Source organism: Amycolatopsis keratiniphila subsp. keratiniphila, assembly GCF_001620365.2.
Taxonomy (GTDB): Bacteria; Actinomycetota; Actinomycetes; order Mycobacteriales; family Pseudonocardiaceae; genus Amycolatopsis; species Amycolatopsis keratiniphila.
Genome location: NZ_LQMT02000014.1, coordinates 33478 through 89951, shown reverse-complemented (window position 1 = coordinate 89951; position 56474 = coordinate 33478). Strand labels below are relative to the sequence as shown.

Sequence of the window (56474 nt, the reverse complement as noted above, 5' to 3'; positions counted from 1 at the left end):
CCAGATCAGCATCTACGGCCTGTTCGGCTGGTCGGTGTCGACGTGGCTGGGCACGCTCACCGGATCCCCGCCGCCGTGGTGGTTGTGCGCGCTGGTGCTGGTGCTCGTCGTCGGCGCGCTCGGTGTCCTGCGGGTCGATCTCAACGCCAAGGTGCTCGGGGTGGCGCTGTGCCTCGAGGTGGCCGTCGTGGCGGTCGTCGACATCGCGTTGTTCACGAATCCGGCCGGTGGCGGCGTTTCCTGGGTCCCGCTGGAGCCGTCGAGCCTGTTCACCACCGGCGTGGGCGCGGTGTTCGCGTTCTCGGCGGCCGCGTTCATCGGCTTCGAAGGCGCGGCGACCTACGGCGAGGAGACCAGGGAACCCAGCCGCACGGTCGGCCGGGCGACGTTCGCCGCGATCGCGCTCACCGCGGTGCTCTACGTCGTCTCGTCGCTCGCATTGGCCGTGGGCACCGGGCCGGACGTCATCGTGACGACCGCGGCCGCCCAGGGCCCGGATCTGCTGTTCAACCTGGCGGGCGAACATCTCGGCGGCACGTTCTCCGACGTCGCGTACACGCTGTTCGTGACCGGCCAATGCGCGGCGCTGCTGAGCTTCCACAACGCCGTCGCGCGGTATTTCTTCGCGCTGGGCAGGGAAGGGTTGCTGCCGCGCTCGCTGGCCAAGACCAGTAAACGTACCGGCGCGCCGGTGGCCGGTTCGCTCACGCAGACCGCGCTCGCGTTGGCGGTCGTGTCGCTCTTCGCGATCGCCGGCCGCGACCCGGTGACCGAACTGTTCACCTGGCTCGGCACGACGGCGTCCACCGGGGTCGTGGTGATCATGATCGCCGTCTCGCTTTCGGTGATCGGCTTTTTCAAACGGCGCCGCGACGCCGAAAACGCCTGGCGCCGCTGGATCGCGCCGTCGCTGGCGATCCTCGCGCTGTCGGCCGTCCTCGCGCTGATCCTGCTCAACTTCGATCTGCTGCTCGGCCCGGCCGGGACGTTCCTGTTGCGCTGGGGGCTGCCCGGTCTCGTGCTCGTCGCCGCGCTGGCGGGTTTCCTGCGCGCGGAAGTGTTGCGGACGAAGGATCCCGAGACGTACGCCGCCATCGGCGGGCCGCTCGAAGAAGAGGCGCTCGCCGCCACCAAGCTGTCCTAAATAGACGAACGTGACGGCCCCCTCGTCGATTTGTCTATAAAGGAATGGTAAAGTGGCGGGCAGATGACGACTACCCGTGCCCCCGCCGCACGGCACCGTTCCGTCTTCTTCCTGCTGATCTTGCTCGTCTTCGCCTTCGTCACGCCGACTGTTCCCCACGGGCACGGCCGGGCCGCGAAGGAAGATCCCGTCGCCGTCTTCGCGACCCACCCGCTGCCCGCCTTCCACGGCGGGCAGGCCGTTCCCCTCGCCGACGCTCCCGCCGAAGCGGAGACCGTCGACCTTCCCGACGCCGGCCACGTCCCTGAGCAGGGCGAACCCGTCGTCATCACCCGTGCGGTGCCCCAGGCGCCCGCGCGGGCACCTCCGCGCTGATCGGCGTCTTCTTCCCGCATCAGCCATCCATCGGAGGTCTCCATGAGTTCCGGTCATGCCCTGCTGGCCGTCGGCGGTGCGTTCCTCGCCGCCGGTGTCATCGCCAGAGCCGGCGCCCGTATCGGGCTGCCCACCATCCCCCTGTTCATGCTGGCCGGTTTCGTCTTCGGCCCCAACACCCCCGGACTGTCCCTTGTGGACGATCCAGCCGAACTCGGTGTGCTCGCCGGGCTCGGCCTCGTCTTCCTCCTGTTCTACCTCGGCCTCGAGTTCTCCCTCGACGACCTGGCCAAGGGTGGGCGCAAACTCGTCTGGTCCGGGCTGATCTACCTGATCCTGAACATCGGCGGCGGGCTCGCGTTCGGCTTCCTGCTCGGCTGGGGGACCAGGGAAGCGCTGGTCATCGCCGGTGCCATCGGTATCTCGTCGTCGGCGATCGTCACCAAACTCCTGCTCGAATCCCGCCGGATGAACAACCCCGAATCCCGGCTGATCATGGGCATCATCGTGATCGAGGACATCTTCCTCGCGCTGTACCTGGCGTTGCTGCAGCCGGTGCTGTCCGGCGCCGGGAGCTTCGGCTCGGCGCTCGCCGATTTCGGCAAGGCCTTCGCGTTCCTGATCGTCATGGCCGCGCTCGCCCGCTGGGGCGGCCGGGTGGTGTCGAAGCTGTTCGGTTCGGCCGACGACGAACTGCTCACCGTCTGCTTCGTCGGTGTCGCGGTCATGGGCGCCGCCGTCGCGGAGGAGGTCGGGGTGTCCGACGCCATCGGCGCGTTCATGGTCGGCATGATGCTCGGCGGTTCGAAGGTCGCGCCGCGCATCCACAAGCTGGTGCTGCCGCTGCGGGACGCGTTCGGCGCGCTGTTCTTCTTCATCTTCGGGCTCAGCATCGATCCGAACGCGGTCGGCTCGGTGGTCGTGCCGGTGCTGATCGCGGTGGCGCTGACGATCGTGCTGAACCTGGGCGCGGGCGCGCTGGCCGCGCGGGTCAACGGGTTCGATCGCCAGGCCGGGGTGAACATCGGGCTGACCGTGCTCACCAGGGGCGAGTTCTCGCTGGTGCTCGCGGCGATGGCGACCGCGGCCGGGCTCGACTCGCGGGTCGCGCCGTTCGTCGCGGGCTACGTCCTGCTGCTGGCCGTGATCGGTCCAGTCGCGGTCATCCGTTCCGAGAAGCTCGCCTGGTTGCTACCGGCGAGTATTGTCCGAGGCGCGACCCGCCGCGACGAGCCGGCCAGGGCGACGTGACGAGGAGGCCTTGGTGACGGAGCGGTTCGGCGGCTACCAGAACGAGATCTACCTGCAGGGGCTTGGCGGGACCTTCCCGCCGTGCTCCACCGACGCCACGAAACTGGAGGAGTCGGCGCGGGAGATCCTGGAGCCCGGGCCGTTCTGGTACGTCGCCGGTTCGGCCGGTTCCGGCGCCACCGCCCGGGCCAACCGCGAGGCCTTCGACCGCTGGCGCCTGGTGCCGCGGATGCTCACCGGCGCCACCGAACGCGATCTGTCCACCACTGTCCTCGGCACGCCCGTTCCGGCGCCGGTGCTGCTGGCGCCGGTCGGCGTGCAGTCGATCGTCCACGAGGGCGCCGAGCCGGCGGCCGCGCGTGCCGCGGCGTCGGTCGGCCTGCCCTACGTCATGTCGACGGCGTCGTCCACGAGCATCGAGGACGTCGCCGAGGCCAGTGGTGAGGGGCCGCGCTGGTTCCAGCTGTACTGGCCGACCGACAACGACGTCTGCGCGAGCATCCTGGCGCGGGCGAAGGCCGCCGGGTTCACCACGCTCGTCGTCACCCTCGACACCTGGACCCTCGCGTGGCGGCCGAACGACCTCGACCACGCGTACCTGCCGTTCATCAAGGGCGAGGGCCTGGGTGTCCCGCTGAGCGACCCGGTGTTCCGCGGCCTGCTGGAGAAGACGCCGGAGGAGGACCCGCCCACCGCGATCCTGCGCTGGATCTCGATGATCACCGGCACCGACAGCACGTGGGACCGGCTGCCGTTCCTGCGCGAGCACTGGGACGGGCCGATCGTGCTCAAGGGCATCCAGCACCCCGACGACGCGCGCCGCGCCGTCGAGGCCGGGATGGACGGGATCGTCGTGTCCAACCACGGCGGCCGCCAGGTCGACGGCGCGGTCGCGTCGCTCGACGCGCTCCCGGAGATCGTGGCCGCGGTCGGCGACCGGCTGGAGATCCTGTTCGACTCCGGTATCCGCACCGGCGCCGACATCGCCAAGGCGCTCGCGCTCGGGGCCAAGGCCGTGCTGGTGGGGCGGCCGTGGGTGTACGGTCTGGCGCTCGCGGGGGAGGACGGCGTCCGGCACGTGCTGCGGAGCCTGCTCGCCGACCTCGACCTGACCATGGGCCTGTCCGGGCACCGGCGGCTCGCCGACCTCACGCCGGGCTCGCTCACCCGCTCCTGACCAGCGCGGTGTCGCCTCCGGCATATTCGGAGGCCCGGATCGTCACGCACGGCTATCCTGGTGCCGGTCATGGCTTCTCAACCTTCCCCGCTCGGCGCCCTGCGCGCTCGCCTGCCCGAATTGATGTCGCGCGACGAGCACCGCCTCCGGCGCCGGCTCGACGGTGCCCGCAAAGCCCGCGACGCGGAGTCGATCGCCGCGCAGATCGAGGCCGACATCGAGGCCGCCGAACTCCGGATCACCCGCAGGCGGGACAGCGTCCCGAAGATCTCGTTCCCCGAAGAGCTGCCCGTCAGCCAGCGGAAGGACGAGATCGCCGAGGCCATCCGCGACCACCAGGTGGTGATCGTCGCGGGCGAGACCGGGTCGGGGAAGACGACCCAGCTGCCCAAGATCTGCCTCGAGCTCGGCCGCGGCATCCGGGGCCAGATCGGGCACACGCAGCCGCGGCGGCTGGCCGCGCGCACGGTCGCCGATCGCATCGCCTCCGAGCTGGACACCGAGCTCGGCGAGACCGTCGGCTACAAGGTCCGGTTCACCGACCAGTCCGGCCAGGACACGCTGGTCAAGCTGATGACCGACGGCATCCTGCTCGCCGAGATCCAGACCGACCGGATGCTGCGCCAGTACGACACGCTGATCATCGACGAGGCGCACGAGCGCAGCCTCAACATCGACTTCATCCTCGGCTACGTCAAGCAGCTCCTGCCGCGGCGCCCCGACCTCAAGGTGATCATCACCTCGGCGACGATCGACCCGGAACGGTTCTCCAAGCATTTCGACGACGCGCCGATCGTGGAGGTCTCGGGCCGGACGTATCCGGTCGAGGTCCGCTACCGGCCGATCATCGACCCGGACGATCCGGACGCCGATCAGGACCGGGACCAGACACAGGCCATCTGCGACGCCGTCGACGAGCTCCAGCACGAGGGCCCCGGAGACATCCTGGTGTTCCTCTCCGGCGAGCGGGAGATCCGCGACGCCGCCGACGCGCTGTCCAAACAGGATCTCAGGAACACCGAGATCCTGCCGCTGTACGCGCGGCTTTCGTCGTCGGACCAGCATCGGGTGTTCCAGCGCCACACCGGGCGCCGCGTCGTGCTCGCGACGAACGTCGCCGAGACCTCGCTGACCGTGCCGGGTATCAAGTACGTCGTCGACCCGGGCACCGCGCGGATCTCGCGCTACAGCCATCGCACCAAGGTGCAGCGGCTGCCGATCGAGCCGGTGTCGCAGGCATCGGCGAACCAGCGCAAGGGCCGCTGTGGCCGGACGTCGGACGGTATCTGCATCCGCCTGTACTCCGAGGACGACTTCGACGCGCGGCCCGAGTTCACCGATCCGGAGATCCTGCGGACCAACCTCGCTTCGGTCATCCTGCAGATGACTTCGCTCGGCCTCGGCGACATCGCGGCGTTCCCCTTCGTGGAGCCGCCGGATCGCCGTCAGGTCACCGACGGTGTCCAGCTCCTGCAGGAGCTCGGCGCGTTCGAGATGTCCGACGGCAAGAAGCTCACCGAAACCGGTCGCAAACTCGCGCAGCTCCCGGTGGACCCGCGGATGGCGCGGATGGTGCTGGAGGCCTCGCGCAACGGCTGCGTCCGCGAAGTGATGATCATCGCCGCCGCACTGTCCATTCAGGACCCGCGCGAGCGGCCCGCGGAGAAGCAGCAGGCGGCGGACGAGCAGCACGCGCGGTTCGCGGACAAGACGTCGGACTTCCTGGCGTACCTCAACCTGTGGGAGTACGTCAGCGAGCAGCAGAAGGCGTTGTCCACCAACCAGTTCCGCCGGATGTGCCGCAACGAGTACCTGAACTACCTGCGCATCCGCGAATGGCAGGACATCTTCAGCCAGCTGCGCCAGCTGGCCAAACCGCTCGGCATCACGCTCAATACCTCCGGCCCGGCCGATCCGCAACGTGTGCACACGTCGCTGATCGCCGGGCTGTTGTCGCATGTCGGCCTCAAGGATCCGGCCAAGGGCGACTACCTCGGCGCGCGCGGGGCGCGGTTCTCGGTGTTCCCGGGTTCGGCGTTGTTCAAGAAGCAGCCGCGGTTCGTCATGTCGGCCGAACTCGTCGAGACCTCGCGCCTGTGGGGCCGGGTCAACGCGCGGATCGAGCCGGAATGGGTCGAGCCGCTCGCCGGGCACGTCGTGAAGCGGAACTACTCCGAGCCGCACTGGGAACGCAAGCAGGGCGCGGTGATGGCGAAGGAGAAGGTGACGCTGTACGGCGTCCCGCTCGTCGCCGACCGCCGGGTGAACTACGGCCGCATCGATCCCGAGGTCAGCCGCGAGCTGTTCATCCGGCACGCGCTGGTCGAGGGTGACTGGGAGACGCGGCACCACTTCTTCCGCGAGAACCGCGCGCTGCTCGACGAGGTCGAGGACCTGGAGAACCGGGCTCGCCGCCGTGACATCCTCGTCGACGACGAGACGCTGTTCGAGTTCTACGACCAGCGCGTCCCGGCCGACGTCGTCTCCGCGCGGCATTTCGACAGCTGGTGGAAGAAGGCGCGGCACACCCAGCCGGATCTGCTGAGCTTCGAGAAGACGATGCTCATCAACGAGACCGCGGGCGGCGTGCGCGAGGCCGACTACCCCGACTTCTGGACGCAGGGCACGCAGACCTTCAAGCTCACGTACCAGTTCGAGCCGGGTGCCGACGCGGACGGTGTCACCGTGCACATCCCGCTGCCGGTGCTGAACCAGGTGACCCCGGACGGTTTCGACTGGCAGGTCCCCGGCCTGCGTGAAGAACTGGTGACGCAGCTGATCAAGTCGCTGCCCAAGGCGATCCGGCGCAACTTCGTGCCGGCGCCCGATCACGCGAAGCTGGTGTTGTCGCGGGTCGGCCCGGCCGACGGGCCGCTGCTGCACGCCGTCGCCGACGAGCTGGAAGCGTTGCGCGGGGTGGTGATCCCGGACGACGCCTGGCAGCTGTCGACGGTTCCCGAGCATCTGAAGATGACGTTCCGCGTCGTCGACGTCCGCGGCAAGAAGGTGTCCGAGGGCAAGGACATCGAGGCGCTCAAACGGGACCTGAGCGGCCAGGTGCGCGCGACGATCTCGAAGGCCGCCGACAGCATCGAGCGCGAGGGCCTGACGACGCCGGCTTTCGGCGAGTTGCCGAAGGTGTTCGCGAGCAAGCAGCGCGGGCACGACGTCAAGGCGTATCCGGCGCTGGTGGACGAAGGCGGTTCCGTGGCGGTGCGGCTGCTGGACACGCCGGGCCAGCAGGAACAGTCGATGTGGGCGGGCACGCGGCGGATGCTGCGGCTGAACATCCCGTCGCCGATGAAGTTCATCACCCGCAGCCTCGGCAACTCGTCGAAACTCGTGCTGAACCGGAATCCGCACGGCTCGGTGGCGGCGTTGCTCGAAGACTGCGTGGATTGCGCTGTCGACAAGCTCGTGGCCGACAACGGCGGACCGCGCTGGGACGAGGCCGGATTCGCCGTCCTGCTGGAGAAGGTGCGCGCCGGGCTGAACGCCGGGGTGCTCGACGTGCTGACCAACGTCGAGAAGATCCTGCGTGCCGCGAACGACGTCGAAACGCGGCTGGCCGACACGCGCGGCCCGAAGGACTCGCTCGCGGACATCCGCGCGCAGCTGGACGGGTTGGTGCACAAGGGTTTCGTCACCGAAACCGGGCAGGACAGGCTCAAGCACGTCGTCCGGTACCTGCGGGGGATCGAGCGGCGGCTGGAGAAGCTCCCGACCGAGCCGACCCGGGACATCCAGCGCACCGGCGACATCGCCTGGCTCCGCAACGAGTACCAGGCCGCCCTCGACGCGCTGCCGCCGGGCACTTCGTCGCCCGCCCTGCGGGAAATCCGGTGGATGATCGAGGAACTGCGGGTGAGCTTCTTCGCCCAGACCCTGGGCACCGCCCACCCCGTCTCGCTGAAGCGCGTCATCAAGGCCCTGGACGACGCCGCCTCCGCCTGATCCCGCGAGTTACGCCCCCAATCACGCGTGTCGTCCATCTGATCACGCGAGTTCGCCGCCTGATCACACGCGCTCCGCGGCAGGGAATGGCGAACTCAAGTGATTGAACGGACGACACGCGTGATCAGACGGCGAACTCGCGTGATTGAACGGCGAACTCGCGTGATTGGAGGCGGAACTCACTTGGCGTCGGCGTAGGTGTCCACGGCGGCGATGTGCAGCGGGAACCGGACCGGGCAGGCGTCACCGAAGAGCAGCCGAGCCGCCTCGGCCATGCTGTCCACAATGGACTGCGAGACCTCGTCGGCGAACTCGGCCGGGGTGTGCACCAGGACCTCGTCGTGCTGGAAGAACACCAGGTGCGCGGGGGAGGGGAGCCTGCCGCGCAGGGTCGCCAGCAGGACCGCGGTCATGTCCGCCGCACTCGCCTGCACGACGAAGTTGCGGGTGAACCGGCCCCAGTTACGGGACGCCTGGCGCGCCTTCAGCTCGCCGGCCTCGTCCGCCGCGACGCCGCCGGTCAGCGCCCGCCATGCCTCCGACGGCGCGGGCGACGTCCGGCCCAGCCGCGAGCGGACGCGCTCCCCGCGTTCCCCGGCCTGCGCGGCACGCTCCACATAGGACACCGCGTCCGGAAACCTGGTCCGCAGCAACGCCAGCAGCGGGCCGGCCTCCCCGGACGTGCCGCCGTACATCGCCGACAGCATCGCGATCTTCGCGCGGTCCCGGTCGTCCCTGTCGTCCCACGCGGGCACCGGCACCCGGCGCACGCCGGAGAACATCGCCTCCGCGAGGCTCGCGTACAGATCAGTGGCCGCGGCGACGTCGGCCAGCTTGCGGTCCCCGGACAACGCCGTGAGCACCCGCGGCTCCAGCTGCGCGGCGTCGGCGACCACCAGCTTCCAGCCCGGATCGGCCCGGACGCAGGTCCGCAGGACCTTCGGGATCTGCAACGCGCCCCCGCCCCGGCTCGCCCAGCGGCCGGAGACGACCCCGCCGACGACGTAATGCGGCCGGAACCGGCCGTCGCGCACCCACTCGTCGAGCCAGGTCCACCCGTTGGCCGAATGCAGCCGCGCGAGTTCCTTGTACTCCAGCAGCGGCGGGACGGCGGGATGGTCGATGTCGCGCAGCAGGTACTTCCTCGCCGACGAGACCTCGATGCCCTCCCGGCCGAGCGCGCGGACGACGCTGGCCGGGGCATCCGGGTTGACCGGGCGTCCGCCGAACGCGTCGCTGATCTTCGCCGCCAGCTCGACCAGCCGCTTCGGCCGGTGCCCGGCCGGGACGCGGGGGCCGAGCTGCTCGGCGAGCAGCGCCAAATGCAGGTCCGCCCGCCACGGCAGCCCGTCGGCCGACATCTCCGCGGCCGCCAGCGCGCTCGCCGACTCCGCCGCGAAGAGCAACCGGAGCCGCTCCGGATGATCGGTCAGCGCGACCCGTTTCTCCTGCTCGGCCAGCACCCGGCGCGCCGCGTCGATCACCGTGACGCCGGCGGGCAGCCGCGGGCCGCGCGTCTCGAACAGCGTCGGCTGGTCGTCCTCGGCCCAGAGCGGCGGCTCGTCGGCGGGCGCCTCCTGCCCGTTCGCCCTGGCCAACGCCGCGCGCAGGCTTCGCGACTCCTGCGGCCGCCCCTCGTGGGCCAGGAGCAATCCCTCGATCAAGGTCAGGTCGTGGCAGCGCCGCACCCGGACGCCCGCCTTGATCAGCGCGGGGTACGTCCCTTCGACCGACGGGAACACCCAACGGGGTGAATGCTCTGCCTCCAAACTCCGTACTTCGCGGACGAACTCCGCGAGCTTCAGGCCGCGCCGCGGCGGCTGCCCGGAAAGTGCGATCGCGAAGTCGCCATCCTCCTCTTGACCTGCGATCGCCTGCACACTCACATTGTGGTGGTTCCCTCCGACATTTCTGTCACCAGACGGCTAGTGCGCCTGCGCTATCGGTCGGCTACTGTCGAGTAGCAACCCCATACCGCCGGTACGCGAACCGCCGGTGGCATGGTGTCTCGCCGCAGCAGCAACGGAGGTGCCCGGATGAGAAACCCCACCGGCCTCGCCACCCTGGTGGCGGGCAAGGTGACCGAGACCGTGCGCAGCATCGACGTGATGCGGCAAGCGGGCCTGCTCCCGATCCCTCGGGTCGACGAGGGCCTGCGTTCGCTGGTCATGGTGCGGAAGTGGGGCCCGTTCGCCGGGGCGAACATGATCGCCGCCCGCCGCGACCCGACCGCGACCGGCATCATCGACGAACTGGGCCCGCTGACCTTCAAACAGCTCGACACCCAGTCGAACGCGCTGGCCAGGGCGTGGTCCGAACGCGGTCTCGGCCCGGGTTCGGTGATCGCCGCGCTGTGCCGTGACCACCGCGGTCTCGTGCTGACGATGCTCGCCTCGGGCAAACTCGGCGCCAAGCTGCTGCTGATGAACACCGGGTTCGCCAAACCCCAGCTCGCGGACGTCGCGAAGCGTGAAGGCGTCACCGCGCTCGTCTACGACCAGGAGTTCACCGACCTGCTGGACGCCGTCGAGGGCGACGTCGAGCACTACCTCGCCTGGGTCGATTCGGACACCGCGCGCCCGGCCGGCATCCCGGTCGTCGCCGAACTGGTCGCCAGCACCGATGACCGTCCGTGGCCCGCGCCCGCCAAACCCGGCGGGTTCATCCTGCTGACCAGCGGCACCACGGGGACACCGAAAGGCGCGCCGCGGCCGCACACCTCCGCGCTCGCCTCCGCGCAGTTCCTCGACCGCATCCCGCTGCGCACCGGCGAGGCGACCTACATGGGCGCGCCGCTGTTCCACGGCACCGGGTTGTCGCAGTTCATCCTGTCCTTCGCGCTCGGTTCGAAGGTCGTCATGCGGCGCAAGTTCGTGCCGGAGGAGACGTTGCGCGGGGTGGCGGAGAACCGCTGCACCACGCTGGTCCTCGTGCCGACGATGCTGCAGCGCATCGTCGACCTGCCCGAGGAGATCCGCGCCAAGTACGACACCTCGAGCCTGCGGATCATCTTCGTCGCCGGCTCCGCGCTCTCCCCGGATCTCGGGAACCGCGCGACCGCCGCGTTCGGGGACGTCGTGCACAACCTCTACGGCTCCACCGAGGTCGCCGTGGCGACGGTCGCGACACCCGAGGACTGGCGCAAGGCACCGGGCACCGTCGGCCGCGCGCCGGTGGGCTGCAAGGTGGCGCTGTACGACGAAAAGGGCGGCAAGATCACCGAGCCGCATGTCACCGGCCGGGTGTTCGTCGGCAGCGGGCTGAGCTTCCAGGGCTACACCGACGGGCGCAACAAGGAGATCATCGACGGGTTGCTCTCCAGTGGCGACGTCGGCCACTTCGACGAGGACGGCCTGCTGTTCATCGACGGCCGCGACGACGAAATGATCGTCTCCGGCGGAGAGAACGTCTTCCCGATCGAGGTGGAGAACCTCCTGGTCGAACGCGAGGACGTGATCGAAGCCGCGGTCGTCGGCGTCGAGGATCCCGAGTTCGGGCAGCGGCTGAAGGCGTTCGTGGTGCGGGCCGAGAAGTCGGAGCTGGACGTCGACGGCGTGCGCGAGTACGTCAAGGCGAACCTCGCCCGGTACAAGGTGCCGCGTGACGTCGAATTCCTCGACGAGCTTCCGCGCAACGCGACCGGGAAGGTGCTGCGCAACAAGCTGCGCTAGTACTCCCAGTCGATGCCGAAGACGCCGGGGCCGAAGTCGAGCGCGACGGCGTGGACACCGTTGCCCTGGTCCGGCTTGAGCTCTTTCCGGTCCATCGGCGACGTGCCTTGGCGCGAATACTGCCAGCATTTCGCCGGGCTGGACTCCGGATCGAACCGGACCTCCAGCAGGTACTCGCGCACGGGACGCCGGAACTCGCGATAATGCGTGTTCCGGCATTCCGGGTACGGCGGCCCGGGATTGGTCAGCGAGTACTCGATCAGGTGAGTCTCGCCGCGATCGATGGGCCGGTCGAAGAGCAGTTCGGCCACTGTGAGCCCGTGCTCGTCGTCGACCTCGGCGCGGCCGACATGGCAGTTGCGCAGCGTGTTCAGCGCCGGCGGCCCCGCTTCCGGGTCGCCCTGGGCGTAGACCAGCAGCCAGCGGTCCTGCCCGTCCGCGCCCGCCTGGAACACCGCCCGCGCGGTCACCGCGCGTTGCCCGCCGTCCTCGGCGATCTCGCACAGGTCGTGCAGGCCGACGAGTTTCAGCTGATGGTGTTGTTCGAGCGCGTTGGGCGCGCCGACCTTCTCCAGCAACGCCTGGAGCGCTTCGAGCGGGAAGGTCAGCGGCTGCTCGGTGGTGGCCCGGCTGCGGCGTGACGACGCCCCGCGCGGCCGCGGTGGCGGCAGCAGGCTGAGCAGCGATCCGGCGGGGATCGCCAAAACCTCTTCGAGAACCCGGACGGCGGACAGCGAACTCTGCCGTTCCGGTTGACGTTTGCCCGATTGCCAGTAACTCAGCGCGGTCACGCTCACCGACGCGCCGCGCGCGAGCAGCCGGGCTTGGATACGGTCGAGGCTCAGGCCGCTCGTCGCGATGGCCGAGCGCAACGCGGTGGCGAACGCGGTACGCGGTTGATCCTCATCGTCCGTGGTCACTCGGTCCGCCGCGCTCCCCGCCACCATATGCTGCCCGACCGCCCCCGTCTGCCGTTCCCTGACACCGCCCGGTTGATAACAACACGAATAACTTTAACAGTCTGAGGTAACGCTTCAGGGGCGCCTTCTGCCAGGCGAAAACGACTTTCCGGACGAGCGTCATTACTCTGTATGGCCTAGTACTGGTAACTGTGAATCATTGCCCGCCCACCTGGGCACCGGCTTGCATGGCTCTCAACGACGATCATCCTCCCGGGTGATCCGCACGGTGCGGCAGGAAGGGAACCAGTGAGCAAGTCCCGGAAGAACCTGAAGTCCCGAAAGACCCGTAGCGGCCTCGTGGCGGGAGTCGCCCTCGCCGGTGTGACCGCGGCGGTCGCCACGTTCGGCGCCGGCGCGGCCAACGCCGAGCAGCAGGGCGAGATCCGCGGCGCGGGTGCGGCCAACGCGGTCGGCGGCAGCTACATCGTCGTCCTCAAGCCCACCGCCGTCGGCCAGGGCGTGGCCGCGGCGAGCGAGATCACCGCGAACGTGGCCGCGAAGGCGCAGGGCCTCACCGGTCAGTACGGCACCACGCTGTCCCGCACCTTCGGCTCGGCGCTGAACGGCTTCTCGATCAAGGCCGACGAGGCCGCCGCGAAGCGCCTCGCCGCCGACCCGCAGGTCGCGTACGTCGTCCAGAACAAGACGTTCAAGATCAGCGAGACCCAGGACAACCCGCCGTCGTGGGGCCTGGACCGGGTCGACCAGGCGGACCTTCCGCTCGACAACAAGTACACCTACCCGGTGAAGGCCGACAACGTCACCGCTTACGTCATCGACACCGGTGTCCGCGGCTCGCACAAGGACTTCGGTGACCGCGCCACCGGCGGCAAGGACTTCGTCGACAACGACGACACCCCCAACGACGAGCACGGCCACGGCACGCACGTCGCCGGCACCATCGGTGGCACGGACCACGGCCTGGCCAAGGGCGTGAAGATCGTCGGCGTCCGCGTGCTGGACGCCAACGGCAGCGGCACTACCGAGGGTGTCGTCGCCGGGGTCGACTGGGTCGCGGCGAACGCCAAGGGCCCGTCGGTCGCCAACATGAGCCTGGGCGGCGGCGCGGACGACGCCCTGGACGCGGCGGTCAAGGGCGCCATCGACAAGGGCGTGACCTTCGCGCTCGCGGCGGGCAACGAGTCCTCCGACGCCGGCACCACCTCCCCGGCCCGGGTGAAGGAGGCCATCACGGTGGCCGCCAGCGACAAGACCGACAAGCAGGCCAGCTTCTCGAACTACGGTTCGGTCGTGGACCTGTACGCGCCGGGTGTCGACATCACCTCGTCGTGGGCGACCGGTGACGACGCCACCAACACCATCAGCGGTACCTCGATGGCCGCGCCGCACGTCGCCGGTGCCGCCGCGCTGTACCTCTCGGCGCACCCTGACGCCACCCCGGCCCAGGTCGCCGAAGGTCTCGTCGGCGCGGCCGCGGACGGCAAGATCAGCAACCCGACCGGTGGAACGGCCAACAAGCTGCTCCAGGTCAAGTAAGGCCCTCGCGGACAGGCTGCCCCCGGCGAACTCCAGGCGCCGGGGGCAGCCCCGTGTCCAAGGGGATCCCAGACTTGTTACCAACGGGTAAGCTCCTGCCCATGGTGCTGCGGAAGAACATCCTGATCACCGGGGCGAGCTCCGGACTCGGCGAAGGAATGGCCAGGCAGTACGCCGCGAGAGGCCGCAATCTGGCACTGGCCGCCCGCCGGGTCGACCGGCTCGAAACCCTCGCCGCGGAGCTCAAGAAGGCGTACCCCGGCATCACCGTGGTCACCCGGAAGCTCGACGTGAACGACCACGACCAGGTCTTCGCCGTCTTCGAGGAGTTCCGCGAGGAACTCGGCTCCCTCGATCGCGTGATCGTGAACGCGGGGCTCGGCAAGGGACAGCGGATCGGCACCGGCCGCTTCGACGCGAACCGCGAGACCCTCCAGACGAACTTCCTCGCCGCGGCGGCCCAGATCGAGGCAGCGGTCGGCATCTTCCGCAAGCAGAAGAACGGCCACCTGGTGGTCGTGTCCTCCTTCCTCGCTCTTCGTGGCGTACCCGGCAACGCCACCGCGTACGCCGCCTCCAAGGCGGGAATCTCGTCGTTCTCCGAGGGCACCCGGATCGAGCTGCTGAAGACGCCGATCAAGGTCACCACGCTGCATCCCGGGTTCATCGAATCGGAGATGAACGAAGACATCTCGAAGCTTCCGGGCGCGGTCAGGGCGGAGCCGGGCGCGCAGGCGCTGGTGAAGGCGATCGAATCCGAGACGGCGAAGGCGTTCGTGCCGACGTGGCCGTGGAGCGTGCTCTCGAAGCTCTTCCCGTTCGTCCCGGCTCCCTTGCTGAAGAAGTTCGGATGACCGTCACGGACAAGACCGTCGAGGTACGCGGAGAGGACTCGTTCGACCCGGCCGCGGTGCACGCCTGGCTGGTCGCGCGGGTGCCCGGGCTCGGCGATGCGCCGCCCGGGGTCCGCCAGTTCCCCGGCGGCGCCTCGAACCTCACGTACCTGCTGACCTATCCGGATCGCGAGCTGATCCTGCGGCGCCCGCCGCTGGGGCACAAGGCCGCGTCCGCGCACGACATGCGTCGCGAGTTCCGGGTCCAGCAGGCGTTGCGGCCTGTCTTCCCTTACGTGCCGGAGGTTCTCGCCTTCTGCGACGACGAAACCGTGCTCGGCGGCGACTTCTACGTGATGGAGCGGCTCGAAGGCCTGATCCTGCGCGGAGATCTGCCCGCCGGTTTCGACCTGTCGCCCGAGAGTGCGCGCGAACTGTGCGGCAAGGTCGTCGACCGGCTGGTCGAGCTGCACGCCGTCGACGTCGAGGCAGCCGGGCTGGCCGACCTCGGCAAGGGCGCCGGTTACGTCGAGCGCCAGGTGCGCGGCTGGTCGGAGCGGTTCCTCAAGGCACGCACGGAGAACGTCCCGGACTGCGCCGAAGTGATGGCGTGGCTGAAGGACAATCAGCCGTCCGAGGTGAAGATCTGCCTGATCCACAACGACTACCGCCTCGACAACCTGGTGCTCGACGACGATCTCGACATCGTCGGCGTGCTCGACTGGGAGATGGCCACCCTCGGCGATCCGCTGATGGAACTGGGCAGCACCCTGGCGTACTGGGTGCAGGACGACGATGACGACGTCATGAAGCTCAGCCGTCGCCAGCCGACGCACCTGCCGGGGATGTACACGCGCGAGGAATTCGTGCGACGGTACGCGGAGCGGTCCGGCCTCGAAATCGGCGACTGGACGTTTTACGAGGTGTACGGCCTGTTCCGGCTCGCGGTGGTGATCCAGCAGATCTACTACCGCTACCACGCGGGGCAGACGACCAATCCGGCGCTGAAGGATCTCTGGCAGTTCGTCGGCTACCTCGACGGCCGCTGCCGCCGGATCATCGCGAAAGGACACGCGTGATGGGCGCGATCTACCTGGTCCGGCACGGGCAGGCGTCGTTCGGCGCGGAGAACTACGACCAGCTCTCGCCGCGTGGCTTCGAACAGTCCACTGTGGTCGGTGAGGAACTGCTCCGGCGCGGCGTCGAGTTCACCCAGGCGCGAGCGGGTTCCCTTGCCCGCCAACGGGACACGGCCGCGACGGCGCTGAAGGTGCTCGGCTCCGGGATCGCCGTCGTCGAGGACGAACGCTGGAACGAATACGACCACGTCGACATCGCGAAGTACCACGCCGCCGGTGTCCAGCAGACCGACTCGCGGGCGTATCAGGCCGCATTGGACGGTGCCCTGAACGCGTGGGTGTCGGCGGGGGATTCGAGTCCGTGTGCCGAGACCTGGCCTCGGTTCCTGGAGCGGGTCAAGGGCGCGCTGGCCGATGTCGTGGCTTCGCTGGGCAAGGGCGAGCACGCCGTCGTCTTCAGCTCCGGCGGGGTGATCGCGACGGTCTGCGGCGCGCTCATGGGCACGCCGGAGGCGGGGCTGCTGAAGCTGAACCGGGTCACCGTGAACGCGGGCATCACCAAACTGGTGTCCGGCCGCGGCGGGGTGACCCTGTTGTCGTTCAACGAACATCCGCATTTCGAGGCGGAAGCCGCCCAATTGCTCACTTATCGCTAGTGTCGCGCACCGGAATGCGGCACACGATTCGGCGGCCCAGCTTCCCGCTGGCGGCATTGCCGGTCCGCCCGAGTACAACCCGGTACGAGGACGAACCGGCAACACCGCCAGCGGAAACCTGGATCCACCGACTCATGCACCGCATTCCGGTGCGCGACACTAGGAGACACGCGATGGCGTTCGGCGAGGTCACGGTCATCCCGGTCAACGGGCACGGTCCCGAGGACGTCGTGGTCGACGACCAGGGGCGGATCTACACCGGCGTGGACGACGGGCGGATCCTGCGCGTCACGCCGGACGGCAAGCGGATCGACGTCCTCGGCGACACCGGCGGCCGTCCGCTGGGTCTGGAGTTCTACGGCGAAGACCTCCTGATCTGCGACGCCAAGGCCGGTCTGCTCACCATGCCCCTCGCGGGCGGCCCGGTCACCACGCTGGCGACTTCGGCGGTGGGGCTCGACTTCGTGTTCTGCAACAACGCCGCCGTCGCCTCCGACGGCACGGTGTACTTCACCGACTCGTCGCGCCGCTTCGGCATCGAGAAATGGCGCGACGATCTGATCGAGCAGACCGGCGGCGGCCGGCTCCTGCGCCGCACTCCGGACGGGAAGATCGAGCAGCTCGCGGACGGTTTCCAGTTCGCCAACGGCGTCGCGCTGCCGCCCGACGAGTCCTATGTGGCCGTCGCGGAGACCGGCGCCTACCGGGTCGCGCGCGTGTGGCTCACGGGCGACAAGGCGGGCACGCGGGACTACCTCGTCGACGATCTGTGGGGTTATCCCGACAACATCTCGACCGGCAGCGACGGGCTGATCTGGATCACCGTGGCCAGCCCGAAGGTCCCCGCGCTTTCCTTGGTGCAGAAGCTCCCCGCGCCGCTGCGGGCCGGGGTCCGGGCGCTGCCGACGGCCCTGCAGCCCGCACCCGCGCGGGAATGCGGGGTGCGGGGCGTGACTCCGGACGGGAAGCTCGTCCACGAACTGCGCGGGGAGATCGACGGGTTCCACGTGCTCGTCGGCGTCCGCGAGCGGGCCGGGACCCTCTACTTCGGCTCCCTGGAGGACAACGCGATCGCGGTGACGTCAGTCTAGGCAGAACTCGTTGCCCTCCGGGTCGTTCATCACGATGAAGCCGAGGCTCAACGGCTGCTCGGGCTCGAAGCGCTTCACTCGCGTCGCGCCCAGGGCGACGAGACGGTCGCATTCGGCTTCGAGCGCCGCCATGCGCTCGTCTCCCTGCAGCCCGGGAGCGGCGCGGATGTCGAGGTGGACGCGGTTCTTCGCGATCTTGTCCTCCGGGACCTGCTGGAAGAAGATCCTCGGCCCTTCGCCCGCCGGGTCTTCGAGGGCCGAGCGGCTGTTGCGCTGATCCACGGGCACGCCGACCCGCTCGAGGAACTCGTCCCACGCGTCCAGCGGGTCGGTGCCCTCGGGCACTTCGACCCCGGGCGGGCCGGGGTGGACGTAGCCCAGCGCGTCGCGCCAGAAGGTGGACAGGGCTTTCGGGTCGAGGGCGTCGAAGCTGACCTGGAATTCGCGGCTCTTGCGGTTCATGGGATCACTGTGACACGCCTAGCGGACAGGATCGGTCCGCTATCTCTGGCAGAGTGGGTGACATGGAGGACGAGCGGGGGACGACCGAGCGGGTGCTCACCCTGCTCGGGCTGTTGCAGCAGCGTGCCGTGTGGACCGGCCCGGAGCTGGGGGAGCGGCTCGGGGTCACGCCGCGCACGATCCGCCGTGACGTCGAGCGGCTGCGCGCGCTCGGTTACCCGGTGCAGGCGAGCAACGGGGTCGGCGGGGGCTATCAGCTCGGGCCCGGCCACGACATGCCGCCGTTGCTGCTGGACGACGAGGAGGCGATCGCCACCGCGGTCTCGCTGCTCGCCGGCGCGGGCAGCGGGGAAGCCGCGCTGCGGGCTCTGACGAAACTCGACCGGGTGCTCCCGACCAGACTGCGGCACGAGGTGAGCGCGCTGTCCGGCTCGGTGGTGGCCTTCGACGGAAGCCGCGCGCCGATCGATCCCGACGTGCTGATGACCCTGGCCCGCGCTTGCCGCGACGAGGTCGAAGCGTCTTTCGGGTATCCGTCGTCGGGCTCTGCTTCGCGGCGGGTTGAGCCGTATCGTTTGGTGGCCTCGGGACGGCGCTGGTACCTGCTCGCCTACGACCTCGACCGCGACGACTGGCGCACCTTCCGCGTCGACAAGATGACCGAGGTTTCCGCGCGGTCGTGGCGTTTCCGCCCGCGCGAGGCGCCGGACGCGGCGGCGTACGTGCAGGAGAACATCGCCAGCCGCGTCTACCGGCACCAGGCCCGGTTTTTGGTGCACGCGCCCGCTCCGGTCGTGCGTTCACAGATCCCGGCGTCGGCCGCGGTGGTGCGGGAACGGGGCCGGTCGCGGTGCGAGGTTTTGAGCGGGGCCGGGGATCTCGATTTCCTGCTGATGCACGTGGTGGTGCTGGGGCATGCGTTCGAGGTGATCGAGCCGGTGGAATTGGGGGAGCGGTGCCGGGTTCTGGCCGATCGGTTGCTGAGTGCGGCCGGTTCTTTGGCTCCGCATTCAGTCGACTAATTGCGGTGTGGGGCATTTAGTCGGCTAAATGCTAGTCGCTCAGGGTGATTCGACGTTGGTGACTGTTTCACCCGTCAGTGTTGTCGGTGCGAGTTGGCTTGTTGCTGAAAATTACGAACACATGTTCGACGGATTTGCGGTATTATGGAGAAGTGTCCGAGACCTTCCTCCCCGAACTGCCGCAGGAGCTGTGGCGCGCCGGCAAGCTGGAGCTCGCGCATGGCGTGCAGCAGTTCTTGCAGGTGATTCGCATGGCCACTACCGGGTTGGGGCAGTTTCTGGCGGAGATCGAGAATCGGGGCGCGAAAGACTTATACGGGCACGGCAGCACGGCCAGCTGGTTCGCGGAGATCGCCGGGTTGTCGCGCGGCGAGGCGGGCGCGGTGGTGAAGCGGGCTCTTGCGCTGAATCCCACCCGTGCTCTGGATGGCACGGAGGTTCCGCCTGTCGCTCCCTGCACTGCCGCTGTCGCTGCTCAGGGGTTGGTCGGGGATGAGCGGATCGATCAGATCCTGGAGATCTTGAAGCGGCTCCCGGTCGACACCTCCGCTGAGGATCGGGAGACTGCGGAGAAGATCCTCGCGAACCTCGCCCCACACGCCGGACCCCGCCAGCTCACCGAAGCCGAAGCGAAACTGCTGGGTTGGCTCAACCCCGACGGCAACGAGCCGAAGGATCCCGAGCCCAAAGAACCACGTCGCGAGATCACCCTGGAACGCCGCAAGGACGGCTTCTGGAAGCTCACCGGCCTCCTCGACGACGAGACCGGCGCCCGGACAGCGGCCGCGCTGGAAGCACACGCCCAGCCACGCCCGGTCGACGAGTTCGGTCAGGCGGATCTGCGGATGAAGTGCGAACGCATGGGCGACGCCTGGGCCGAGCTCCTCGATCTGGCGATCGCCTGCCCGGATCAGCCGGGAACCAGCGGCTACCGGACCTTGGTGCACGTCACGATCGGGCTGGAGGAGTTGAAGTCCGGTCTCGGGACCGCGTGCCTGGACTTTGTCGGGACGATGACCGCGCGGGAAGCTCGGCTGGCGGCCTGCGACTGCTTGATGTTGCCGGTCGTGATGGGTGCTTCGGGTGAGCCGCTGGATATGGGGCGCCTGCGAAGATTCGTCACGCCCGGCCAACGCCGAGCGTTGAACATCCGCGACGGGGGCTGTGCCTTCCCAGGATGTCATCGGAAGCCCAAGAACTGCCACGCTCATCATATCGAGCACTGGGCCGACGGCGGACCGACCGATCTCCGGAACTTGGTGCTGCTCTGCGGTTTTCATCACCGGTTGATCCACCACGGTGACTGGGAAGTACGCATGGCGGCCGATGGGTTACCGGAGTTCATCCCACCTCAATACCGGGATCCGCTCCGACATCCCCGGCGTAACACGCTTCATCACGTCTGAACCCCGAGGAGCCCGCCAGCCAGCCCAGGCGACGGGCCCCTCGGCATGCCCAGCGCCGGTGACCGTGTGGATTTCTGGTCATCCAACGCCCCAAAATCCACACAGTGCATCGCCCGAAAGGCCGACGCCCGACAGAGCGACGGTCAGCGAAAGAGCTCACCGACCGGTCCACTGAGGCGAACGCCCAGCCGTCCAGGCCGCATAGAACTCCCCGTGATCCTTCGCCGTCATAAGCAAAGCCTGCGTGATCGCCTCCAGCTCGATGGAACTCCCCAAATCCATGTCGAGCTCACGCGTCAGCAGCACCTTCGTCGTGCTGTACGCCAAAGCCGGCCCGTCGGCCAAACGCCGCGCCAAAGCAGAGGCGGCAGTGGCCAAGTCGGAGTCGGGAACGACCTGAGAAGCCAGTCCGATGGCCTCGGCCCGGGTGGCGTCGATCTTGTCGCCCAGCATCAGCAGTTCCGTCGCCCGGCCCAGCCCGACCAGGCGTGGCAGCAGGTACGCCGAGCCCATGTCCGCGCCGGCCAGGCCGACCTTCGTGAACAGGAAGGCGAACTTCGCCGACGACGCGAGCAGCCGGAAGTCGCTCGCCAGCGCGATCACCGAGCCCGCGCCCGCGGCGACACCGTTCACCGCGGCGATCACCGGGATGGGGCATTCCCGCAGAGCCTTCACCACCGCGCCGGTCATCCGCGTGAACTCCAGCAGTTCCGCGGACTCCATCTTCTGCAGCTCGCCGATGATCTCTTCGACGTCGCCGCCGGAGCAGAAACCCCGCCCCTGCCCGGTGATGATCAGCACCCGGACGTCGCCCCGATGCGGCAGTTCGGCCAGCAGGTCACGCAGGTCGGCGTAGCTGTCGAAGGTGAGCGCGTTCAGTTTGTCGGGGCGGTTCAAGGTGACCGTGGCAACGCCGTCGTCCACGGCGAACTCGAAATGCTCCCAGTCCGTCGTGATCGGCGGCGTGGCGCGGAACGGGCTCATGACTGGATCCCACCTCCATCGAGGACGAGTGTCTGTCCGTTGATCGCGGCCGCCTTGGGCGCCGCGAAGAAGGCCACCGCGTAGGCGACCTCGTCGGGTTCGAGCAGGCGGCCGAGCGGCGACGCGGCGGCGAGGGCGGCTTCCGCGTCGGCTTCGCCGCGGCCGGTCCGTTCTTGGATCCGGGCGACGGAGGCGGCCGTCATATCCGTGCGTACGAAGGCCGGGCAGACGGCGTTCGCGGTGACGCCGGTGCCCGCCATTTCCGCGGCGGTCGCCCGCATCAGGCCGACGGCGGCGTGCTTCGACGCGGTGTAGCCGGCCGTGTAGCGGTAGCCGATATGCGACGCCGTCGAGGCGACGGTGACGATCCGCCCGGTGTCGCGCGCCCGCATGCCGGGCAGAACCGCCCGTGTGCACAGGAAAGCGCCGGTCGCGTTGACTTCGAGCTGGGTCCGCCACTGCTCCAGCGAGGTCTTCGCCAGCGGGGCGCTCGCCGAGATCCCGGCGTTGTTCACCAGCACGTCCACCGGCCCGAGACCGTCGAAGTACCGCGCGACGGCGTCTTCGTCGGTGACGTTGCAGTCGGCCCGGCCGGGGGCGTGCACCTTGTCGCCTGCGGCCCGGAACCGGGCGGCGATGGCCGCGCCGATCCCGCGGGTCCCGCCGGTGACGACGACGATCCTGCTCACTCTGCCTCCACCCGGCGCAGCGCGCGCCGATCGAGTTTTCCGTTGGCGGTGCGGGGGAGTTCGGTCACGAACACCACCTCGCGCGGGTATTTGTGCTTCGCCAGGTGGGCCCGCGCGTGGTCCTTGAGTTCCTCGGCCGTGACGGAAGCGCCCTCCGCCAGGACGACGCACGCCCGCGGGACGACGAGGCCGTCGACGGTCACGCCCAGCACCGCGCAGTCGACGACGGCGGGATGACCGATGAGACAGTCTTCGATCTCGCTCGGCGCGACGAACACACCGGACACCTTCAGCAGGTCGTCGGCGCGGCCGTGGTGGTGGAAGTACCCGTCGGTGTCGCGGCTGAACAGGTCGCCGGTGCGCAGGGTGTCGCCGTGGAAGGTCCGCGCGGTCTTCTCCGCGTCGCCGTGGTACTCGCGGGCGATGGTCGGGCCGGTCACCTCCAGGGTGCCGATCTCCCCGTCCGGCAACGGATCGCCGCTCTCGTCCAGTACGCGGGCGGTGTAGCCGGGGACCTCGCGGCCGAGGCTGCCGACCCGCTGCGCGCCGGGCACGTTGGACAGATAGATGTGGTACGCCTCCGACGAGCCGATCCCGTCGATCACCGGGACACCGAACAGGTTGTCCCACTTGCGATGCAGCTCGGACGGCAAGGCCTCACCCGCCGACGTCGCCAGCCGTAGCGAGCTCATGTCCACAGTAGACGCCGCGGGGTGGGCGATCATCGCACTCATCATGGTCGGCACGTTGACCAGGATCGTCGGCCGGTAGCGCTCGATCAGCGAGAACAGCAGGTCGGCGGTGCTGCGCTGCGGGAAGACGATGCCGGACGCGCCGACGCCGAACGGGAACAAGGCCGTCAAGTCGCGCGCGTAGCCGAAGAACAGCTTCGGCACGGCCAGCACGCGGTCGTCCTCGCGGAGACCGAGCACGCCGAGCGCGTACCGGTCGAAGCTTTCCAGCGCGCTGCGCGCCGGGTGCACGCACGCCTTGGGCGCGCCGGTGCTGCCGGTGGTGAACTTCCAGATCGCGACGTCGTCGAGTGTGGTCGGAGCGGCTTCCAGCTCGTCCGATGCCGAGGCGGTCAGCGTGGAGAACGAGTGCTCGCCGGGCAGCAGCTCCACGTCGCCGACGACCAGCAGGTTCCGTGCCCCGGCTTCGCGCAGCGCGGGCAACGTCGAGGCGTCCGCGATGACGACGACGGCCTCGGTGTAGCCGAGGTAGTACGCGTAATCCTTGGGCTGCAGGAAGGAATAGACCTCGGCGGTGACCGCGCCGATCTTCTGCGCCGCGTACCAGACGGCCACGAACTCCACGCCGTCGTTCAGCGCCAGCAGGACCCGTTGTCCACTTCGGACACCGAGTTCGCGCAGCACGTTCCCGGCCCGGTTCACCAGCGTCCCAAGCCGCGCATAGGTGATTTCCTCGTCGCCGCACAGCAACGCCGTCCGATGCCCGGGAAGGCGGTCCACGAAATGGGTCGCCAGATTGAAGGTCATACCAGCTCCCGGATCGCTTCGACCAGGATGTCGGTGAGCACCGAGAAGGTCTTCTCGCCTTCCTCGGCGGTCGCCTGGGCGGGGGTTCCGCAGTAGGCCTCGGTCATCCCGGCCGAGGCGAAATCCGTGACCCCGCCGCGCGCCAGGTCGACGTGGACCGCGGGCAGTCCGCGCTGGACGGTGGCGTCGACGAGATCCGGCCGATCGGCGAGCACCAGCGACGTCTCGTACTGCCCGGCATGGCATTCGCCGGAGCGGAACTCTTCGGTGAGCCGCGCGGCGTACCGGCGGCGGACGAGGTCGACGAAGCCGACGCCCGCCGTCTCCGCCACCCGCCGCAGCACGGCAAGATGCGCCGGTTCGAAATGATTGTTGACCAGCAGGATCCGGGTGAGTCCCTGTTCGGTGAGTGCTTCGCAGATCTCGGTCAGCAGCGCGTACAGGGTCTCTTCGCCGATCGAGACGCCGCCCGCGAACCCGGCGGCGAACCGCGTCACCCCGTACGGCACCTCGGGCAGGATCAGCACGCGCAAGCCGGGATCGCCTGCCAGCCGCGCGGCGGCGCGTTCGCACATCCCGCGCGAGATCAGGGGATCGGTGCCCAGTGGCGCGTGCGGTCCGTGCGGCTCGACGGCGCCCACCGGGAGCAGCAGCACGGGAACGCGCGCGTCGGACGCGAGCGCGGCCACCTGAGGTGAGCTCAACTCCGCGAAGTACGTCACTCGAATCAAGCTACACCGCAGCGGCCTGAGGTGTATAGAGTTGCGCTCATGCCCGATTCGGCCCCGCCCCACGGCGACCCAGGCCCCCAGGAGCTGGTGATGACGCTGCTCGGCACCTACGTGTCGCCGCGCGAGAGCCGTCGTGTCTGGTCCGGCGGCCTGGTCGGTGTGCTCGCCGGGCTCGGCTTCTCCGACGGCGCCGCGCGGATCGCGCTGGCCAGGCTCGCCCGGCGCGACCTGCTCGCGCGACACAAGGCGGGCAGGCTCGTCCACTACTCGCTGACCCGCCGCACGATCGCGCTGCTGGAGGACGGCGACCGCCGGATCTTCTCCCTCGGCAGGCGCGAGCGCGAGGTCGGGCAGTGGACCGTGCTGTGGCAGAGCATCCCGGAAAGCCGCCGCCAGGCCAGGGAGCGCTTGGTGCGGCGGCTGCGCTTCCTCGGTTTCGGCCCGGTCCAGGACGGCACCTGGATCGCCCCGCACGATCGCGAGGCCGAGGTGCTCGCCCTGCTGGCCGAACTGGACGTCGCCGAACACGCCGGGCTGATGCTCGGGAAGCCGTCGGCGGGTCTCGATGTGCGGCGGTTCGCCGCGCGGGCGTGGAACCTCGACGGCCTCGCCGCGCGGTACGACGCTTTCGTCCGGGATTTCGGCGGATATTCAGGCGACCTGCCCGACGCCGAGGCGTTCCAGGTCCGAACCTGGCTGACGCATACGTTCCGCGCCTTCCCGTCGCTCGATCCGGAACTTCCGGTCGGGCTGGTGCCCGCTCCGCCGAGCCGGGCGGCGGCGGTCGAGTTGTTCCATGATCTCTATCAGGCGCTGGCCCCGGCGGCGCAACGCCATTTCGACGAGGTGACAGAAAAGTGACAGGTGACCGGAAGGGGCTCTTGATCTTTTCGGGGTCGCGCCGTTTTCGGCCGGAAGGCCCCGTGATCGCGATGGCAGGGCGCCGTCGTGGGCAACGTGCGCTGATCGGGAAGAGTGCGCCCTGGCAGCGCGATCACGGTCGGCGCGATATCGATGGAGTGACAGAAAAATGAACGACACTCAGGCCGCATTGAGTTACACGTCCTACCTTTCGCTGGACGAATTGCTGGACGCCCAGCATCCGCGGTCCGACGAGCACGACGAATTGCTCTTCATCGTGATCCACCAAGTGTATGAACTTTGGTTCAAACAAGTTCTCCACGAGGCGCTTTACCTGCAGGAGCAACTCGAAGCGGGTAACACCGCTCACGCCGTCCGCACTTTGCGCCGAATCCTGACTATCTTCAAGGTGGTGGTCGCGCAGATCGATGTGCTCGAGACGATGACTCCGAGCCAGTTCACCAGTTTCCGTGCGCGACTCGACGCGTCGAGCGGGTTCCAGTCTGCTCAGTTCCGTGTCCTGGAGGCCGTCCTCGGCCGCCGGGACGAGCGGGTGTTCGCGCATTACCCCGAAGGCGGTGAACAGCGTGCCCAGATCGCGGACGCGATGTCACGGCCGTCGCTCTTCGACTCCTTCGTCACCTACCTCGCGGTGAAGGAGTACGACGTCCCGACCGGGCGCGATGTCACCAAGCCACTCGAACCCTCTCCGGCGCTCCAAGAGGTTCTGTTGCGGGTGTACCGCGACGACACCGGGCCGTCCGTCGTGGCGGAGCACCTGGTCGATCTGGACGAAGGGATGCAGGAGTGGCGGTATCGGCACGTGAAGATGGTCGAGCGCACCATCGGAGACAAGACCGGGACGGGGGGTTCGTCGGGCGCGCACTATCTGCGTACGACGCTTTTCTCCCCGATGTTCCCGGATCTCTGGGCGGTGCGGAGCAGGCTTTGACGAACCTCGACGAACTCCGCCGCGATCCCAACGCGCTCGCGGAGCACTACCAGGCCTTCGGTGTGGCGGACCGGATCCTGCTCACCGGGCACTCGCATCAGGCGTGGCCGGACGTCGCGCGGGAAGGTCTTCTGGAAGCCTTCGCCGACGCGGCCGAAGAGGTCGACACGAAATGGGACCGTGCCTTCGCGAAGGCCGACGAGATGCGGGCCGGGTTCCGGGCGCTGCTCGGTGATCCGCACGGCGCCATCGCGCTCGGTGCCAGCAGCCACGACCTGGTGATCCGGTTCCTCTCGGCGATGGACCTGCCTCGCCGTCCCCGTCTGGTCACCACCGACGGCGAGTTCCACACCCTGCGTCGTCAGCTGGGCAGGCTGGCGGAGGAAGGCGTCGAGGTGGTCCGCGTCCCCGCGGCGCCGGTCGCCACGCTGGCCGAACGCGTCGCGGCCGAGGTCACCGAAGACACCGCCGCCGTGCTCGTCTCGGCGGTGCTGTTCGAGACCTCCCGGCTCGTGCCGGGCCTCGCGCATCTCGCCGACGTCTGCCTTTCGAAGTCGGTGAACCTCGTCGTCGACGCCTACCACGCGCTCGGCGTCGTCCCGTTCTCGCTGCACGACCTCGGGCTCACCAACGCCTGGGTGCTCGGCGGCGGATACAAGTACCTCCAGCTCGGCGAGGGCAACTGCTTCCTGCGGATGCCCGCGCACGCGCAGGAACTGCGGCCGGTCGTCACCGGCTGGTACGCCGAGTTCGGCGCGCTCGCGGACGAGCGCCGGCCCGGCCAGATCGCCTACGCCGCCGGATCGGACAGGTTCGCCGGAGCGACCTACGACCCGACGAGCCACTACCGGGGCGCTCGCGTCTTCCGGTTCTTCGCCGAGCACGGGCTCACGCCCGAGTTCCTGCGCGAGGTGTCGCGGCACCAGGTGGGTTTCCTCGCCGAGGGCTTCGACCGGCTCGGGCTGCCCGAGGACGTCGTCACCCGCGACCGGGAAACGCCGCTGGACCGTATCGGCGGCTTCCTGTCGCTGAAATGCGCCGACGCCGGTGCGCTGCAGGCCGCGCTCGCCGAACGCGGTGTCCGGACCGACAGCCGCGGCGTGTACCTGAGGTTCGGGCCGGCGCCATATCTGTCCGACCGGCAGCTCGATTCCGCGCTCCATGTCCTTCGAGAGGTCGTCAACGGCTGAGACACCTCGGCCCCGGCTTGGCGAACGGACCGGGGCGATCTAGGTTTGCGATGTGGCACCGTCGCCGCCGGACGACCTTCGTCGGGGACTGTGCCTTGTTGCAGGAACTTCGCACGTGAGCCACAAGCAGCGTGCACTCCAGGACAAGGAGTCACCACAGTGACCGAAGTGTTCGGCCAAGGTACCGGCCATGAACAGGTCGTCTTCTGTCAAGACCAGGCCACCGGCCTGAAGGCCATCATCGGGATCTACTCGACGGCGCTCGGGCCGTCGCTGGGCGGGACCCGGTTCTACCCCTACGAATCCGAAGACGCCGCGCTCGCGGACGTCCTCGCGCTGTCGAAGGGGATGGCGTACAAGAACGCGCTCGCCGGGCTGGACCTCGGCGGCGGCAAGGCCGTCATCATCGGCGACCCCCAGAAGCACAAGACCGAAGCGCTGCTTCGCGCCTTCGGCCGGTTCGTCCAGACGTTGGGCGGCCGCTACATCACCGCCTGCGACGTGGGCACCTACGTGCAGGACATGGACATCGTCGCCCGTGAATCGGAGTTCGTCACGGGCCGCTCGCCGGAGAACGGCGGCGCCGGCGACTCCTCGGTGCTCACCGCTTTCGGGACCTACCAGGGCATGCGCGCCTCCGCGGACGCCGTCTGGGGTGTCCCGGAACTCGCGGGCCGCAAGGTCGGCGTCGCCGGGGTCGGCAAGGTCGGGCACATCCTGGTCGGACATCTGATCGAGGCGGGCGCGCAGGTGGTCATCACCGACGTCTCGCCCGCGGCGATCGAACGCACCCGCGCGGCGTACCCCGGGGTCGAGGTCGTCGAAGACCTCGACGCGCTGATCCGCACCGAACTCGACGTCTTCGCGCCGTGCGCGCTGGGCGGGGTGCTCACCGACGAGACGGTCGGCCTGCTCCGCTCCAAGATCGTCTGCGGCGCGGCCAACAACCAGCTCGCGCATCCGGGCGTCGGCAAGCAGCTCGACGACCGCGGCATCCTGTTCGCGCCGGACTACCTGGTCAACGCCGGTGGCGTGATCCAGGTCGACGACGAGCGGCACGGCTTCGACTTCGCGCGCGCCAAGCGCAAGACGACGGCCATCTTCGACACCACCAAGGCGGTCTTCGCGCTGGCGAAGGCCGACGGTGTCCCGCCGGCGACGGCGGCGGACCGGCTGGCCGAACGCCGGATGGCCGAGGTCGGCGGGTTGCGGTCGATCCTGACGGTGTAGCTCCCCTGAACGCGGCCCCCAGAACGCTATGAACGGTCCGTTCCTTGCAAGGAACGGACCGTTCATGGCACTTGGGCGCGCCCGGGGACTCAGCCGCCCGGTGCCGCCTCCCGGAGCGGCCCATCCCCACGGTGCCGGCGTTGTGAAAGCCACTTTCGCAACCTTCAACGTTGCGAAAGTGGCTTTCGCATCACCGGATCCGCGCAGCGACAGCGAGGAAGCACGTTCCCCGACGGGTGCGAGTCGGAACCGGCTTGGATGACGCGAAAGCCACTTTCGGGACACCAGATGTCTCGAAAGTGGCTTTCGCGTCATGTCCGTCCAGCCGGACGCGAGAGGACCGACCGGGGACTCAGCCGCTCTTGCGACGGAAGGTGCGCTTGTTCGCCGCCGGACCGTGCGCGTGCAGGTTCTTCCCGCCGCCGTTCTCGTGCGACGAGCCGGAGCGGGCCTGAGCCTGCTTGCGCTCCAGGGCCTCGCGGAACTTGCGCTTCGTGTCGTCCTCTTCGCCATCCGCCGGGGACGGTGCGGGTTCAGTCATTCTTACCTCCGAGGTGACGACGTGTGACCACGCCAGCCTGTCAGGAACCGACCGGCTTGGCGAGTCGATTTACGTCACCTGGACGGCGCGGGCAGCTGGACCGGGCCGCCGAACCGGACCCGGTCCCGCAGCAGCGGATGCCAGCAGTGATCGCACAGCAGGATCGGCTTCAGCCGGTTGCCGCAGTCCACGTGTTCCAGCGTGATGTCCGGCTCCTGGCCGGGGACCTCGAAACCCCGCGACCATTCGGCGATGAAGGCCAGTGCGGGGAAGAACGCGAGGCCTTTCGCCGTCAGCCGGTAGTCGTGCGCGTCGGTGCGGGTCTTCGCGATCCCGGTCCGCAGCACGCCGACGTCCACGAGTCTCGAAAGCCGGCCTGAGAGCACGCTCGGCCCGATGCCCAGTTCGCGTTCGAACTCCGAGAAATGCCGTGCCCCGAGCAGCGCGCTCACCACGACCCCGGTCGACCATCGGTCGCCGAGGAGTTCCATGGTGTCCGGGAAGAACATCAGCGGATCGCCCGCGAGGGACTCGGCGTCCTTGCGGCGGAAGCGTTTCGACGCCGTCGCCTCGACGACGCCGGTGTCGTCGAGCCGTCGCGCGCGGACGTCGCGGGCGTCGACCCGGCGTTCGCAGGAGGCGCAGCCGAGCGGCGCCGAGGTGGCCAGCTCGCAGTCGAGATGGATCAGCGTCGGCAGTACGGCGCGCCGTCCCTCGACCCATTCCCGTTCCCACGCCCAGATCGAGATCAGCAGCGGCCACAGATCGAGGCCGCGTTCGGTGAGCCGGTATTCGTGCCGCGTGCGGCGCGCGTCCCGGTACGGCGTGCGGACGAGCACGCCGGCGTCGACCATGTCGCGCAGTCGCCCGGACAACGCGGTGGGGGAGATGCCGAGCCGCAGCCGCAGTTCCTCATAACGGCGGAAGCGCAGGAAAAGGCTCTGCAGGATCAGCAAGGTCCACTGATCCCCGAGCAGTTCGAGCGCGCGGCGCAGTGGATCGCCCGCCGGTCTGACGCGGTGCGCCGTCGCCTCTGTCACGTGCTTCCTTCCGAGGGGGAGTCGCGGTCAGCGTACTACTGACTACAGCAGTAGGAGCCTATTGACACCTGACTACAGCAATCGTAGTGTCTCGGCCATGACGAGCACCTCCGAGCAGCCGGTGCTGGTGGCAGCCCCCACCGGCGAACCCGAGGTCAACCCGTACCTGATGGGCGTCTACGCCCCGGTCGGCGAGGAGATCGACGCGAGCGATCTCGAAGTCATCGGCAAGATCCCCGCCGACCTCAACGGCGTGTACCTGCGCAACGGGCCGAACCCCCGGTTCGAGCCGGAGGGGCGCTACCACTGGTTCGACGGCGACGGCATGATCCACGCGGTCCATCTGGAGAACGGCAAGGCCCGCTACCGCAACCGCTGGGTCCGCACCAAGGCGTTCGAGGCCGAATCCGAAGCGGGCAAGGCGCTCTGGAAGGGCGTCATGGAATCGCCAAAGGGCAACCCGTTCGGCAACACGCACGGCCTGAACGTCAAGGACAGCGCCAACACCGACCTGACCTTCCATCGCGGCAAGGTGCTCTCCACCTGGTACATGTGCGGCACGCCGTACTCGGTCGACCCGCTTTCGCTGGAAACTCTTGGCGCCGAAGACTTCCTGGGCACGCTGGTCGGCGACATGATGGCCCATCCGAAGGTCGACGAGCGCACCGGCGAGATGTTCTGGTTCGACTACGGGCCGCGCCCGCCGTACCTGCGTTACGGCGTGATCAGCGCGGACGGCAAGGTCGCGAGCACGACCGACATCGAACTCCCCGGCCCGCGCCTGCCGCACGACATGGCGATCACCGACAACCACGCCGTCCTGATGGATCTACCGCTGGTCCAGGACAGGGAGGCGGCGCGCAACGGCCGTCACCGGCTGTTGTTCGACCGGTCGCTGCCGAGCCGGTTCGGGGTTCTTCCTCGCTACGGTAACGGTAGCCAGATCCGCTGGTTCGAAGCCAGCCCCTGCTACATCTACCACGTCGTCAATTCCTGGGAGCAGGGCGAGGAAATCGTCCTCGACGTCTGCCGCGTCCAGCGCCCGCAACCGCGCGCCGACGCCCGAACCCCGCTCGCCAAGATGCTGTCGTACCTGCGGCTGGACGCCTCGCTGCACCGTTACCGGTTCAACCTCCGGACCGGGCAGTGTCTGGAGAACCAGCTCGACGACGACAACACCGAATTTCCGTCCGTCGATTCGAGGGTGGTCGGCGGCCGGAATCGCTTCTCCTACGCGGTGCACATCTCGCCGGAGTCGACGCTCAAGTTCGACGGCCTGGTGTGCTACGACAATCTTGCCGGCGTCAAGACCGAATACCGTTTCGGTCCTGGCCGGTGGGGCAGTGAGGCGCCGTTCGCACCTCGCGACGGCGCGGCCGCCGGTTCCGCCGACGGCTATCTGGTGACCTTCGTCCAGGACGAGCGTGAGGGGCGCTCGGAGCTGGACGTCTTCGACGCCGCCGATCTCGCTGCCGGACCCGTGGCCAGGGTCCTGTTGCCCCAGCGTGTCCCGCTCGGTTTTCACGCGACCTGGGTACGAGCGGACCAGCTGGAACCTTCCCGTGATCGATGATCCCCGTCGCATTCGCCCACCGGAGGGGTGTGGGCAGGTGTGTCAGGGCCGGAAAGCCGCGTCCGGGTCGCCCCTTCCAGGGGGTGGGGCGACCCGGACCCGGCATCGCGCACGAAACGCCGGGCCGCTCCGGCGAGCGCGCCGACCGCGGTCGCGGCGGCGAACACGGCCGCGGCGAGCCCCGTCTCGGCGGTGAACTGGAGCTCGCCGAGCGTTCCGGCGGTGAATCCCGAATGGACACCCCAGGCGATCACCGCCGTCCCGGCGGTCGCGGTCAGTCTCGTCGCGACACCGGTGACGAGTAGGACGAAACCCAAAGCCAGCAAGGAAAAGACGTGATGTCGGGCCGAACCGAGGAGTCCGGCCACCGACGCCGCGACGACGACGGAGGCACAACCGAACGGGAAGCCGAAACACTCGGTTTTCCTCATCCGCCCAGTCAACTCCGCGTCACCGGCCGTGCCGCGGGCGAGAACGCGTTCCCTACGGCTCCGCGCGGAACTTTGACGGAATCCTGACCCCGCTCAGGCTTTCCGCGCGTGCGCGATGATCGCGCCGGCGATCGCGGGCCACAGCTGCCGCGGCAGTTCGTGCCCCATACCGGGGAACAGCAGCAGTTCCGCGTCCGGGATCGCCTCCGCGGTCGCCTTCCCGCCGCTGACGTCGATCAGCGGGTCGCTCTCGCCGTGGATGACGAGCGTGGGGACATGGACGTCGCGCAGCTTCGCCGTGCGGTCACCCGAAGCGACGACGGCGGCGGCCTGCCGCAGCGCGCCCGCGGGGTGATTCGCGCGGTCGTAGTTGCGAGTGGCCTTCATGCGCAGGAACTCTTCGTCGGACGGATGGCCGGGCGAACCCACGAGCCGGAACCATTCGATGCCGTCTTCGATCGCCTGTTCCCGGGTGGCGGCGGGCGGGCGCGTCAGCCCGGCGAGCGCGGCGGGCTCCGGATGCCCGACCGACGGATCCCCGGTGGTCGACATGATCGACGTGAGACTGAGCAGCCGCTCCGGCGAGTCGATCGCGAGCTGCTGCACGATCATCCCGCCCATCGACGCGCCGACGACGTGCGCGCGGGCGAATCCGAGCGCGTCGAACAGCCCGGTGACGTCGGCGGCGAGATCGGACAGCAGGTACGGCGCGGAGGACAGGTCGCCCGCGGCGAGCGCGGCCAGATCCGGCGCGGGGAGATCGTCCAGATAGGACGAAAGGCCGATGTCGCGGTTGTCGAAGCGGACGACGTGGAATCCGCCCTCGGCGAGCAGTTCGCAGAAGCCGACCTCCCACGTCACCATCTGGGCGCCGAGTCCCATCACCAGGACCAGTGGCGGATCCGCGGGGGAGCCGAAGGTGTCGTACTCGAGTTCGAGACCGTTCACACGCGCGCGGGGCATGGCCCGATCCTGCCGGAAGCCCCCGCCGTCCGACCAGCCGAATGCGGATACGGTAACCCGCATGCCGACTTTCTCCGAAGACGCGAGCTCCCGGCCGAGGTCCCGCGCGGCTTCCGGACGGCCGGCCGTCACCAGGGACCGGATCGTCGGCGCCGCGCTGGAGCTTTCGGCCGAGTCGGGCCTGGAGAACTGGACGTTGCGGCAGCTCGCGGCCGCCGTCGACGCCTATCCGGCGGTGGTCTACCACCACGTCGGCGACCGGGACACCGTCGTCGTCGCGGTGCTGGACCGGGTGGTCGGCGAACTGAAGCTGCCCGGCGAAACCCTGCCGTGGCGGGACTGGTTCGACGAGTTCCTGCCGACCGTGCGGACCGTGCTGCGCCGCTATCCCGGTTCGGCGCGGCGGCTGGCCCTGTTCGGCCCGTCGGTCGCCGCCGCCGTGCCGACCATGAACGCCGGGATCGGCCGTCTGCTCGCGGCGGGTTTCGGTGGCGAGGCGCCGTTCGCCTACAACCTGCTGCTGGCCACCGCCTGCCAGTTCGTCGCGATGGAGGACGACCGCGAGAGCGCGATGGCGCTCCAGCTCGACCGCTGCGAGGGCTACGCGGCGTACCGCACACGCGACGATCTGCCCGGGATGGCGGCACTGGGCGAGTCGGTCGCCGAGCTGGTCGCGGATCCGGACCTCGCGGCCGGTTACTACGAGCGGCTTTACCATTACGCCGTGCAGCGTTGTCTCGACGGTCTCGAACTCCGGCTCACCCAGCTGAACGCAATCGGACGTTTGACAGAGCCATGACAGGGAATCGGCGTAGTGTGGAGGAATACCGGTGCTCGTCACCGGTCCCGAAGCCCCTGGCACCAACCTCCCCCTCGAGGTGCCGGGGGCTTCTCCCTTCTCAGCCTCGCTGGATCTCGGGGAAGACCTCGCCGACCAGCGTGACCAGCGATTTGCTGAGCAGGGTGTGCACCTGCGCGCGATCGAGCGCACCACGCACGAGCCATTCGCGGCCCGCCGCCTTGACCATCCCGCCGAACGCGCGGACGAGCGCGTTCAGCTCCGGCCCGTGTTCGCTCTCGCGGGAGAGGCCGACGGCTTCGAGCACCCGGTCGGCCGATTCGCGATCGGCCTCTTCGAGGATCCGTTCGACCTCGAGGTCGCGGCCGATGCCCTCCGGCGCGATCGCGGCCAGCCACATCTTCTCCTGGCTGGTGACCATGTCCAGGAACCAGTCGATGGCGACGTCGGCACGCAGTTCGAGCGGGCCTTCCGGCAGGATTTCGACGGCGAGCCGCGGCACGGTCAGCGCCCGCCGGATGATCTCCAGGTAGAGCTCGCGTTTCGTGCCGAAATAATGGTTGATCAGGCCCCTGGCGACCCCGGCCTCCGCCGCGATGTCCGAAGTGGACACTTCGGAGTAGGGACGGTCGGAGAAAAGGCGGGCCGCGCAGGCGAAGATCTGCTCCTTGCGCTCGTCCGGTTCCAGTCTCCGCCATCTCGGCGCCGGCTCGGTGGTCATGCGGTCAATCTTCCCACGATCGATTCAGCCCGGCCGGACAACGGCTCTGGATCCCTTTCGACATCGAAAAGCGCTGTGACATTCAAAAGCAAAGTGTCAGTTAATCCGGCGTGTACCGTCTGTTGGCCCGCTGGTCTTTACCGTCTTCAGTCAGGTGGCATGCCGTGCGCGCTGTCGGGGCGCGTTTGCCTCCTACCGGCCCGGCCTGGCGAGTAACCCCCCCTAGCTCGCCAGGCCCGGGCCTTCTTCTTTCGGCGAGGGACGTTCGGCGGGCAGCAGCAGCGTGAACGTCGTCGGCGCCGGGCTGGTCAAGCGCAGCCGCCCGCCTTCGGCCTCGGCGAGGCTCCGCGCCAGCCGCAGTCCGATCCCGTTGCCTTCGTGTTCCTCGGTCCGGTCGACGTTCGCGAACGGATCGCGCCCGTCCTCGATGGCGCCTTCGTCGCTCACGTCGATGGCCAGCGCGTCCCCGGCGTCGCGCGCGAGGACGGACACCGTGCCGCGCCCGTGGGTGGCCGCGTTGTCCAGCAGTACGGCGAGCACCTGCCGCACGGCCGCGTCCGCCGCCCGCGCCGGCAGGGCGTCCCGGCCGCTGATCCGCAGCGCGCGGCCGCGTCCGGCGAGCAGGCCGTGCCAGGTCTGCCGGATCTCTTCGAAGAGTTTGCCCAGGTCGAGCAGGGCGCGCGGGGCCCTCGTCTGCTTGGCCAGCGCCAGCAGGTCGTCGATGGTGCGTTCGAGCCGGTCGGCCGAGGCGATACCGTCCCGGATCGTCGCGTAGGGGTCGCGATCAGGGCTTTCGAGTGCCGCCTCCAGCTGCAGGCGCAGCCCGGTCAACGGCGTTCGCAGCTGGTGGGAGGCGTCGGCGGAGAAGGTCCGCTCGCGGTCCAGCGTCTCGCCGATCCGCTCGGAGGTGACGTCGAGCGCTTCGGCGACCTGATCGATCTCGCGGACCCCGGTCCGGTGGGCGCGGACGGTGAAGTCGCCCTCGCCGAGCCGTTCGGCGGTGGCGGCCAGATCCTCCAGCGGCCGCGCCAGCCGGGTGGCGATCCGGCGCGCGATCAGCCAGCTCGCGCCGATCGCGATCCCGCCGAGCGCGATCATCTTCAGCCAGGTCAGGCGGATCTTGGCGTCCAGCTCCGACCGGGGATGGGCGGCGCGGACCACCCCGACCAGCGACGGTCCGCTGAGCACCGGGACGGCCAGGACGACCTCGTCTTCACGGATGCCGGTCGCCATGTCGGTGTAGTGCGCTTCGCGGACGAAGCGGTCTTCGCTGGCCGGGCCGTTGCCCGCCAGGAGCCTGCCGGTCGGCGTGTAGACCGCGACCCTGATCCCCCGGATCCGGCCTTCCTCCGCTTTGACCGGTCTCAGTTCCGGGATCCGGCCGTTGGCCAGATCGCCGGTGACGTCGAGAACGACCGTGTCGGCGACCCGTTCGAGGTCGTGGGTGGAGTTGCCCTCGTGGAACCTGGCGACCGCGACCGCCAGCGGCGCCCCGAACAGGGTGATCGCCAGCACCGCGGCCAGCACGGTGAGGGTGACGATCCGGCGGCGCACGCTCAGAGTGTGGCCGAAGAGCGAGAGGATCACCCACCCGACGCGATATTTTGCCGTCCGTTGACCTGAGATCAAGGCGATGTTGACCCCCTTCGCTTTACCTTGGGGCCATGCGCCGACGTGCCGCCGTCATGGCAGGCCCGGGGCCCGGATCCGTCCCCCTCGTCCGGTTCGCCGTCCCGGGCGAGTGTGTGGCCGTGCTGCCCGCAGGCGGGGGCGACGTCCCCATCGGCGCTCCCGGGGCAGGTGTGCTGCTCCGGCGCGGGAACCTCTTCGATCACCTCACCGTCGGGCGGAACGTGGTGCTGGCGGGCAGGCTCGCCGGCCGCCGTTCCCTCCGCTCCGCCGACGACCTGCTGGAACTGGTCGGGCTGGCCGGGCGGGGCGACGACTACCCGGACACGCTGTCGGCGCTGGAAGGCGCGCGGGCCGGAGTCGCCGTCGCGCTGGCCGGGGCGCCCGACGTGCTCCTCGCCGACGAACCCGCCGGCGAACTCGACGGGCTCGCCGCGCTCGAACTCATGGATCTGCTGTGCGCCGTCGCGGCCCGCGGGACGGCCGTCGTCGTGGCGACCCGTGACCCCGAGATCGCGGCGGCCGCGCAGCGGATCGTGAGAGTGGCGTGACGCCGCCACTCGTCCGCGCCGACGAGCTGGCACACACCTACGGTTCCGGGCTGACCGCCGTGGTCGCCGTGCACGGCGTCACCTGCGTGATCGCCGCGGAGACCCGCGCGGTGGTGACCGGCAGGGCGGGCGCCGGGAAGACCACGCTGCTGCATCTGCTCGCCGGGATGAAGAAGCCGACGGCGGGCACCGTCGACTGGCCCGCCTTCGAGCCGTCGCCGCCCGGACCCGACCTGATCGGGCTGGTGCTGCAGGACGGCGGGCTGCTGCGCGACCTCGACGTCCGGCTCAACGTCGCCCTGCCGCTCGTGCTCGCCGGGCGGACCGGCACGGCGGTCCGTGACGCCGTCGACGGCGCGCTGGAACTCGTGGGCCTCGACGGTTTCGCGAAGAAGGCGCCCCGCGATCTGACCGGTGAGCAGATCCGGCTCGCCGTCCTGGCCAGGGCCCTCGCGCCCGCCCCGAAACTGATCCTCGCCGACGACCCGGCGGGCTGGCTCGACCAGCGCGAGGGCGAGCGGCTCCTCGGCAGGCTCGTGCGCGCCGCGGACCAGCTGGCCGCCGGACTGCTGGTGGCCACGGCCGAGCCTGCCCCGGCCGGGCTCTTCGGTGAACAATGGTCCATGGTCGACGGGAAGCTGGTGCTGGACCGGTGATCGCGGCGATGGCGTTGTGGGTCGGCGGGATCGCGCGTGTGCGCCCCGCCAGGCTCGGCGTGCCCGCGGCCGGGGTCGCGATCGTGACCACGCTGCTCGCGGTGCACGACTGGACCTGGGTCCCGGCGCCGCGCTGGATCCCCGCGATGGTGCTCGTGGTGCTGCTGTCCACCCCCTCGGCGAGGGTGCTGCGGGCGGATCAGGACCTGCTGCGCGCCCGCGGCGCCACCGGCGGGCAGGTGATCGGACTGGCCGCCGCCGAAGCCGCGGTGGCCGGGCTCGCCGGCGGCGTCGCCGGGAGCGCCGTGTCCCTGGCCTGTGGCTTCTCGACCGGCACGGGCGTAGCCGTCGTCCGGGAAATCGTTCTCTTGCTGCTCGCCGGGGTGCTCGTCGCGGCACTCGCCATCCTGCCCCCGGTGCTGCGCGAGTGGTATTTCGTCCCGGCCGACGGCGGGCCGCCCTGGTGGTCGCCCTACGGCCTCGACTTCATCCTGCTCGCGCTCGCCTTCGTCTGGCCGCTGTTCGGCTGGGCGGGCGGCACGATGCTGCTGTGGCGGCTGGTGGAACTGGGGCTGCGGAAGGGGAAGCGGGCGATCGGCGGGATACTCCGGCCGCTCGTCTCGGGACTCGCGGGCGTGATCGCGCTGTCCATTTCGTGGCGGAGCGCGCTATTGGCGCGGTCGGTGGTGCTGGTCGCGCTGGCGGTGGCGTTCGCCATCGCGACCGCCCTCACCAGGGACGGCTGCGGCGAGGCCGAGGTGGACCTGATCGCGTCCCTGATCCTCGCGGCCGCCGCGGCCGGGCCGTCGTTCGGGGCGGCCCTCAACGAACGCCGCCGCGACCTGCTGATCGTGAGCACGCTCGGCGGGAAACGGCGGCAGGTGGCGGCGTTCATCGCGGGCGACGCGCTGGTGGTCGGCGGCGGTGGCCTGATCGCCGGGCATCTGCTCGGCGTGCTGTTCGTCTTCGTCTCGAAGGTGGAAAGGGTGCCTTCGCCGCACGGCTACCTCGGGCTGTTGGCCCTCGTGGTGATCGTGTCGTGCGTGGCCGCGTCGGCCCGGATCGCGCAGCTCGCCGCCCGCGACGAGGTCTCCGACCTGCGGGACTACTGACTCTCGAAGGGCTGTTCGAGGCGGTAGCCGTGGCCGCGCAGGGTCGAGATCCTCGGCGCCTGCTCGGGCGTGGGCGCCGACTCGGTCAGCTTCCGGCGCAGCGCCGCGATGTGGACGTCGAGCGTCTTCGTGGAGCCGTACCAATGCGCGTCCCACACCTCGGACATCAGGGTGTCGCGGCTGACCGCGACGCCCGGCTGTTCGGCCAGCCGGGCGAGCAGGTCGAACTCCTTGGCCCGCAACGCGATCTCCTTGCCGCCGACACTGACCCGGCGGCCGGCGGTGTCCACCCGCAGATAGCCGATGGCGATCGCGGGCCTGCTCTCCGGCGGCGCCGTCCCGCGCCGCAGATGCGCCCGCACCCTGGCGAGCAGTTCGCCGAGCCGGATGGGTTTGGTGAGGTAGTCGTCGGCGCCTGCCTCCAGGCCCACGACGACGTCCATCTCCTCCTGCCGCGCGGTCAGGATGACCAGGACGGCGCCGGGCAGCTCCGCCCGCAGCCGTCGGCAGACCTCGACCCCGTCCAGATCCGGCAGCCCGAGGTCGAGCAGGACGAAGTCGATGTCGCCGTCCGCGGCGGCCGCGAGCGCGGTGCGGCCGTCGCGCTGCCAGGAGACCTCGTAGCCGTGCAGACGGAGGGTCGATTCGAGGACGCCGCCGATCGCGTCGTCGTCTTCCACCACCAGCAGTTTCGGCATGCGGGGGAGCTTAACCGTTGAACACTGTTCTTTTCGGCTGAGACGTTAGGAACACCACGCCTTCCGTAACGGGGCGCTAACGTTTCCTTCGATATGTCCATAAAGGACAGATCGCGGCGGCCGCGAGGCACAGCCAGGCGAACACGTCGCCGACACGGGCGTACACGGTCTGTGTTCTCGGCTGCACCGGCAGATCCGCGACGAGCGTCTGCTGATCCGTGCGGTAGTAGTCGGCGTGCCCGAGCACCCGGCCCTGACCGTCCACGGCTGTGGAATTCCCGTGGGTGGAGTGCCGGAAGAGCGGATATCCGTTCTCCACCGCGCGGAAGACGGCCTTTTCCGCGTGCAGCGAGCCGAATCCCGGCCAGTCGTTGGCGGGGACGAGCATCAGCGAGGTCCCCTTGTCCGCGGCTTGGCGCATCAGGCCGGGGAAATCCGCGTCATAGCAGATGACCGACGCGATCCGTCCGTACGCCGAATCGGTGGTGGGGACGATGCCCGGGCCGGGGGTCATCGGCTCCATCGGCGTCGGATGCGTCTTGTCGTAGGTCCACAGCACCTCGCCGGACGGCCCGACGAGCACGGCCACGTTGCGGATGAACGGAGCCTGCGCGGTGTAGAGCGAGTACGCGAGTCCGACGTGGATCCCTGCTTGCTTCGCTTCGGTGCCGACGCGGGCGAGCAAAGCCGCCTGGTCGCGCTCCAGCACACTGGCGTGGGTTTCCGGCCAGAGCACGATCTTCGCCCCCGCCGACGCCTGCTGCCGGGTCCTCGTCACGAGATCCTCGGTGACCGGCGCGAACGCGGCGCCGACCGCGGCCGGGTCGGCGGCCACGACTTCTTCGGCACGCCAATACTTCACTCCGATCCGCTTCAACGCGTCGGAACTCGTCCGGTCCGCCTCGGCCGACGGGCTGATCCCCGCGACCCGCACCGTTTTCGTCGTGGGAGCGTCGAACAGCAACCGCGCGCCACCGGCGGCGAACACCACGCCGAGCAGGCAAAGGTGCACGACGACCGTGCGCTGGACCGGCCGCCACCCTTCCGCCCAAACGGTGTTCGCGACCGAGGCGGACCACGCCATGACGAAGGTGAGGCCGTACACGCCGGTCACGGAGGCCGTTTGGAGCAGCGGCAGATTCGTGGACTGGGTGCTGCCGAGCGCGCCGAAGTCCCCGAATCCGGTGATCACCGTGAAGAGGTATTCACCCGCGACGAGCGTCACCGGGAACACCAGCGTTCTCAACGGGCCGGCGCGGTCGGCGAGCAGACGGTCGGCGAGGAACGCCGTCGTCTGCAGCACGGCGAGCAAGGTGAAGGCGAGCAGAGCGGAGAGCACGAACAGCAGACCGGTGACACCGAGCCAGAACACCTGCCCGATCAGCAGGGACAGGCCCACCATGAGGATCGCGCGGCGCGTGGGCGCCAGCCGGGCGTAGCGGAGGAGGAAGACCGGGAACACCCAGGCCGCGAGCGGAACGTTCCAGTCGGTGTGGACGGCGAGCAGGAGCAACGCTGTGCCCAGCCACCAGAGCAGCCGTGGTTTCATGCCGCGAACGGTAGGAGACCACGGCCGCCCGGACAGCGGACCTTGGGCAGCGAGCGACCCTTACTTTCGTCAGGAAACGTGGTCGCGGTAGGCCTGGACGGTCTCCGCCAGCACCTCGCCACCGGGGCGGCGCCAGAGATCGGCGTCGAACACCTCGACCTCGATCGGGCCGGTGTACCCGGCGGCCTCGACACAGGCCTTCAGGTGCCGGTGATCGATCGGGCCGTCACCGGGCAGCGCCCGGCCGAGCAGGGTGTCGGTCAGGGGCACTTTCTGGTCGCAGACGTGGAATCCGGCGATCCGGCCCGCCGCGGCGGCGATCGACTCCTCGATCCGCGGGTCCCACCACACGTGGAACTCGTCGACGATCACGCCGACCTGATCGGCCGGATGCTCCAGCGCGATCGCCAGCGCCTCGTCCACAGTGGACAGGACGGAACGTTCGGCGCACTGCATGGGGTGCAAGGGTTCCAGGCCGAGGCGGACCCCGCGCTCACCGGCGTACGGCGCCAGCTCGCCGACCGCGTCCGCGACGCGCTGCCGAGACGACTTCAGGCTGCCGTTCACCCCGCCGACGACCAGGACGAGGACGTCCGCGCCCAGCGCGGCGGCTTCGTCGATCGCCTCCCTGGTCTGCGCGACACCGTCCACTCCGGCGCCTTCCGGGGTGACCCCGGTGAAGAAACCGCCACGGCACAACGACGACACGCCGACGTCGTACTCCTTGAGCAGCCGGGCGGCTTCGTCGACGCCGGTCTCGGCGACCTTGTCGCGCCACAGGCCGATCCAGCGGACACCCGCCTCGGCGCAGCCCGCGACGGCCTCCGGCAACGACCAGGCCTTGGTGGTGATCTGGTTCAGGCTCAACCGGTCCATCAGGCCACCCCCGCCGCGGCCAGCAGCGGCCGCATCCGCGCGACGGCCAGCTCCGGGTCGGTGAGCGCGCCCGCGGCGTCGGCCAGGCGCAGCAGTTCGGCCAGATGCGTGATGGAGCGGGCCGACTCGCGGCCGGCGACCATGCGGAAGTGGTCCTGGTGCCCGTTGAGGTAGGCGAGGAAGACGACGCCGGTCTTGTAGTTCCTCGTGGGGGCGCGGAAAATGGCCCGGCTCAGCGCCACCGTCGGGTCGAGCAGGCCGTGGAAACCGGCCTTGTCACCCTCGTCGAGGCGGGCGAGCGCGGCACCGGCGACCTGCGCGACGGCGTCGAAGATGCCCAGAAGCGCTTCGCTGTGGCCCTGGTCGTCTCCGGCGATGAGCTCCGGGTAGTTGAAGTCGTCGCCGGTGTAGCACTTGACGCCTTCGGGCAGCGCGCGGCGGAATTCGGTCTCGATCGACGCGTCGAGCACCGAAACCTTGACCCCGGCGATCACGCCGGCGTGCTCGGCGCAGAGCCTGCCCAGTTCCTCGGCCGCCTTGCGGACGTCGCCGTGGCCCCAGTAGCCCGCCAGCGCCGGGTCGAACTGCTCGCCCAGCCAGTGCAGCAGGACCGGACGGTCCGCCCCGGAGAGCAGTTTCCCGTACGCGGCATGGTAATCCGCGGGTCCGGACGCCGAGGCGGCGAGCGCGCGGCTGGCCATCACGACCGGGATCGCGCCCGCCTCGCCGACCAGATCCAGCTGCTCGCGCCAGGCGTCCACAATGGACCCGGCGGTGGCTTCGCCGTCGGGGAGCTGATCGGTGCCGACACCCGCCACCCACGGCCGTCCGGCGGCGAGCGCCCCGGTGCGGCGGATCAGGTCCTTGGTGGTGGCCCAGTCCAGGCCCATCCCGCGCTGCGCGGTGTCCATGGCTTCGGCGACGCCGAGACCGCAGGACCACAGGTGCTCGCGGAAGGCGAGCGTGGTGTCCCAGTCCAGCACCGCGCCTTCTTCGGGGTCGGCGGGGGAGAACGGGTCGGCGACCACGTGCGCGGCCGCGTAGGCGATCCGGGAGGTCGGCGGCGTCGCCGGTTTCGCGGGCGTTTCCGCCCCTCGCGGCGTCCACTCCGCCAGGCCGCCGTCGGCGGTGGGAAGGGCGATCAAGGTCATCGGGTCTCCGTGGCGCGGGTGTGAGAAAGCGCTTTCTCGGACCACGTTAAGTCACTCCTCAGGCCGTACACAAGGGTTTCAGCGACCGGGGGCCGCGGTGCTGCGGCGCAGGACGACCTCGCCGGACAGCTTCACCACGCGCGGCCGGGTGCCGGGGGAGGCCTTGAGTGCCAGGTCCATGGCCCGTTCGCCCAGTTTCTCCAGCGGCAGCGCGACCGTGGTCAGCGCGGGGGTGAGATCGCGCACTACCGGGATGTCGTCGAAACCGGCGATCGACATCTCACCGGGCACGGAGACACCGGCGTCGCGCAAGGCCGACATCGCGCCGATCGCCATCACGTCGGTCACCGCGAACACGCACGTCGGCCACTGCTTGCGCGGCCGGGCGAGGACCTTCTCCATCGCCTCGTAGCCGCCGTCGCGGGTGAACGCCGCCTCGAAGACGTCGTCCTCGGCCAGTTCGACGCCGTGCTCCACCAGTTCCGCGGCGAACCCGTCGAGCCGGTCGACGACGGTGGTGAGGCTCTTCGGCCCGGCGAGCACAGCGAACCGGCGGTGCCCCAAGTCCAGCAGGGCCTTGGCCAGTTCGGCGCCGCCACCCCGGTTGTCGGGCTGGACGGTGTCCACTTTGAGCCCGCGGTGCCTGCTGACCGCGGCGACACGCCCGCCGCCGCGCCGGTACGGCTCGAGTTCGGCGGCCATCGCCTTTTCCCACGCCTTGTCCTCGAACGCCGAACCGATCAGCAGAATCGCCGACGCGCGCTGGGCACGCAGCGTCGAAACGTAGGCGACCTCCTTGGCCGGATCGCGGAACGTGCTCGCGAGCATCACCAGAAGATCGTTCTCACTCGCCGCGCGCATGATCCCGCCCGCGATCGCGGCGAAATACGGGTCGCCGACGTCGTGGCAGATCACTCCGACGGTCGGCTGTGAGCCACCGGCCAATGCCTGAGCGTGAGCATTGGGGGTGTACGAGAGCTCGGCCGCCGCGGCGATCACTCGTTCGCGGAGATCTCCCCGGACGGTGGCGGTGCCGTTGAGTACGCGGGACGCGGTCGCGAGCGACACGTCCGCGGTGCGCGCCACATCTTCCAGCGTCACGTGGGGGCGGGCCTTCATCGATCCTCCAAGCTGGCGTTTGGGGCATAGTGGCGGACATGCTCGGCCTTTATCCGGAAATCGAACCTTACGTCCAAGGGATGTTGCCCGTCGGTGACGGCAACGAGATCTATTGGGAGGAATGCGGCGATCCCGAGGGCAAGCCGGTGATTTTCCTGCACGGCGGTCCCGGGGGCGGTTCGGGTCCGAGACATCGCAGACTGTTCGATCCGGACCGGTACCGGATCGTCCTTTTCGATCAGCGCGGCTGCGGGCGCAGCACGCCGAACTGCGCCACCCCGGAGGCGGATCTCTCCGTCAACACGACGTGGCACCTGGTCGCCGACATCGAGCGCTTGCGCGAGCATCTGGACATCGAACACTGGATGGTCTTCGGCGGCTCGTGGGGGAGCGTGCTGGGGCTGACCTACGCGGAAACCCACCCAGGACGAGTCACGGAACTCGTCCTCCGCGGGGTGGCCACCTTGCGGGTGAAGGAACTGCAATGGCTCTACGGCGGGGGAGCGGCGTTCCTCTTCCCCGAGGCGTGGTCGCGGTTCCTGGCCCCGGTGCCGTATTCGCGCCGCCAGGAGAACCTGATCGAGGTCTATCACGAACTGCTGAGCCATCCGGATCCCGCCGTGCACGGTCCCGCCGCGATCGCGTGGAGCCGCTGGGAGGGGGAGACGGTGAAACTGCGTCCCCAGGACGAGGTGATCGACGCGTTCAGCGATCCCGCGTTCGCCCTCGCGATCGCGAGGATCGAGAACCACTACTTCCGGCACGGCGGCTGGCTGGCCGAAGATCAGCTGCTCCGCGACGCCGGGAAGCTCCGGGACATCCCGTGCGTTCTGGTCCAGGGACGCTACGACGTGGTCACCCCGGCCATCACCGCGTGGGAGCTCAGCCAGGTGCTGCCCTCCGCCGAACTGGTGATGGTCGGCGACTCGGGTCACGCGTTCGACGAACCCGGCACCCTGCACGAGTTGATCAGCGCGACCGACCGGTTCGCGTCAGACTGGGTGGGCGCCGGTACACGCCAGGACGAGAGGAACACAGACATGCTTTTCGGTGACGAGCACGTCCGTCGCTACGAAGAGACCGACGGCGAGGTGGGCCACGACTGGGAGAAGGGCGCGCCTTGCCTCATCCTCACCACCAAGGGCCGCAAGACCGGCGAGGACCGCAAGTTCGCGCTGATCTACCAGTTCGACGAGCAGGACAACCCGGTGATCGTGGCCTCGAAGGGCGGCGCACCGGAGGACCCGGGCTGGTACAAGAACCTGCAGGCCAACCCCGAGGTCAAGGCCCAGGTCAAGGCGGACAAGTTCACCGCGCGCGCCCGGACCCTCGAAGGCGAGGAGCGCGCGAAGCTGTGGGACAAGCTCGCCGCCGTGTGGCCGGACTACAACGAGTACGCGAAGAAGACCGACCGCGAGATCCCCGTGGTGGTGCTCGAGCGCGTGTGATCCGCGCCGCGTTCGCGCGTGGTTTCAGCCGAACCAGGGCGGGTTCGGCTACGAATTACGTCCATGGTGCTGAGACCCCGTGAACGCTGGACCGCGCTGAGCCCCGCTTCGGGGGACCTGCTGACGTTCCGCCAGATGATCGCCTTCGGCCGGCGCTTCGCCCGCGCCGGCCGGGGCGCCTGGTTCGCCTTCGCGATCAACGTCGTGTGGCCGTTCCTGGTGCTGTTCACCCGGTTCCGGGTGCGCGGCGGGGAGCACCTGCCCTCGTCCGGCGGCTTCCTGGTCGCGTCGAACCACCTCTCGTTCGCCGACCCGACGACGGTGACGGCGTACTGCCTCGCCCATGGGCGCGTGCCGCGCTACCTGGCGAAGGCGAGCCTGTGGGACGCGCCCGTCATCGGCTCGGTGATGCGCTCCGGCAAGCACATCCCGGTCTACCGCGGGGCCGCCACGGCGTCGGACGCGTACCGCGACGCCGTCAGCGCCGTCCGTGAGGGTGAATGCGTCGTCATCTTCCCGGAAGCCACCTTCACCGATCACCCGGACGGGTGGCCCATGCGCGGCAAGACCGGAATCGCGCGGATCGCGCTGGAGACCGGTGTCCCGGTGATCCCGCTGGCGAACTGGGGCACGCACCACCTGCTGCCGTCGGACGCCGTGCTCCCGCGCGCCTTCCCGCGCAAGACGGTGAACCTGATCGCCGGCCCGCCGGTGGACCTCTCGGACCTCATGACGCCCTCGCCGTCCCGCGAGGTGCTGGAGGAGGCGACCAAGCGGATCATGACCGCGGTGACCGACCTGCTGATCGAGATCCGCGGCTCGCGTCCCGAGTAGGCAGTCTCACCCTTCGGACCGTCCCGGTGAGGGGTAGGTTTCGAGGTATGAGTCACACTATGACGTCGTTGTCCTGGGGGCCGGAGTCGGCGGTTACGTGGCGGCGATCCGGGCGTCGCAGCTGGGGCTGAGCGCGGCGGTCGTGGAGGAGAAGTACTGGGGCGGTGTCTGCCTCAACGTCGGCTGTATCCCGTCGAAGGCACTGCTGCGCAACGCCGAACTCGCGCACATCGTGACCAAGGAGGCGAAGTCCTTCGGGATCCAGGTCGAAGGGAAGGTCAGCTTCGACTACCAGGCCGCCTTCGACCGCAGCCGCAAGGTCGCGGACGGTCGCGTCAAGGGCGTGCACTTCCTGATGAAGAAGAACAAGATCACCGAATACGACGGGCACGGCACCTTCCTCGACGCCAACACCATCGAGGTCAACGCCGAGCGGATCACCTTCGACAACTGCGTGATCGCCACCGGCGCGACCGCGCGCCTGCTGCCGGGCACCACGCGCAGCGACCGCGTGGTCACCTACGAACAGCAGATCATGGAAAACGAGCTGCCGGAGAGCATCGTCATCGCCGGCGCGGGCGCCATCGGCGTCGAATTCGCCTACGTGCTGCACAACTACGGCGTGAAGGTGACCATCGTCGAATACCTCGACCGGATGGTCCCGCTCGAAGACGCCGAGGTTTCCGCGGAACTCGCACGCCGCTACCGGAAGCTCGGCATCGAGGTGCTGACCTCGACCAAGGTCGAGTCCATCGACGACACCGGCTCCAGCGTGCGCGTGACCGTGTCGAAGAACGGCGAGCAGCGTGTCCTGGAAGCGGACAAGGTGTTGCAGGCCATCGGTTTCCAGCCGCGGGTCGAGGGATACGGCCTGGACAAGACCGGTGTCGAGCTGACCGACCGCGGCGCCATCGCCGTCGACGCGCGGGGCCGCACCAACGTCCCGCACATCTTCGCGATCGGCGACGTCACCGCGAAACTGATGCTCGCGCACGCGTCCGAGTCCATGGGCGTCGTCGCCGCCGAAACCATCGCGGGCGCCGAGACCATGGAACTCGACTTCGTCATGATCCCGCGCGCGACCTACTGCCAGCCGCAGATCGCCAGCTTCGGCTGGACCGAAGAACAGGCCCGCGAAAAGGGCTTCGACGTCCAGGTGGCGAAGTTCCCCTTCACCGCCAACGGAAAGGCGCACGGCCTCGGCGAGGCCGTCGGCTTCGTGAAGATCCTGAGCGACGCGACGCACGGCGAGCTCTTGGGCGCGCACCTGATCGGCCCGGAGGTCACCGAACTCCTGCCGGAGCTGACTCTGGCGCAGCAGTGGGACCTTACGGTGCACGAGATCTCGCGGAACGTGCACGCTCACCCGACTCTTGGGGAAGCGGTCAAGGAAGCCGTGCACGGTCTCGCGGGCCACATGATCAACATGTAAGCGTGAACCTGCCACGGATTCGCCGATCTGCGGCAGACTCCGTATCCGGACCCGGTTGGCGCTAGCTCGATTCGGTGGAGGGAACGGTGTCCTGGAACGGCTGGGAAGGCGAGATCTGGGCTCGGCATGCCGATCGGTACAACGCAATAGCCGAAGGATTCAACCAAGCGTTGTTCGCGGCGGCCGTGATCGGGGAGCGTGATCGGGTGCTCGATGTCGGCTGTGGGACCGGGCAGACCAGCCTGCTCGCGGCCGAACGAGCGGTTCGCGGTCGAGTCACCGGCGTTGATCTGTCGGACTCGATGCTGGCCCAGGCGCGAGAGGACGCGTCCGAACGGCAGTTGGCCAACATCGAGTTCGTGCGGGCCGACGCCCAAGTGCATCCTTTTCCCGCAGCCGGTTTCGACGTGGTGATCAGTCGATCCGCGCTCATGCTCTTCGTGGATCTCGACGCAGGCTTCAGGAACATCGCTCGAAGTCTCCGCCTCGGTGGACGGCTGGCCTTCACCTGTCCGCAGGGACCAGACCCCGACAGTGACTACTCACGGGCGACCGCCCCGCTGCGTCCTTTCATGCGGTGGCTGTCGCCGGCACAGCGCGGCGTTGGCTCTCTCAACGAGGTGACACGTATCCACGCGTTGCTCCACGATGCAGGATTCGCCGACGTGAGCGCTGTCTCGGTCGAGGCGCCCATCGTGCTCGGCCGGGACGCTGCCGACGCGGCTGACTTCCTGTTCGCAACTGGCCCTGTTCGGTACAACCTCGCCGACGTGGATCAGCACGTCATCGACGAGCTTCGCAGGGAGGTCCAGGCAGGATTCCGCCAGTTCGAGTCTTCCGGCGGGGTGCGGCTCCTTCGTACCGATCGGCTGGTCACCGCGTCCAGGGTGCAGAACGTCAGAGGCTGAGGAAACCTTGCTGAACTCGCCCCATGTCAGGGTGGCGCTCACGTTACGGGGAACGGGGGAGAAGCCTCACAACTTCATCCCGCACCAAGGCCAGGAGGCCTTCACGGACAACGCGATCGCCACCCGTAGCCCTGCAACACCAGCAGCCCCACAAGTCACAGCGGTGGCGCGTGAAGGCCCCCTTCCCTCGGCTGAGCCGAGGAAACTCGACCTTCATACCTTGCCGAGTACATGAAGGCCCCCTTCCTTGCGCCTAGGTACAGGAAGGGGGCCTTCATGTACTTCCGGCGGGCACGGGCGCCCGCGCGAGTCGCAGAGCGGGTTAGAGCGTGTGCATGGCGATCAGTTGCCCGATGGCCCGGATGTTCGAACCCCGGAACTCCAGCCGCACGTTCCCCAGCCCGCTGAACCACAGGTCCAGCTCCGCGTCGAGGTCGAAGGTGCCCGCGGTTTCGATCGAGAAGGCCTGGATCCTGTTGTACGGCAGCGAGGTGAAGTCCTTCTTCTTGCCCGTCATGCCCTGGACGTTCACCGCGATCAGCCGCTTGTTCGTGAACACCACGAAGTCGCGCACCGCCTTGAACGACGAGATGATCTCCTCGCCGGGGATGATGATCGGCTGCACCGTCGGCGCGATGTCCTTCGGCTTGCACGGCGTGAGCTTGAAGACGGTGTCCTTGGAGAAGTCAATCATGTACTCCAACATACGGACGAAAACAAACGGACGACCGCGACACCGGGACCCGTCCCCGGCGGGATCTCGCATAATGCCGGGGATCAGGAGGAGGGACGATGAAGCGGCTCACGACGACGCACGAGAGCCTGGCGCTCGGCGTGCCCCGGTCGGCGCCCGGCGCGGTGTTCGCGCTCACGCTCGCGGGCGGCGTGTCCGTCGATCCCGGTGAGGGCGGCGAGATCTCCTTCGGGCGTAACCGGCCGCAGGTCGACGTCTGTGTGGGGGAGAACGACCTGCAGGTCAGCCGCAAGCACGGGCTGCTGAACTTCACCGACGGGCGATGGTGGGTCAGCAACACCGGCCAGTTGCCCATCCGCCTGCCGAATTCCCGCTGGCTTTCCCGCGGCGAGGAGCCGATTCCCCTGTCGGACGGGTACACGCCGCTGTTCGTCCGAGGGTCGGGCAGGCGGGAGCACCTGCTCGAGTTGTACGTCGCGGGTCCCGAGGGCGGGCATCCCGTCACCCGGCACGACGACGTCACCGTGCCGCCCCGCCGCTGGCGTCTCAGCGCGGAAGAACGCTTGGTCCTGGTCGTCTTCGGGCAGCGCTACCTGCTGCACGACCTCAATCCGCAGCCGTTGTCCCGCCAGCAGACGGCCGAGGTGCTCTCCGAGCTCAGGCCCGGCGAGACGTGGACCGCCCGCCGGGTCGAGCACGTCGTCATCGACGTGCGGGGGCGGTTGTCCGCCGGCGGCGTTTTCGGGCTGAGGCGCGAAGAGGTCGGCGAGCCGGTCGGCAACGCGTTGAACGACAACCTGTTGCGAGAACTGGTGTTGTCCACGACGCTCGTCCCGCCGGACCTCGCCCTCCTCGAAGCGCTCGACTGAGTGTCCATAGAGGACGGTCAGCGCACGCCCTCCATCGCCGCCTTCGCGACGTCGCTGTCCTCGTCGGCCTTGGTGGCCACCTTGACCAGTGCCGCCGTGGCCTGATCCCGGCTTTCTTCGGCTTTCACGCGTCCCGCCGAGGCCGCGTTCACGCCGAAGAAGGCGCCCACCACGGTGCCGATCACCGTCCCCGCCGCGGTGATCACCGCCGTCACGTCCGACGTGTTCGGATACCGCCACACCGCCGCGACCGCGATCACCGCGAGCGCGCTGAGGCCCGCCAGCACCGTCATGAAACCGTAGTTCCTGCTCATGGCCCGCTCCCTTCAGGCTCTTTGCGCCCATGCTTCGCCCGAACGGTGCCCGTCGTTACGGCAAAAGGCCGGACCGTTACCCGCCGATGCCGAAACGTATGTCGTGCTCCGCATCCGGCACTACGAATTCCAGCAGCCGCGCGCCCTCTTCGGCGATCGAATCCTGATCTCGCAAGGGTTCCCGCGATTCGATCGTCAGCGTCGCCCCTTTGATCGCCCAAATGGCCAGGAATTCACCATCGACGAGCAGCGTGCCCCTTCGGCCGCCGTTACCCGGTGGCAGCGGCACGCGGCGGCCGTCGGGGATCACCCGCGCGCGGTCGGCGTGGGAGAGCAGGACGTTGTCGTACTCGGGAAGGAACCGTGGTGGCGCCGGGGTTTCCGGATCGGGGCGCGGTGCGTCGGGAAGGTCGAACAGTTCCTTTCCCTCGACGTCGGTGAAGGTGATCAGCCGCGGCCGCAGCCGTTCGAAGACCTCCTTCAACCGGGTGAGCCCCGACCAGAGCTGCGCGTCGCGGACGGTCGCCGGGCCGAACGCCCCGAGATAGCGCAGCACCAGGTCGTCGAGGGAGATCCCGGCCGTGATCGGCTCGCCGACCCAGTCTTCGAGCAGGGCGAACGCGGCCGGACCGGTCTGGCCCCACAGGCCGCGCGGGGTCACGTGCGCGAGGGGGAGCAGGCTGTTGACCGCGTAGCCGAGCGTCGGCTGGTCCGCGTCGGGCCATCGGGGCGCCAGCGCGGTCCGGATCTCGGCGCGGGTGCGTGGCCGCTCGGCCAGCAGGGCCCGCCCCGCTTCGGCGATCGCGGCGAGATCCAGCTCGGCGACCTCCCGCGAATAGTGGCCGAGGAAACCGCGCTCGACCACCGGTGCGAGGGTGGGCCACAGCGCGAGACCGTCGGCGGCTGTGACCAGGTGCACCGTTCCGCGCATCAAGGTCATCCGGACGACTTCGCGGGCGGCCAGCGGTTTCGCCAGCTCGTCCACTCGGAAATCGCGAAGCCGCGACCACAGCCCGACATACGACGAGTCGGGGGCCTGCGCCTGGAGGCCCGCCAGCCGCTCGATCGCGGTGACGGCGGGAAGATCGGCGCGATCCAGCAGGAGCTGCCTGGCCAGGGTCGCGCGGTTGAGGGCCCGGGGGCTGAGCTGATCCATTCGTCAGACGCACTTTCGCAGGAAGGAACGGAGGTCTTCGGCGAACAGACCGGGGACCTCCATCGCCGGGAAGTGGCCGCCGGTGTCGTACTCGGACCAGTGTGCCACCGGACCGTCCTGAAGGCTCCGGATCGTGGTGTCCCCGGCGAAGACCGCGATCCCGAGCGGCGGGCCGGCGGGGGCCTCGCCGCCGTCGTCCCAGCCGCCTTGCGCCATCTGCCGGTAGACCTCCATGCCTTCGTACACGGCGTGCGCGGAGGACGCGCCGGCGCCGGTGAACCAGTACAGGCTCACCGCGGTCAGCAGGTGGTCGCGATCGACGGCGTCGTCCGGCAGTTCCTTGGCCGGATCGGTCCATTCGGCGAACTTCTCCACGATCCACGCGAGCTGGCCGGTGGGGGAGTCGTTCAGCGAATAGGCCAGCGTCTGCGGCCGGGTCGCCTGCAGGTGCAGGTAGCCGAGACCGTCGGACTGGAACCGGTTGAAGCGTTCGGCGCGCTCGCGGTCCTTCTCGTCGAGGCCGTCGAGGTCGACCGCCGGGCCGAACGGCGTGCCCGCGCTGGTCCCGGTGAGGTGCGTGCCGACCACCCGGTGCGCGGCGATCATCGACAGAATGCTCGCGACCCCGGCGCCCGCGTCGGTGCCGTGGACGCCGAAGCGCTCGTAGCCGAGGCGGTCCATCAGCGTGACCCACGCCTGGGCGACGCGGAACAGGTTGCCGCTCACCGGGTTCGAGAACCCGTAACCGGGCAGCGACGGGATGACCAGGTGGAACTCGCCGCTGAGCTCCTCGACGACCCGCCGGAATTCGAACGGCGAGCTCGGCCAGCCGTGCGTGAGGACCACCGGCAGCGCGTCCGGGGCGGTCGACCGGATGTGCAGGAAGTGGATGGTCTGGCCGTCGATCTCGGTGGTGAATTGCGGGAACTCGTTCAGTTCCGCTTCCTGGGCGCGCCAGTCGAAGCCGTCGGCCCAGTACTCGGCAAGTCCCTTGAGGTAGGCGACGGGAACGCCTCGGCTCCAGTCGCCGGTGACCTCGCGGGGCCAGCGGGTGCGGGTCAGGCGCTCCTTGAGGTCGTCGAGTTCGGCCTGGTCGATGGCGATGCGGAAGGGCTTGATCTCGGTCATGGGGCTAGATTAGGAACGATTGCGGAAAGGTTCGTTCCGCGATTGCGGACAAGGTGGAATTCATGGCGGAAACTTCGGCGAGACTGCTGCGGCTCCTGTCGTTGCTGCAGGCCAGACGCAACTGGACCGGGCCGGAACTGGCGGAGCGGCTCGACGTCACGACCAGGACGATCCGGAACGACGTCGAGCGGTTGCGAGGGCTCGGCTATCCGGTCGACGCGACGCCCGGCGTCTCCGGCGGGTACAGCCTGGGCGCCGGTGCGGCCATGCCGCCGCTGCTGCTCGACGACGAGGAGGCCGTCGCGGTGGCGATGGGCCTGCGCACGGCCGCGGGCGGGACGATCGCGGGGATCGAGGAGACGTCGGTGCGCGCGCTGGCGAAGCTGGAGCAGGTGCTGCCGTCGCGGCTACGGCACCGTGTCGCGGCGCTGAATTCCGCGACCCTCGCGGTGCAGGGCGGCGGGCCCACGGTCGACGCCGAAGTGCTCTCCGCCATCGCCGGTGCGTGCCGTGACCGCGAGACCCTGCGCTTCGATTACGTGGGACACAACGGATCCGAGACCCGAAGGCAGGTCGAGCCGCACCGCGTCGTGCACATGAGCCGCCGCTGGTACCTCGTCGGCTGGGACGTCGACAGGCAGGACTGGCGCACGTTCCGCGCGGACCGGGTGCGGCCGCGTACGCCGAACGGGCGCCGTTTCGAGGAGCGCGAACCGCCCGAAGGCGGCGTGGTCGCCTACCTCCAGCGTGGTGTGGGCGCGGCCTTGTGGCGGCACCACGCGACGATCCGGCTGCATGCCCCGGCCGCCGAAGCCGCGGCGAAGGTGCCGCCCGCCGTCGTCGTCGAAGCCGTCGACGAGCGGACCTGCCTGCTCAAAGCCGGCGCGGACACACTGGAGTATCTGGCGCTCTACCTGGGCCTGCTCGACGCCGATTTCGAGGTCGTCGACTCGCCGGAATTCGCCGGCCACCTGCGCAAACTGATCGGGCGGTTCAGCCGCGCGGTGGGTGCTTGACGTCGAAGACCAGCTCCGGGCGCTCCCAGGCGATCTTCGGCGGGTTGGGCGGTACGACGCCGACGCGGCGGGCGCCCATCCGCTCGTAGAACCCGGCGGCCGGTGGATGGGAGACGACGCGCACCTCGGTCATGCCGAGCTCCGCCGCCTGGCCGAGCATGTGCTCGACCAGCCACGCGCCGATACCCGTGCCCTGGGCCGAATCGGCGACGAACAGCAGGTCGAGCTCGGCCGGGTACTCGATCAGGCTGTAGAAACCGACCACGTCCCGCTGCGCGTGCGCGACGTACGCGGGATGGGTGGCGAGGTAGTCCTCGGTGACCTGGTAGCCGTCGAGGATCGAGGCGTATTCCCCTTGGTAGGCGGCCGATTCGTGCATCAGCGCCGTCAGCCTGCCGGCGTCGGAAGCGCTTGCCCTGGAGATGCGGTAGCTCGTCACGAGCGCAGCTTAGAACGTCACACCGACAATTCTTGACCTCCAGCTATCTGGAGGTATCAGGCTGGGTTCCGACAGCTGGGGAACGAACTGGAGGAACGAGATGAAAGCGGCCGCGTTCACGGAAGCCGGTGGCCCGGAGGTGCTCCGGGTGCTGGAGCTGGAGGAGCCGCACGCCGGAGCGGGGGAGGTCCGGGTGCGGGTGAAGGCGGCGGGGGTGCAGCCGTACGACGCGGCCGTGCGGGCGGGCTGGGAACCCGCGGGGATGGAGCTGCGTTGGCCGCGTGTCCCGGGGAACGAGTTCGCCGGGGTCGTCGACGAGGTCGGTTCCGGGGTTACCGGCCTCGTCGCGGGGGCCGAGGTGCTCGGGTTCACCGCGGTGCAGGCGTACGCCGAGTACATCGTGGTGCCCGCGGAGAACGTCACGCCGAAGCCAGCGGAGATGCCGTGGGAGGTCGCGGGCGGGTTCACGGCGGGGACGCAGACGGCGTACCTGGCGCTGGACGCGCTGCGGGTCGCCCGTGGCGAGACGCTCCTGATCCATGGGGCGGCGGGCGCGGTGGGCACGGCCGCCGTCCAGCTCGCCGTGTTGCGCGGGGCGCAGGTGATCGGGACGGCGAGCGAGGCGAACCAGGAGTACGTCCGTTCGCTCGGCGCCGAGCCGGTGGTCTACGGCGACGGCCTCGCCGAGCGGGTGCGGGCGCTCGCTCCGGCCGGGATCGACGCGGCGCTGGACGGCGCGGGCGGGGTCGCCTTCGATCTGTCGCTGGGGCTGGTCGGGAATCCGGACCGCGTGCTCACGCTGGTCGAGCACGGCCGCGCGCCCGAGGCCGGGGCGCGAGTGGTCACCGGGACGAGGTCGGCCGAGCGGCTGGGGATGCTCGCGTCGTTGTACGTCAAGGGGGAGCTGCGTTTCCTCGTGCGGCGGACGTATCCGTTCGGCGAGGCCGCGGCGGCGCACCGGGAGATCGAGACCGGGCACGGGCGGGGGAAGATCGTGCTGACCTTCCCCTAAACGGGCTGACCGGGGGGCGTGGGGGCGCCCTCGGTCAGGTGCACGAAACACTGACGATCTTGACGGTCACCTTGGTCTTCGAGGACGGCGTCGAGAGGACCGAGCGGCGCGCGGTCACGCTTGTTCCGATGAAAGTGAGGGTATCGGTCACCGTGCCCGATTCGTCGCCTGTGATGTCATAGGTCAACGAGCACATTCCGTGGCTTGCCATGGTTTCCGCGGAGCCCTTGTAGGTCAGGGCGGGTTCGACGACCACGCTGCAGCCGGCGGAGCCGAAGCATTTTTTGGAGTAGGTCTTCAGATCGAGGGTGAAATCCGCCGGAGTGAGCGGTGGGGGACTGGTCGTCGTCGGTGCCACGTAAACGGGCGCGGTCGCGCGTGTGGTGCTTTCGTAGGAGCCGTCGGCCAGGACCCAGCCGCTGATGCCTTGGCACGGCGGCTTGAGTGTCTGGTCCCGGCAGGGTGATGCGGTCGATTTCGACGCGACCTTCTTTTCGCCGCGCTCGTTGCCGAGCAGTACGAGTGTCAAGGTCGCCGTGAGCGCTGCGGCGACGATGGCGGCAGCGAGTATCCACGGCCAGCGTCGGGGTTTGGCCGGACGCGCGGCCGGTTCGGGTGGGATGTACATGGCGCTCTCCCGCTTTGTGGTGGTGCTTGCCGGACGTACTCGTTCGATCCGCGCGCGGCGTTACGACAACTCCTGTCGGCATCACCCTTCAGTGGCAAATGTGCGCTTTGACTGTCGCTTAAAATTACGAACACGTGTTCGACGGATTTGCGGTATTATCGAGGTGTGTCCGAGACCTTTCTCCCCGAGTTGCCGCAGGAGTTGTGGCGTGCCGGCAAGCTGGAGCTTGCCCATGGCGTGCAGCAGTTCTTGCAGGTGATTCGCATGGCCACTGCCGGGTTGGGGCAGTTTCTGGCGGAGATCGAGAATCGGGGCGCCAAAGACTTATACGGGCATGGCAGCACGGCGAGTTGGTTCGCGGAGCTCGCGGGGTGAGGCGGGTGCGGTGGTGAAGCGGGCTCTTGCGCTGAATCCCACCCGGGCCTTGGATGGCACGGAGGTTCCGCCTGTTGCTCCTGCCACCGCTGCGGT

The 56474-nt window shown here is 69.2% G+C and carries 53 protein-coding genes and 2 pseudogenes (1 of these 55 running past the window's edge); 31 read left to right on the top strand and 24 right to left on the bottom strand.

The window, feature by feature from the left end:
• The 5 genes from AVR91_RS15625 to hrpA form a co-directional block, all read left to right on the top strand.
• On the top strand, positions 1–1144 hold the 3' portion of the coding sequence (locus AVR91_RS15625) for an APC family permease (protein WP_063271656.1). It extends 323 nt beyond the left edge of the window; only the last 1144 of its 1467 coding nucleotides appear in the window; the start codon falls outside the window, past its left edge; it ends in the stop codon at positions 1142–1144.
• A gap of 63 nt (positions 1145–1207) precedes the next feature.
• Positions 1208–1519 (top strand): hypothetical protein, encoded by a 312-nt coding sequence (locus tag AVR91_RS15620; RefSeq protein ID WP_038517696.1) that lies wholly within the window; start codon positions 1208–1210, stop codon positions 1517–1519.
• Between the two features lie 42 nt (positions 1520–1561).
• Entirely contained in the window at positions 1562–2770 is a 1209-nt protein-coding gene (locus AVR91_RS15615) for a cation:proton antiporter (RefSeq protein WP_063271655.1), read from the top strand.
• 13 nt (positions 2771–2783) lie between these two features.
• Entirely contained in the window at positions 2784–3947 is a 1164-nt protein-coding gene (locus AVR91_RS15610; protein WP_063271654.1) for a lactate 2-monooxygenase, read from the top strand.
• A gap of 69 nt (positions 3948–4016) precedes the next feature.
• Positions 4017–7901 (top strand): ATP-dependent RNA helicase HrpA, encoded by a 3885-nt coding sequence (gene hrpA, locus AVR91_RS15605; protein WP_063271653.1) that lies wholly within the window; start codon positions 4017–4019, stop codon positions 7899–7901.
• Between the two features lie 179 nt (positions 7902–8080).
• On the opposite strand, the gene AVR91_RS15600 is transcribed toward hrpA, so the two are convergent.
• On the bottom strand, positions 8081–9787 hold the full coding sequence (locus tag AVR91_RS15600) for a bifunctional 3'-5' exonuclease/DNA polymerase (protein ID WP_063271652.1): 1707 nt from the start codon (positions 9785–9787) through the stop codon (positions 8081–8083).
• Positions 9788–9937: 150 nt separating this feature from the next.
• Here AVR91_RS15600 and AVR91_RS15595 point away from each other — a divergent pair, with 150 nt between their 5' ends.
• Positions 9938–11572 carry an acyl-CoA synthetase gene (locus AVR91_RS15595; RefSeq protein WP_063271651.1) on the top strand — a complete coding sequence of 545 codons (1635 nt, stop codon included), beginning with the start codon at positions 9938–9940 and terminating at the stop codon, positions 11570–11572.
• Here the strand turns inward: AVR91_RS15595 and AVR91_RS15590 are convergent.
• A complete protein-coding gene (locus AVR91_RS15590) occupies positions 11569–12519 on the bottom strand; it encodes a hypothetical protein (RefSeq protein ID WP_143254012.1) in 951 nt (316 codons plus the stop codon). The two genes, AVR91_RS15595 and AVR91_RS15590, sit on opposite strands and share 4 nt — an antisense overlap.
• A gap of 261 nt (positions 12520–12780) precedes the next feature.
• Here AVR91_RS15590 and AVR91_RS15585 point away from each other — a divergent pair, with 261 nt between their 5' ends.
• The 5 genes from AVR91_RS15585 (at position 12781) to AVR91_RS15565 (ending at position 17690) form a co-directional block, all read left to right on the top strand.
• Positions 12781–14031, top strand: a complete 1251-nt coding sequence (locus tag AVR91_RS15585; protein WP_083737585.1) for a S8 family peptidase — start codon at positions 12781–12783, stop codon at positions 14029–14031.
• Positions 14032–14132: 101 nt separating this feature from the next.
• On the top strand, positions 14133–14885 hold the full coding sequence (locus tag AVR91_RS15580; RefSeq protein ID WP_063271650.1) for an SDR family oxidoreductase: 753 nt from the start codon (positions 14133–14135) through the stop codon (positions 14883–14885).
• Positions 14882–15943: a phosphotransferase family protein gene (locus AVR91_RS15575; protein ID WP_063271649.1), complete on the top strand. Its 1062-nt coding sequence runs from the start codon at positions 14882–14884 to the stop codon at positions 15941–15943. The genes AVR91_RS15580 and AVR91_RS15575 overlap by 4 nt, the downstream gene beginning before the upstream one ends.
• Positions 15943–16599, top strand: a complete 657-nt coding sequence (locus AVR91_RS15570) for a histidine phosphatase family protein (protein WP_063271648.1) — start codon at positions 15943–15945, stop codon at positions 16597–16599. Before AVR91_RS15575 ends, AVR91_RS15570 begins: the two co-directional genes overlap by 1 nt.
• Before the next feature lie 173 nt (positions 16600–16772).
• The gene (locus AVR91_RS15565) at positions 16773–17690 is read left to right on the top strand and encodes an SMP-30/gluconolactonase/LRE family protein (protein ID WP_038517668.1); all 918 of its coding nucleotides are present in this window, start codon (positions 16773–16775) and stop codon (positions 17688–17690) included.
• Here the strand turns inward: AVR91_RS15565 and AVR91_RS15560 are convergent.
• Positions 17682–18152, bottom strand: coding sequence for a VOC family protein (locus tag AVR91_RS15560; protein ID WP_016332146.1), 471 nt, complete (start codon positions 18150–18152; stop codon positions 17682–17684). The two genes, AVR91_RS15565 and AVR91_RS15560, sit on opposite strands and share 9 nt — an antisense overlap.
• 62 nt (positions 18153–18214) lie before the next feature.
• Here AVR91_RS15560 and AVR91_RS15555 point away from each other — a divergent pair, with 62 nt between their 5' ends.
• Positions 18215–19174 (top strand): helix-turn-helix transcriptional regulator, encoded by a 960-nt coding sequence (locus tag AVR91_RS15555; RefSeq protein ID WP_063271647.1) that lies wholly within the window; start codon positions 18215–18217, stop codon positions 19172–19174.
• Positions 19175–19326: 152 nt separating this feature from the next.
• Positions 19327–20580: an HNH endonuclease signature motif containing protein gene (locus AVR91_RS15550; RefSeq protein WP_076857351.1), complete on the top strand. Its 1254-nt coding sequence runs from the start codon at positions 19327–19329 to the stop codon at positions 20578–20580.
• Between the two features lie 156 nt (positions 20581–20736).
• Here AVR91_RS15550 and AVR91_RS15545 read toward each other — a convergent pair whose 3' ends face one another.
• The 4 genes from AVR91_RS15545 to AVR91_RS15530 are packed head-to-tail and all read right to left on the bottom strand — an operon-like array spanning position 20737 to position 24474.
• A complete protein-coding gene (locus AVR91_RS15545; RefSeq protein WP_063272760.1) occupies positions 20737–21564 on the bottom strand; it encodes an enoyl-CoA hydratase family protein in 828 nt (275 codons plus the stop codon).
• A complete protein-coding gene (locus tag AVR91_RS15540) occupies positions 21561–22253 on the bottom strand; it encodes an SDR family NAD(P)-dependent oxidoreductase (RefSeq protein WP_063272759.1) in 693 nt (230 codons plus the stop codon). Before AVR91_RS15540 ends, AVR91_RS15545 begins: the two co-directional genes overlap by 4 nt.
• Positions 22250–23752, bottom strand: coding sequence for a benzoate-CoA ligase family protein (locus tag AVR91_RS15535; protein ID WP_063272758.1), 1503 nt, complete (start codon positions 23750–23752; stop codon positions 22250–22252). Before AVR91_RS15535 ends, AVR91_RS15540 begins: the two co-directional genes overlap by 4 nt.
• The gene (locus tag AVR91_RS15530; RefSeq protein ID WP_063272757.1) at positions 23749–24474 is read right to left on the bottom strand and encodes a creatininase family protein; all 726 of its coding nucleotides are present in this window, start codon (positions 24472–24474) and stop codon (positions 23749–23751) included. Before AVR91_RS15530 ends, AVR91_RS15535 begins: the two co-directional genes overlap by 4 nt.
• Before the next feature lie 48 nt (positions 24475–24522).
• Between AVR91_RS15530 and AVR91_RS15525 the strand changes: the two genes are divergently transcribed.
• The 4 genes from AVR91_RS15525 to AVR91_RS15510 all read left to right on the top strand — a co-directional run bounded on the left by AVR91_RS15525 (position 24523) and on the right by AVR91_RS15510 (position 28716).
• Entirely contained in the window at positions 24523–25344 is an 822-nt protein-coding gene (locus tag AVR91_RS15525; protein WP_063272756.1) for a PaaX family transcriptional regulator, read from the top strand.
• A 169-nt stretch (positions 25345–25513) separates the two neighbouring features.
• Positions 25514–26296: a tryptophan 2,3-dioxygenase gene (locus AVR91_RS15520; RefSeq protein WP_016332154.1), complete on the top strand. Its 783-nt coding sequence runs from the start codon at positions 25514–25516 to the stop codon at positions 26294–26296.
• Positions 26293–27486, top strand: coding sequence for a PLP-dependent aminotransferase family protein (locus AVR91_RS15515; protein WP_063272755.1), 1194 nt, complete (start codon positions 26293–26295; stop codon positions 27484–27486). Before AVR91_RS15520 ends, AVR91_RS15515 begins: the two co-directional genes overlap by 4 nt.
• A gap of 159 nt (positions 27487–27645) precedes the next feature.
• Positions 27646–28716, top strand: a complete 1071-nt coding sequence (locus tag AVR91_RS15510) for a Glu/Leu/Phe/Val family dehydrogenase (protein ID WP_063272754.1) — start codon at positions 27646–27648, stop codon at positions 28714–28716.
• A gap of 352 nt (positions 28717–29068) precedes the next feature.
• On the opposite strand, the gene AVR91_RS15505 is transcribed toward AVR91_RS15510, so the two are convergent.
• Positions 29069–29257, bottom strand: coding sequence for a DUF5302 domain-containing protein (locus AVR91_RS15505; protein WP_016332157.1), 189 nt, complete (start codon positions 29255–29257; stop codon positions 29069–29071).
• A 74-nt stretch (positions 29258–29331) separates the two neighbouring features.
• Positions 29332–30297, bottom strand: a complete 966-nt coding sequence (locus tag AVR91_RS15500) for a winged helix-turn-helix transcriptional regulator (RefSeq protein WP_063272753.1) — start codon at positions 30295–30297, stop codon at positions 29332–29334.
• A 97-nt stretch (positions 30298–30394) separates the two neighbouring features.
• On the opposite strand from AVR91_RS15500, the gene AVR91_RS15495 reads away from it, so the two are divergent.
• Positions 30395–31870 (top strand): carotenoid oxygenase family protein, encoded by a 1476-nt coding sequence (locus AVR91_RS15495; RefSeq protein WP_063272752.1) that lies wholly within the window; start codon positions 30395–30397, stop codon positions 31868–31870.
• On the opposite strand, the gene AVR91_RS15490 is transcribed toward AVR91_RS15495, so the two are convergent.
• Complete coding sequence (locus AVR91_RS15490; RefSeq protein WP_063272751.1) at positions 31819–32301, bottom strand: hypothetical protein; 483 nt, start codon at positions 32299–32301, stop codon at positions 31819–31821. The genes AVR91_RS15495 and AVR91_RS15490 overlap by 52 nt on opposite strands.
• A 93-nt stretch (positions 32302–32394) precedes the next feature.
• On the bottom strand, positions 32395–33264 hold the full coding sequence (locus tag AVR91_RS15485) for an alpha/beta fold hydrolase (protein WP_063272763.1): 870 nt from the start codon (positions 33262–33264) through the stop codon (positions 32395–32397).
• 61 nt (positions 33265–33325) lie between these two features.
• Here AVR91_RS15485 and AVR91_RS15480 point away from each other — a divergent pair, with 61 nt between their 5' ends.
• Complete coding sequence (locus tag AVR91_RS15480; RefSeq protein ID WP_063272750.1) at positions 33326–34063, top strand: TetR/AcrR family transcriptional regulator; 738 nt, start codon at positions 33326–33328, stop codon at positions 34061–34063.
• Between the two features lie 100 nt (positions 34064–34163).
• Here AVR91_RS15480 and AVR91_RS15475 read toward each other — a convergent pair whose 3' ends face one another.
• Complete coding sequence (locus AVR91_RS15475; RefSeq protein WP_016332163.1) at positions 34164–34784, bottom strand: TetR/AcrR family transcriptional regulator; 621 nt, start codon at positions 34782–34784, stop codon at positions 34164–34166.
• Between the two features lie 222 nt (positions 34785–35006).
• A complete protein-coding gene (locus tag AVR91_RS15470) occupies positions 35007–36371 on the bottom strand; it encodes a sensor histidine kinase (protein ID WP_063272749.1) in 1365 nt (454 codons plus the stop codon).
• Between the two features lie 77 nt (positions 36372–36448).
• On the opposite strand from AVR91_RS15470, the gene AVR91_RS15465 reads away from it, so the two are divergent.
• Genes AVR91_RS15465 through AVR91_RS15455 form a run of 3 tightly spaced genes read left to right on the top strand, consistent with a single transcriptional unit; the run spans position 36449 to position 38732 of the window.
• Complete coding sequence (locus AVR91_RS15465; protein ID WP_228708362.1) at positions 36449–36964, top strand: P-loop NTPase family protein; 516 nt, start codon at positions 36449–36451, stop codon at positions 36962–36964.
• Entirely contained in the window at positions 36961–37620 is a 660-nt protein-coding gene (locus tag AVR91_RS15460; RefSeq protein WP_063272747.1) for an ATP-binding cassette domain-containing protein, read from the top strand. The genes AVR91_RS15465 and AVR91_RS15460 overlap by 4 nt, the downstream gene beginning before the upstream one ends.
• Positions 37617–38732, top strand: a complete 1116-nt coding sequence (locus tag AVR91_RS15455; RefSeq protein WP_063272746.1) for an ABC transporter permease — start codon at positions 37617–37619, stop codon at positions 38730–38732. Before AVR91_RS15460 ends, AVR91_RS15455 begins: the two co-directional genes overlap by 4 nt.
• Here AVR91_RS15455 and AVR91_RS15450 read toward each other — a convergent pair.
• From AVR91_RS15450 to AVR91_RS15430, 5 genes are all read right to left on the bottom strand, one after another.
• The gene (locus tag AVR91_RS15450; protein WP_016332168.1) at positions 38726–39430 is read right to left on the bottom strand and encodes a response regulator transcription factor; all 705 of its coding nucleotides are present in this window, start codon (positions 39428–39430) and stop codon (positions 38726–38728) included. The genes AVR91_RS15455 and AVR91_RS15450 overlap by 7 nt on opposite strands.
• Positions 39431–39506: 76 nt before the next feature.
• On the bottom strand, positions 39507–40979 hold the full coding sequence (locus tag AVR91_RS15445) for an apolipoprotein N-acyltransferase (RefSeq protein WP_063272745.1): 1473 nt from the start codon (positions 40977–40979) through the stop codon (positions 39507–39509).
• Between the two features lie 69 nt (positions 40980–41048).
• Entirely contained in the window at positions 41049–41855 is an 807-nt protein-coding gene (locus AVR91_RS15440) for a sugar phosphate isomerase/epimerase family protein (protein WP_063272744.1), read from the bottom strand.
• Positions 41855–43006, bottom strand: coding sequence for a dihydrodipicolinate synthase family protein (locus tag AVR91_RS15435; RefSeq protein ID WP_063272743.1), 1152 nt, complete (start codon positions 43004–43006; stop codon positions 41855–41857). The genes AVR91_RS15440 and AVR91_RS15435 overlap by 1 nt, the downstream gene beginning before the upstream one ends.
• 78 nt (positions 43007–43084) lie before the next feature.
• On the bottom strand, positions 43085–44125 hold the full coding sequence (locus tag AVR91_RS15430) for a LacI family DNA-binding transcriptional regulator (protein WP_063272742.1): 1041 nt from the start codon (positions 44123–44125) through the stop codon (positions 43085–43087).
• Between the two features lie 38 nt (positions 44126–44163).
• Here AVR91_RS15430 and pip point away from each other — a divergent pair.
• The 5 genes and pseudogenes from pip to AVR91_RS15410 all read left to right on the top strand — a co-directional run.
• A pseudogene (pip, locus tag AVR91_RS15425) lies at positions 44164–45102 on the top strand (prolyl aminopeptidase); the annotation flags it as partial.
• A gap of 63 nt (positions 45103–45165) precedes the next feature.
• Positions 45166–45573: a nitroreductase family deazaflavin-dependent oxidoreductase gene (locus AVR91_RS44590; RefSeq protein WP_427846413.1), complete on the top strand. Its 408-nt coding sequence runs from the start codon at positions 45166–45168 to the stop codon at positions 45571–45573.
• A 63-nt stretch (positions 45574–45636) separates the two neighbouring features.
• The gene (locus tag AVR91_RS15420; RefSeq protein WP_063272741.1) at positions 45637–46407 is read left to right on the top strand and encodes a lysophospholipid acyltransferase family protein; all 771 of its coding nucleotides are present in this window, start codon (positions 45637–45639) and stop codon (positions 46405–46407) included.
• A gap of 97 nt (positions 46408–46504) precedes the next feature.
• The gene (gene lpdA, locus AVR91_RS15415; RefSeq protein WP_394329952.1) at positions 46505–47839 is read left to right on the top strand and encodes a dihydrolipoyl dehydrogenase; all 1335 of its coding nucleotides are present in this window, start codon (positions 46505–46507) and stop codon (positions 47837–47839) included.
• 86 nt (positions 47840–47925) lie between these two features.
• A complete protein-coding gene (locus tag AVR91_RS15410) occupies positions 47926–48747 on the top strand; it encodes a class I SAM-dependent methyltransferase (protein ID WP_063272739.1) in 822 nt (273 codons plus the stop codon).
• A gap of 322 nt (positions 48748–49069) precedes the next feature.
• On the opposite strand, the gene AVR91_RS15405 is transcribed toward AVR91_RS15410, so the two are convergent.
• Positions 49070–49441, bottom strand: a complete 372-nt coding sequence (locus AVR91_RS15405; protein WP_043848634.1) for a PH domain-containing protein — start codon at positions 49439–49441, stop codon at positions 49070–49072.
• Between the two features lie 98 nt (positions 49442–49539).
• Between AVR91_RS15405 and AVR91_RS15400 the strand changes: the two genes are divergently transcribed.
• Positions 49540–50310, top strand: a complete 771-nt coding sequence (locus AVR91_RS15400; protein WP_063272738.1) for an FHA domain-containing protein — start codon at positions 49540–49542, stop codon at positions 50308–50310.
• 17 nt (positions 50311–50327) lie between these two features.
• Here the strand turns inward: AVR91_RS15400 and AVR91_RS15395 are convergent, their stop codons facing one another.
• The 3 genes from AVR91_RS15395 to AVR91_RS15385 all read right to left on the bottom strand — a co-directional run bounded on the left by AVR91_RS15395 (position 50328) and on the right by AVR91_RS15385 (position 52908).
• Complete coding sequence (locus AVR91_RS15395) at positions 50328–50624, bottom strand: hypothetical protein (RefSeq protein ID WP_016332181.1); 297 nt, start codon at positions 50622–50624, stop codon at positions 50328–50330.
• A gap of 76 nt (positions 50625–50700) precedes the next feature.
• Complete coding sequence (locus AVR91_RS15390; protein ID WP_063272737.1) at positions 50701–51780, bottom strand: winged helix DNA-binding domain-containing protein; 1080 nt, start codon at positions 51778–51780, stop codon at positions 50701–50703.
• Positions 51781–51783: 3 nt separating this feature from the next.
• Positions 51784–52908, bottom strand: coding sequence for an epoxide hydrolase family protein (locus AVR91_RS15385; protein WP_063272736.1), 1125 nt, complete (start codon positions 52906–52908; stop codon positions 51784–51786).
• A gap of 62 nt (positions 52909–52970) precedes the next feature.
• Between AVR91_RS15385 and AVR91_RS15380 the strand changes: the two genes are divergently transcribed.
• Entirely contained in the window at positions 52971–53924 is a 954-nt protein-coding gene (locus AVR91_RS15380; RefSeq protein WP_063272761.1) for a helix-turn-helix transcriptional regulator, read from the top strand.
• Here the strand turns inward: AVR91_RS15380 and AVR91_RS15375 are convergent.
• A complete protein-coding gene (locus AVR91_RS15375; RefSeq protein ID WP_063272735.1) occupies positions 53902–54363 on the bottom strand; it encodes a GNAT family N-acetyltransferase in 462 nt (153 codons plus the stop codon). The genes AVR91_RS15380 and AVR91_RS15375 overlap by 23 nt on opposite strands.
• Positions 54364–54463: 100 nt before the next feature.
• On the opposite strand from AVR91_RS15375, the gene AVR91_RS15370 reads away from it, so the two are divergent.
• A complete protein-coding gene (locus AVR91_RS15370) occupies positions 54464–55375 on the top strand; it encodes an NADP-dependent oxidoreductase (RefSeq protein ID WP_063272734.1) in 912 nt (303 codons plus the stop codon).
• Between the two features lie 34 nt (positions 55376–55409).
• On the opposite strand, the gene AVR91_RS15365 is transcribed toward AVR91_RS15370, so the two are convergent.
• On the bottom strand, positions 55410–56003 hold the full coding sequence (locus tag AVR91_RS15365; RefSeq protein WP_063272733.1) for a hypothetical protein: 594 nt from the start codon (positions 56001–56003) through the stop codon (positions 55410–55412).
• A 165-nt stretch (positions 56004–56168) separates the two neighbouring features.
• On the opposite strand from AVR91_RS15365, the pseudogene AVR91_RS43810 reads away from it, so the two are divergent.
• Positions 56169–56474, top strand: a pseudogene (locus AVR91_RS43810) (HNH endonuclease); the annotation flags it as partial.

Coding starts and splice junctions, on each gene's coding strand:
- AVR91_RS15520 (WP_016332154.1), top strand. CDS start 25,514: ATGAACGACACTCAGGCCGCATTGAGTTACACGTCCTACCTTTCGCTG.
- AVR91_RS15485 (WP_063272763.1), bottom strand. CDS start 33,264: ATGCCCCGCGCGCGTGTGAACGGTCTCGAACTCGAGTACGACACCTTC.
- AVR91_RS15490 (WP_063272751.1), bottom strand. CDS start 32,301: ATGAGGAAAACCGAGTGTTTCGGCTTCCCGTTCGGTTGTGCCTCCGTC.
- AVR91_RS15525 (WP_063272756.1), top strand. CDS start 24,523: ATGCCCGATTCGGCCCCGCCCCACGGCGACCCAGGCCCCCAGGAGCTG.
- AVR91_RS15545 (WP_063272760.1), bottom strand. CDS start 21,564: ATGAGCCCGTTCCGCGCCACGCCGCCGATCACGACGGACTGGGAGCAT.
- AVR91_RS15565 (WP_038517668.1), top strand. CDS start 16,773: ATGGCGTTCGGCGAGGTCACGGTCATCCCGGTCAACGGGCACGGTCCC.
- AVR91_RS44590 (WP_427846413.1), top strand. CDS start 45,166: ATGCTTTTCGGTGACGAGCACGTCCGTCGCTACGAAGAGACCGACGGC.
- AVR91_RS15580 (WP_063271650.1), top strand. CDS start 14,133: ATGGTGCTGCGGAAGAACATCCTGATCACCGGGGCGAGCTCCGGACTC.
- AVR91_RS15615 (WP_063271655.1), top strand. CDS start 1,562: ATGAGTTCCGGTCATGCCCTGCTGGCCGTCGGCGGTGCGTTCCTCGCC.
- AVR91_RS15370 (WP_063272734.1), top strand. CDS start 54,464: ATGAAAGCGGCCGCGTTCACGGAAGCCGGTGGCCCGGAGGTGCTCCGG.
- AVR91_RS15535 (WP_063272758.1), bottom strand. CDS start 23,752: ATGACCTTCAATCTGGCGACCCATTTCGTGGACCGCCTTCCCGGGCAT.
- AVR91_RS15465 (WP_228708362.1), top strand. CDS start 36,449: ATGCGCCGACGTGCCGCCGTCATGGCAGGCCCGGGGCCCGGATCCGTC.
- hrpA (WP_063271653.1), top strand. CDS start 4,017: ATGGCTTCTCAACCTTCCCCGCTCGGCGCCCTGCGCGCTCGCCTGCCC.
- AVR91_RS15435 (WP_063272743.1), bottom strand. CDS start 43,006: ATGACCTTGATCGCCCTTCCCACCGCCGACGGCGGCCTGGCGGAGTGG.
- AVR91_RS15620 (WP_038517696.1), top strand. CDS start 1,208: ATGACGACTACCCGTGCCCCCGCCGCACGGCACCGTTCCGTCTTCTTC.
- AVR91_RS15450 (WP_016332168.1), bottom strand. CDS start 39,430: ATGCCGAAACTGCTGGTGGTGGAAGACGACGACGCGATCGGCGGCGTC.
- AVR91_RS15405 (WP_043848634.1), bottom strand. CDS start 49,441: ATGATTGACTTCTCCAAGGACACCGTCTTCAAGCTCACGCCGTGCAAG.
- AVR91_RS15505 (WP_016332157.1), bottom strand. CDS start 29,257: ATGACTGAACCCGCACCGTCCCCGGCGGATGGCGAAGAGGACGACACG.
- AVR91_RS15445 (WP_063272745.1), bottom strand. CDS start 40,979: ATGAAACCACGGCTGCTCTGGTGGCTGGGCACAGCGTTGCTCCTGCTC.
- AVR91_RS15385 (WP_063272736.1), bottom strand. CDS start 52,908: ATGACCGAGATCAAGCCCTTCCGCATCGCCATCGACCAGGCCGAACTC.
- AVR91_RS15575 (WP_063271649.1), top strand. CDS start 14,882: ATGACCGTCACGGACAAGACCGTCGAGGTACGCGGAGAGGACTCGTTC.
- AVR91_RS15495 (WP_063272752.1), top strand. CDS start 30,395: ATGACGAGCACCTCCGAGCAGCCGGTGCTGGTGGCAGCCCCCACCGGC.
- AVR91_RS15590 (WP_143254012.1), bottom strand. CDS start 12,519: ATGGTGGCGGGGAGCGCGGCGGACCGAGTGACCACGGACGATGAGGAT.
- AVR91_RS15475 (WP_016332163.1), bottom strand. CDS start 34,784: ATGACCACCGAGCCGGCGCCGAGATGGCGGAGACTGGAACCGGACGAG.
- AVR91_RS15570 (WP_063271648.1), top strand. CDS start 15,943: ATGGGCGCGATCTACCTGGTCCGGCACGGGCAGGCGTCGTTCGGCGCG.
- AVR91_RS15595 (WP_063271651.1), top strand. CDS start 9,938: ATGAGAAACCCCACCGGCCTCGCCACCCTGGTGGCGGGCAAGGTGACC.
- AVR91_RS15480 (WP_063272750.1), top strand. CDS start 33,326: ATGCCGACTTTCTCCGAAGACGCGAGCTCCCGGCCGAGGTCCCGCGCG.
- AVR91_RS15380 (WP_063272761.1), top strand. CDS start 52,971: ATGGCGGAAACTTCGGCGAGACTGCTGCGGCTCCTGTCGTTGCTGCAG.
- AVR91_RS15440 (WP_063272744.1), bottom strand. CDS start 41,855: ATGGACCGGTTGAGCCTGAACCAGATCACCACCAAGGCCTGGTCGTTG.
- AVR91_RS15365 (WP_063272733.1), bottom strand. CDS start 56,003: ATGTACATCCCACCCGAACCGGCCGCGCGTCCGGCCAAACCCCGACGC.
- AVR91_RS15395 (WP_016332181.1), bottom strand. CDS start 50,624: ATGAGCAGGAACTACGGTTTCATGACGGTGCTGGCGGGCCTCAGCGCG.
- AVR91_RS15420 (WP_063272741.1), top strand. CDS start 45,637: ATGGTGCTGAGACCCCGTGAACGCTGGACCGCGCTGAGCCCCGCTTCG.
- AVR91_RS15390 (WP_063272737.1), bottom strand. CDS start 51,780: ATGGATCAGCTCAGCCCCCGGGCCCTCAACCGCGCGACCCTGGCCAGG.
- AVR91_RS15400 (WP_063272738.1), top strand. CDS start 49,540: ATGAAGCGGCTCACGACGACGCACGAGAGCCTGGCGCTCGGCGTGCCC.
- AVR91_RS15430 (WP_063272742.1), bottom strand. CDS start 44,125: ATGAAGGCCCGCCCCCACGTGACGCTGGAAGATGTGGCGCGCACCGCG.
- AVR91_RS15555 (WP_063271647.1), top strand. CDS start 18,215: ATGGAGGACGAGCGGGGGACGACCGAGCGGGTGCTCACCCTGCTCGGG.
- AVR91_RS15560 (WP_016332146.1), bottom strand. CDS start 18,152: ATGAACCGCAAGAGCCGCGAATTCCAGGTCAGCTTCGACGCCCTCGAC.